56 protein-coding genes, 2 tRNA genes, 1 pseudogene and 1 riboswitch (2 of these 60 cut by a window edge) are annotated in these 54,437 nt (G+C 60.4%); of the genes and pseudogenes, 22 read left to right on the top strand and 37 right to left on the bottom strand.

The window, feature by feature from the left end:
- Positions 1–6: the end of a flavin reductase family protein gene (locus tag AC0Z5Z_RS23035; RefSeq protein ID WP_460059168.1), read on the top strand. 594 nt of this gene lie to the left of the window's left edge; only the last 6 of its 600 coding nucleotides appear in the window; its start codon lies beyond the left edge, outside the window; the stop codon is at positions 4–6.
- 53 nt (positions 7–59) lie between these two features.
- Here the strand turns inward: AC0Z5Z_RS23035 and ggt are convergent, their stop codons facing one another.
- From ggt to AC0Z5Z_RS23005, 6 genes are all read right to left on the bottom strand, one after another.
- On the bottom strand, positions 60–1,892 hold the full coding sequence (gene ggt, locus AC0Z5Z_RS23030; RefSeq protein ID WP_485611688.1) for a gamma-glutamyltransferase: 1,833 nt from the start codon (positions 1,890–1,892) through the stop codon (positions 60–62).
- Between the two features lie 216 nt (positions 1,893–2,108).
- Positions 2,109–2,357, bottom strand: a complete 249-nt coding sequence (locus AC0Z5Z_RS23025; RefSeq protein ID WP_252878888.1) for a bacteriocin immunity protein — start codon at positions 2,355–2,357, stop codon at positions 2,109–2,111.
- A 51-nt stretch (positions 2,358–2,408) separates the two neighbouring features.
- Positions 2,409–2,678: a bacteriocin immunity protein gene (locus AC0Z5Z_RS23020; protein WP_130888171.1), complete on the bottom strand. Its 270-nt coding sequence runs from the start codon at positions 2,676–2,678 to the stop codon at positions 2,409–2,411.
- A gap of 9 nt (positions 2,679–2,687) precedes the next feature.
- Positions 2,688–3,935, bottom strand: a complete 1,248-nt coding sequence (locus AC0Z5Z_RS23015) for an S-type pyocin domain-containing protein (protein WP_150638766.1) — start codon at positions 3,933–3,935, stop codon at positions 2,688–2,690.
- A 226-nt stretch (positions 3,936–4,161) separates the two neighbouring features.
- Positions 4,162–4,238, bottom strand: a tRNA-Met gene (locus AC0Z5Z_RS23010).
- Positions 4,239–4,353: 115 nt separating this feature from the next.
- A complete protein-coding gene (locus AC0Z5Z_RS23005) occupies positions 4,354–6,411 on the bottom strand; it encodes a methyl-accepting chemotaxis protein (RefSeq protein WP_095181651.1) in 2,058 nt (685 codons plus the stop codon).
- Positions 6,412–6,842: 431 nt separating this feature from the next.
- On the opposite strand from AC0Z5Z_RS23005, the gene AC0Z5Z_RS23000 reads away from it, so the two are divergent.
- Complete coding sequence (locus AC0Z5Z_RS23000; protein WP_039761258.1) at positions 6,843–8,060, top strand: MFS transporter; 1,218 nt, start codon at positions 6,843–6,845, stop codon at positions 8,058–8,060.
- A gap of 144 nt (positions 8,061–8,204) precedes the next feature.
- Here AC0Z5Z_RS23000 and ychF read toward each other — a convergent pair whose 3' ends face one another.
- The 8 genes from ychF to AC0Z5Z_RS22960 form a co-directional block, all read right to left on the bottom strand.
- Entirely contained in the window at positions 8,205–9,305 is a 1,101-nt protein-coding gene (gene ychF, locus AC0Z5Z_RS22995; RefSeq protein WP_016773202.1) for a redox-regulated ATPase YchF, read from the bottom strand.
- Between the two features lie 22 nt (positions 9,306–9,327).
- Positions 9,328–9,912, bottom strand: coding sequence for an aminoacyl-tRNA hydrolase (gene pth, locus AC0Z5Z_RS22990; protein ID WP_016773203.1), 585 nt, complete (start codon positions 9,910–9,912; stop codon positions 9,328–9,330).
- Positions 9,913–10,083: 171 nt separating this feature from the next.
- Positions 10,084–10,686 carry a 50S ribosomal protein L25/general stress protein Ctc gene (locus AC0Z5Z_RS22985; RefSeq protein ID WP_056790308.1) on the bottom strand — a complete coding sequence of 201 codons (603 nt, stop codon included), beginning with the start codon at positions 10,684–10,686 and terminating at the stop codon, positions 10,084–10,086.
- Between the two features lie 141 nt (positions 10,687–10,827).
- Positions 10,828–11,769, bottom strand: a complete 942-nt coding sequence (locus AC0Z5Z_RS22980; protein WP_003171603.1) for a ribose-phosphate pyrophosphokinase — start codon at positions 11,767–11,769, stop codon at positions 10,828–10,830.
- A gap of 45 nt (positions 11,770–11,814) precedes the next feature.
- Positions 11,815–11,889, bottom strand: a tRNA-Gln gene (locus AC0Z5Z_RS22975).
- A 37-nt stretch (positions 11,890–11,926) separates the two neighbouring features.
- Positions 11,927–12,778, bottom strand: a complete 852-nt coding sequence (gene ispE, locus AC0Z5Z_RS22970; RefSeq protein ID WP_252886798.1) for a 4-(cytidine 5'-diphospho)-2-C-methyl-D-erythritol kinase — start codon at positions 12,776–12,778, stop codon at positions 11,927–11,929.
- A gap of 3 nt (positions 12,779–12,781) precedes the next feature.
- Complete coding sequence (gene lolB / locus AC0Z5Z_RS22965; RefSeq protein WP_016773207.1) at positions 12,782–13,399, bottom strand: lipoprotein insertase outer membrane protein LolB; 618 nt, start codon at positions 13,397–13,399, stop codon at positions 12,782–12,784.
- A 3-nt stretch (positions 13,400–13,402) separates the two neighbouring features.
- Positions 13,403–15,127: a tetratricopeptide repeat protein gene (locus AC0Z5Z_RS22960; protein ID WP_485611687.1), complete on the bottom strand. Its 1,725-nt coding sequence runs from the start codon at positions 15,125–15,127 to the stop codon at positions 13,403–13,405.
- Between the two features lie 182 nt (positions 15,128–15,309).
- Here AC0Z5Z_RS22960 and hemA point away from each other — a divergent pair, with 182 nt between their 5' ends.
- From hemA to AC0Z5Z_RS22930, 6 genes are all read left to right on the top strand, one after another.
- Positions 15,310–16,596, top strand: a complete 1,287-nt coding sequence (hemA, locus tag AC0Z5Z_RS22955) for a glutamyl-tRNA reductase (protein WP_016773209.1) — start codon at positions 15,310–15,312, stop codon at positions 16,594–16,596.
- A complete protein-coding gene (prfA, locus tag AC0Z5Z_RS22950) occupies positions 16,593–17,675 on the top strand; it encodes a peptide chain release factor 1 (protein ID WP_016773210.1) in 1,083 nt (360 codons plus the stop codon). The genes hemA and prfA overlap by 4 nt, the downstream gene beginning before the upstream one ends.
- Positions 17,676–18,506: a peptide chain release factor N(5)-glutamine methyltransferase gene (gene prmC / locus AC0Z5Z_RS22945; protein WP_485611686.1), complete on the top strand. Its 831-nt coding sequence runs from the start codon at positions 17,676–17,678 to the stop codon at positions 18,504–18,506.
- Positions 18,500–19,255 carry a molybdopterin-synthase adenylyltransferase MoeB gene (locus AC0Z5Z_RS22940; protein WP_485611685.1) on the top strand — a complete coding sequence of 252 codons (756 nt, stop codon included), beginning with the start codon at positions 18,500–18,502 and terminating at the stop codon, positions 19,253–19,255. The genes prmC and AC0Z5Z_RS22940 overlap by 7 nt, the downstream gene beginning before the upstream one ends.
- The gene (gene murI / locus AC0Z5Z_RS22935; protein WP_150638776.1) at positions 19,248–20,039 is read left to right on the top strand and encodes a glutamate racemase; all 792 of its coding nucleotides are present in this window, start codon (positions 19,248–19,250) and stop codon (positions 20,037–20,039) included. Before AC0Z5Z_RS22940 ends, murI begins: the two co-directional genes overlap by 8 nt.
- 111 nt (positions 20,040–20,150) lie before the next feature.
- Positions 20,151–20,669: an acyloxyacyl hydrolase gene (locus tag AC0Z5Z_RS22930; RefSeq protein ID WP_485611684.1), complete on the top strand. Its 519-nt coding sequence runs from the start codon at positions 20,151–20,153 to the stop codon at positions 20,667–20,669.
- Positions 20,670–20,802: 133 nt separating this feature from the next.
- Here the strand turns inward: AC0Z5Z_RS22930 and AC0Z5Z_RS22925 are convergent, their stop codons facing one another.
- The 12 genes from AC0Z5Z_RS22925 to AC0Z5Z_RS22870 form a co-directional block, all read right to left on the bottom strand.
- Positions 20,803–21,108, bottom strand: a complete 306-nt coding sequence (locus AC0Z5Z_RS22925; protein ID WP_024014290.1) for a YkgJ family cysteine cluster protein — start codon at positions 21,106–21,108, stop codon at positions 20,803–20,805.
- Between the two features lie 52 nt (positions 21,109–21,160).
- The gene (locus AC0Z5Z_RS22920; protein WP_206421574.1) at positions 21,161–21,652 is read right to left on the bottom strand and encodes a DUF2878 domain-containing protein; all 492 of its coding nucleotides are present in this window, start codon (positions 21,650–21,652) and stop codon (positions 21,161–21,163) included.
- Entirely contained in the window at positions 21,645–22,910 is a 1,266-nt protein-coding gene (locus AC0Z5Z_RS22915) for a class I SAM-dependent methyltransferase (RefSeq protein WP_485611683.1), read from the bottom strand. Before AC0Z5Z_RS22915 ends, AC0Z5Z_RS22920 begins: the two co-directional genes overlap by 8 nt.
- Positions 22,897–23,712: a DUF1365 domain-containing protein gene (locus AC0Z5Z_RS22910; protein WP_485611682.1), complete on the bottom strand. Its 816-nt coding sequence runs from the start codon at positions 23,710–23,712 to the stop codon at positions 22,897–22,899. Before AC0Z5Z_RS22910 ends, AC0Z5Z_RS22915 begins: the two co-directional genes overlap by 14 nt.
- The gene (locus AC0Z5Z_RS22905; RefSeq protein ID WP_236168899.1) at positions 23,709–24,956 is read right to left on the bottom strand and encodes an NAD(P)/FAD-dependent oxidoreductase; all 1,248 of its coding nucleotides are present in this window, start codon (positions 24,954–24,956) and stop codon (positions 23,709–23,711) included. The genes AC0Z5Z_RS22910 and AC0Z5Z_RS22905 overlap by 4 nt, the downstream gene beginning before the upstream one ends.
- Positions 24,953–25,735: an SDR family NAD(P)-dependent oxidoreductase gene (locus tag AC0Z5Z_RS22900; RefSeq protein WP_041479996.1), complete on the bottom strand. Its 783-nt coding sequence runs from the start codon at positions 25,733–25,735 to the stop codon at positions 24,953–24,955. Before AC0Z5Z_RS22900 ends, AC0Z5Z_RS22905 begins: the two co-directional genes overlap by 4 nt.
- Entirely contained in the window at positions 25,732–26,154 is a 423-nt protein-coding gene (locus tag AC0Z5Z_RS22895; protein ID WP_073473500.1) for a nuclear transport factor 2 family protein, read from the bottom strand. Before AC0Z5Z_RS22895 ends, AC0Z5Z_RS22900 begins: the two co-directional genes overlap by 4 nt.
- Positions 26,147–27,592 carry a deoxyribodipyrimidine photo-lyase gene (gene phrB / locus AC0Z5Z_RS22890; RefSeq protein ID WP_423664795.1) on the bottom strand — a complete coding sequence of 482 codons (1,446 nt, stop codon included), beginning with the start codon at positions 27,590–27,592 and terminating at the stop codon, positions 26,147–26,149. The genes AC0Z5Z_RS22895 and phrB overlap by 8 nt, the downstream gene beginning before the upstream one ends.
- A 16-nt stretch (positions 27,593–27,608) precedes the next feature.
- On the bottom strand, positions 27,609–28,550 hold the full coding sequence (locus AC0Z5Z_RS22885; RefSeq protein WP_056790272.1) for a MerR family transcriptional regulator: 942 nt from the start codon (positions 28,548–28,550) through the stop codon (positions 27,609–27,611).
- Positions 28,550–29,512, bottom strand: coding sequence for a YbgA family protein (locus AC0Z5Z_RS22880; RefSeq protein WP_041479992.1), 963 nt, complete (start codon positions 29,510–29,512; stop codon positions 28,550–28,552). Before AC0Z5Z_RS22880 ends, AC0Z5Z_RS22885 begins: the two co-directional genes overlap by 1 nt.
- Before the next feature lie 214 nt (positions 29,513–29,726).
- Entirely contained in the window at positions 29,727–29,942 is a 216-nt protein-coding gene (locus tag AC0Z5Z_RS22875; protein ID WP_485611681.1) for a TIGR02450 family Trp-rich protein, read from the bottom strand.
- Complete coding sequence (locus AC0Z5Z_RS22870; protein ID WP_315435720.1) at positions 29,939–30,925, bottom strand: NAD(P)/FAD-dependent oxidoreductase; 987 nt, start codon at positions 30,923–30,925, stop codon at positions 29,939–29,941. Before AC0Z5Z_RS22870 ends, AC0Z5Z_RS22875 begins: the two co-directional genes overlap by 4 nt.
- A 197-nt stretch (positions 30,926–31,122) precedes the next feature.
- Between AC0Z5Z_RS22870 and AC0Z5Z_RS22865 the strand changes: the two genes are divergently transcribed.
- Both AC0Z5Z_RS22865 and hemH read left to right on the top strand, forming a co-directional pair.
- Entirely contained in the window at positions 31,123–32,025 is a 903-nt protein-coding gene (locus AC0Z5Z_RS22865) for a TIGR01777 family oxidoreductase (RefSeq protein WP_056790263.1), read from the top strand.
- A gap of 13 nt (positions 32,026–32,038) precedes the next feature.
- Entirely contained in the window at positions 32,039–33,064 is a 1,026-nt protein-coding gene (hemH, locus tag AC0Z5Z_RS22860) for a ferrochelatase (protein WP_485611680.1), read from the top strand.
- 104 nt (positions 33,065–33,168) lie between these two features.
- Here hemH and AC0Z5Z_RS22855 read toward each other — a convergent pair whose 3' ends face one another.
- Together AC0Z5Z_RS22855 and upp are read right to left on the bottom strand one after the other, a co-directional pair.
- Positions 33,169–34,443 carry a uracil-xanthine permease family protein gene (locus tag AC0Z5Z_RS22855; RefSeq protein WP_016773229.1) on the bottom strand — a complete coding sequence of 425 codons (1,275 nt, stop codon included), beginning with the start codon at positions 34,441–34,443 and terminating at the stop codon, positions 33,169–33,171.
- A 2-nt stretch (positions 34,444–34,445) separates the two neighbouring features.
- Positions 34,446–35,084, bottom strand: a complete 639-nt coding sequence (gene upp / locus AC0Z5Z_RS22850; RefSeq protein ID WP_024014279.1) for a uracil phosphoribosyltransferase — start codon at positions 35,082–35,084, stop codon at positions 34,446–34,448.
- Between the two features lie 164 nt (positions 35,085–35,248).
- On the opposite strand from upp, the gene AC0Z5Z_RS22845 reads away from it, so the two are divergent.
- The 3 genes from AC0Z5Z_RS22845 to AC0Z5Z_RS22835 all read left to right on the top strand — a co-directional run bounded on the left by AC0Z5Z_RS22845 (position 35,249) and on the right by AC0Z5Z_RS22835 (position 36,817).
- The gene (locus tag AC0Z5Z_RS22845; RefSeq protein WP_016773231.1) at positions 35,249–35,806 is read left to right on the top strand and encodes a hypoxanthine-guanine phosphoribosyltransferase; all 558 of its coding nucleotides are present in this window, start codon (positions 35,249–35,251) and stop codon (positions 35,804–35,806) included.
- Positions 35,807–35,986: 180 nt separating this feature from the next.
- Positions 35,987–36,466: a hypothetical protein gene (locus AC0Z5Z_RS22840; protein ID WP_056790257.1), complete on the top strand. Its 480-nt coding sequence runs from the start codon at positions 35,987–35,989 to the stop codon at positions 36,464–36,466.
- A 63-nt stretch (positions 36,467–36,529) separates the two neighbouring features.
- Positions 36,530–36,817 carry a PA4642 family protein gene (locus tag AC0Z5Z_RS22835; RefSeq protein ID WP_041479985.1) on the top strand — a complete coding sequence of 96 codons (288 nt, stop codon included), beginning with the start codon at positions 36,530–36,532 and terminating at the stop codon, positions 36,815–36,817.
- A gap of 139 nt (positions 36,818–36,956) precedes the next feature.
- Here the strand turns inward: AC0Z5Z_RS22835 and mqo are convergent, their stop codons facing one another.
- Together mqo and AC0Z5Z_RS22825 are read right to left on the bottom strand one after the other, a co-directional pair.
- The gene (gene mqo, locus AC0Z5Z_RS22830; protein ID WP_056790254.1) at positions 36,957–38,465 is read right to left on the bottom strand and encodes a malate dehydrogenase (quinone); all 1,509 of its coding nucleotides are present in this window, start codon (positions 38,463–38,465) and stop codon (positions 36,957–36,959) included.
- Positions 38,466–39,169: 704 nt separating this feature from the next.
- The gene (locus AC0Z5Z_RS22825) at positions 39,170–39,403 is read right to left on the bottom strand and encodes a hypothetical protein (protein ID WP_039761314.1); all 234 of its coding nucleotides are present in this window, start codon (positions 39,401–39,403) and stop codon (positions 39,170–39,172) included.
- Positions 39,404–39,608: 205 nt separating this feature from the next.
- Between AC0Z5Z_RS22825 and AC0Z5Z_RS22820 the strand changes: the two genes are divergently transcribed.
- The gene (locus tag AC0Z5Z_RS22820; protein WP_024014276.1) at positions 39,609–40,193 is read left to right on the top strand and encodes a YajG family lipoprotein; all 585 of its coding nucleotides are present in this window, start codon (positions 39,609–39,611) and stop codon (positions 40,191–40,193) included.
- A gap of 349 nt (positions 40,194–40,542) precedes the next feature.
- Here the strand turns inward: AC0Z5Z_RS22820 and AC0Z5Z_RS22815 are convergent, their stop codons facing one another.
- On the bottom strand, positions 40,543–40,749 hold the full coding sequence (locus tag AC0Z5Z_RS22815; RefSeq protein WP_016770662.1) for a hypothetical protein: 207 nt from the start codon (positions 40,747–40,749) through the stop codon (positions 40,543–40,545).
- A 193-nt stretch (positions 40,750–40,942) separates the two neighbouring features.
- On the opposite strand from AC0Z5Z_RS22815, the gene AC0Z5Z_RS22810 reads away from it, so the two are divergent.
- Entirely contained in the window at positions 40,943–41,221 is a 279-nt protein-coding gene (locus tag AC0Z5Z_RS22810; protein WP_016770663.1) for a hypothetical protein, read from the top strand.
- A gap of 132 nt (positions 41,222–41,353) precedes the next feature.
- On the opposite strand, the gene AC0Z5Z_RS22805 is transcribed toward AC0Z5Z_RS22810, so the two are convergent.
- Entirely contained in the window at positions 41,354–42,517 is a 1,164-nt protein-coding gene (locus AC0Z5Z_RS22805; protein ID WP_174823868.1) for a 1-acyl-sn-glycerol-3-phosphate acyltransferase, read from the bottom strand.
- A 141-nt stretch (positions 42,518–42,658) separates the two neighbouring features.
- Here AC0Z5Z_RS22805 and AC0Z5Z_RS22800 point away from each other — a divergent pair, with 141 nt between their 5' ends.
- From AC0Z5Z_RS22800 to AC0Z5Z_RS22790, 3 genes are read left to right on the top strand one after another with little or no spacing between them, the layout of a single operon-like run.
- Positions 42,659–42,841 (top strand): CPXCG motif-containing cysteine-rich protein, encoded by a 183-nt coding sequence (locus AC0Z5Z_RS22800; protein ID WP_041479983.1) that lies wholly within the window; start codon positions 42,659–42,661, stop codon positions 42,839–42,841.
- A gap of 9 nt (positions 42,842–42,850) precedes the next feature.
- On the top strand, positions 42,851–43,111 hold the full coding sequence (locus tag AC0Z5Z_RS22795; protein ID WP_041479982.1) for a putative signal transducing protein: 261 nt from the start codon (positions 42,851–42,853) through the stop codon (positions 43,109–43,111).
- 35 nt (positions 43,112–43,146) lie between these two features.
- The gene (locus AC0Z5Z_RS22790) at positions 43,147–43,770 is read left to right on the top strand and encodes an SOS response-associated peptidase (protein ID WP_039761324.1); all 624 of its coding nucleotides are present in this window, start codon (positions 43,147–43,149) and stop codon (positions 43,768–43,770) included.
- 206 nt (positions 43,771–43,976) lie between these two features.
- Here the strand turns inward: AC0Z5Z_RS22790 and AC0Z5Z_RS22785 are convergent, their stop codons facing one another.
- Together AC0Z5Z_RS22785 and AC0Z5Z_RS22780 are read right to left on the bottom strand one after the other, a co-directional pair.
- Positions 43,977–44,720, bottom strand: coding sequence for a methyl-accepting chemotaxis protein (locus tag AC0Z5Z_RS22785; protein ID WP_371915155.1), 744 nt, complete (start codon positions 44,718–44,720; stop codon positions 43,977–43,979).
- A gap of 111 nt (positions 44,721–44,831) precedes the next feature.
- Positions 44,832–45,029, bottom strand: a pseudogene (locus AC0Z5Z_RS22780) (HAMP domain-containing protein); the annotation flags it as partial.
- 1,340 nt (positions 45,030–46,369) lie between these two features.
- Between AC0Z5Z_RS22780 and AC0Z5Z_RS22775 the strand changes: the two are divergent.
- Positions 46,370–47,188 (top strand): M48 family metallopeptidase, encoded by an 819-nt coding sequence (locus AC0Z5Z_RS22775; protein WP_016773242.1) that lies wholly within the window; start codon positions 46,370–46,372, stop codon positions 47,186–47,188.
- A 157-nt stretch (positions 47,189–47,345) separates the two neighbouring features.
- Here AC0Z5Z_RS22775 and AC0Z5Z_RS22770 read toward each other — a convergent pair whose 3' ends face one another.
- From AC0Z5Z_RS22770 to AC0Z5Z_RS22760, 3 genes are all read right to left on the bottom strand, one after another.
- Complete coding sequence (locus AC0Z5Z_RS22770) at positions 47,346–47,930, bottom strand: TMEM165/GDT1 family protein (protein ID WP_041479980.1); 585 nt, start codon at positions 47,928–47,930, stop codon at positions 47,346–47,348.
- A gap of 88 nt (positions 47,931–48,018) precedes the next feature.
- Positions 48,019–48,143, bottom strand: a riboswitch (yybP-ykoY riboswitch).
- A gap of 39 nt (positions 48,144–48,182) precedes the next feature.
- Positions 48,183–49,181 (bottom strand): methyltransferase, encoded by a 999-nt coding sequence (locus tag AC0Z5Z_RS22765; protein WP_485611679.1) that lies wholly within the window; start codon positions 49,179–49,181, stop codon positions 48,183–48,185.
- A 32-nt stretch (positions 49,182–49,213) separates the two neighbouring features.
- Complete coding sequence (locus tag AC0Z5Z_RS22760) at positions 49,214–50,179, bottom strand: 2-hydroxyacid dehydrogenase (RefSeq protein WP_460138348.1); 966 nt, start codon at positions 50,177–50,179, stop codon at positions 49,214–49,216.
- 240 nt (positions 50,180–50,419) lie between these two features.
- Here AC0Z5Z_RS22760 and AC0Z5Z_RS22755 point away from each other — a divergent pair, with 240 nt between their 5' ends.
- From AC0Z5Z_RS22755 to AC0Z5Z_RS22745, 3 genes are all read left to right on the top strand, one after another.
- Complete coding sequence (locus AC0Z5Z_RS22755) at positions 50,420–51,049, top strand: LysE family translocator (RefSeq protein WP_056790244.1); 630 nt, start codon at positions 50,420–50,422, stop codon at positions 51,047–51,049.
- Between the two features lie 268 nt (positions 51,050–51,317).
- Positions 51,318–53,000, top strand: coding sequence for a fatty acid--CoA ligase (locus AC0Z5Z_RS22750; RefSeq protein ID WP_305381517.1), 1,683 nt, complete (start codon positions 51,318–51,320; stop codon positions 52,998–53,000).
- A 337-nt stretch (positions 53,001–53,337) separates the two neighbouring features.
- Positions 53,338–54,437, top strand: the 5' portion of a protein-coding gene (locus AC0Z5Z_RS22745) for a DUF1302 domain-containing protein (protein WP_056790239.1). 790 nt of this gene lie beyond the right edge of the window; only the first 1,100 of its 1,890 coding nucleotides appear in the window; its start codon is at positions 53,338–53,340; its stop codon lies off the right edge, out of view.

Genomic DNA, 54,437 nt, shown 5'->3' with positions numbered 1-54,437 from the left:
GTCTGATTTACTCCCGGGAGAAGGCCTGCTGCTCGGCAGGCCTTTTTCAATGCGGTGTTTCAGTCCCCCAACGCTTCTCCCTCACGCCGAGGATCGGCCCCCCCCGTCAAGGTCGCTTTGCCCTGCGCATCCTTCACCCGCACGATCGCTTGGGTGCCGCTGGTCATGTCGATTTCACTGACCGTGTGGCCTTTGTCTTTCAACGCCTGAATCAGCACCGGGCTGAACTGTCCCTGTTCCAGTTCGGTGGGACCGTTGCGGCTGCCGAAGTTGGGCAGGTTGATTGCACTTTGTGCATCGAGGTTCCAGTCGAGCAGGCCGATGGTGGTTTTCGCCACGTATTCGATGATTTGCGAGCCGCCGGGCGAGCCGACCGTGGCGACAAATTCACCAGTGTTGCGATCAAAGATCAGCGTCGGCGCCATCGACGAACGTGGGCGTTTTCCGGGTTCGACGCGGTTGGCGACTTTCTGCCCGTTCTCTTCGGGGATGAACGAGAAGTCGGTCATCTGGTTGTTCAGCAGAAAACCCTGAACCATCAGGTGCGAGCCGAACGCGGCTTCGATGGTGGTGGTCATCGATACTGCGCCGCCGAGATCATCCACCGCCACCACTTGCGAGGTCGAGATGCGCAACGGCGAGCGGTCCGGTGCGTAGGCAACCTGCACGCCCGGCGGTGTGCCCGGTTTGGCGCTGCCCATGCTGCGCTCGCCGATCAGGCTGGCGCGGCTGGCCAGGTAGGCCGGATCGAGCAGACCTTTGACCGGTACCGGGACGAAGTCGGTGTCGGCCACGTATTGCGCACGATCGGCATAGGCCAGACGTTCAGCCTCGGCGATCAGGTGCACTGCTTGCGGCACCGGTTCGATGCCGGCCGGCTTATCGGTTTTCGTTGGTTTGAGCGGGGTCAGCGACAGGCGTGGGTCGCGAGTCTCCAGCGCCTGCAACGTGCCGAGAATCTGCGCCACGGCGATCCCGCCCGACGACGGTGGCGGCATGCCGCAGACCTGCCAACGCTTGTAGTCGGTACACAGCGGCGCGCGCTCCTTGGCCTGATAACGCTGCAAATCGTTCAGCGACAGGCTGCCGGGGTTGGCGTGCTGTTGAACCCTGGCGACGATCTCTTCGGCGATCGGACCTTTGTACAGCGCATCGGCACCTTCGCTGGCGATACGTTTGAACACGGCAGCCAATTTCGGGTTTTGCAGGCGTGTGCCGACAGCTTTGACGCTGCCATCGTCATTGAGGAAGTACGCGGCCATGTCTGGCGACTGGCGTATCAGTGGATCGGCAGTCAGCAGCGAATGCAGGCGCGGGGAAATCGCAAAGCCTTGCTCGGCCAGTTTGATCGCTGGCTCAAACAGCTTCGCCCAAGGCAAGCGACCGTGTTGTCGATGCGCCAGCTCCAGCGCCCGCAATACCCCGGGCGTACCGACCGAGCGCCCGCCGATCTGCGCTTGCGTAAAGGCCATCGGTTTACCGTCAGCCTTCAGGAACAGCTTCTCGGTGGCCCCGGCCGGCGCCGTTTCGCGGCCGTCATAGGTGCGCACCTGCTTGCCATCCCACAACACAATCATCGCCCCGCCACCGATCCCGGAAGACTGCGGCTCAACCAGCGTCAACACCGCCTGCATCGCAATCGCCGCATCAATCGCCGAACCACCCTGACGCAACATCTCCCGCCCGGCTTCGGCCGCGAGTGGATTGGCAGCAGCGGCCATGTGTTTATTGGCATGACGGGTTTGCAGATCAGTGCGGTAACCGGAAGCGGCTTCCGGTGCCAGCGGCAACGAAGAAGAGGGCCGGGCGTTGCATGCGGTGAGGGTCAGAGCGCTGACAAGCAGTGTCAGGGCTGGCAGGTGAAAGCGCTTCAAGGGCTGGGCTGGAAACACGCGGGCTCTCCGTCCGTGGGGTAGAAGTCTTCGGGGACTTTATCGAGTGGGCCGGCGGGGTGCAAACTGCGTGGGGATTACAGCCCTCCCGCTCAGCGGCCGCGCCAATCGATCGGCCGAAAACGATGCCCTTGTGGGAGCGAGCCTGCTCGCGAAAGCGGTAGCTCGGGTGGTGCGATCTTCTTGAGAGTGATGCAGGGTTAGTGAGTCAGAAACTCATTGCTTGAAGCCCGGCAGACCATGGGTAGAGCGCCACTTTTTCACGATTTCGGTAATGCTCTCGGCTGTTTGTTGTTTCATATCCTCGGGCCAATAGATAAGGTCAGTGCCCGCTGGGTGCTCACACAGATGTACAAATTCAAACAACAGCGGATCGAGAATCTCGTCTGGGCTTGTATTGGCTGCAAGAACAGATTGCACAAATTTCAAGAATTCTGCTTCGGTGTAGTCGGATATGTTAGTCATGACATTCCCAAGTTGTAGTTCCACAGTTACAAATGAAAAGGGCGGCAGGATTCATGTCTTGAACCCAGGTAGTCGATTCGCTTCGCGCCATGCCATGACTGTACGAGCTATTCCGGCAGATGTTGTATCTGCTCCGGGCTCGGGGTAGTAGATCAGATCCATCCCGCTCGGATGTCCTACTATCTTGTTGAAGTGCAGAATCAATGCATCTGCACGGAGATCTGTCGGCGCTATATCCTCCTTTCTTATTTCATCTATGAGATCAATGAAATCCTGCTCGGTATAGTCGGAAAAGCTGCTTTTGATGAATGGGTCGCTCATGCTATGCCCTTATTTACGGTGTACGTCGACATGGTTTTTGGGTGTGTAGACCCTTAGGTTATCTACGTTGTAGATATCACCACCTTCGGATATCGGTTCCACATGATGAATCTCATGAGAGATCCTTTTCCCTGCTGCATCACCTAAGCGGGCGCGGGGCGCATTTCCGTTGCGCATACGTCGTAGATTATCTTCGCTGACCTGTTGTGCCACTGCGCTGTCTTTTGAGGCAACGGCCCAAAAAGCCCGCCTAAACGAATCAAAACTAGAATATTCGCTCCCTCTGAGTTTATCCGCGATGCTGGTCGGAATAGGGGCGCCACCCTGAGCTTGAGCATGGTCAAGCCAAATACCGCCCACATCCTCACCCACCCCCGTAACGATCCCAGGCGTCTGCCTCGCCGGCCTTGAATAAACCACATACAACGACTTCAGCCCGGTGTCCGCCGGGAACACCAGAATACAATCCTCGGCCGTTACATCCTCGCCCGGCAGACCCTCAATCTGGCTATCGGTGTTGTCCGGGATCGGGTGGACGAGGATCGGGTCGAGTGCCTCACCGTGGTCGGGATAAACCAGCGGAGGCATCGACCCCAACGGCCCGCGCTGCGGCGTCCAGAGAATGGTGATGCCGTTGAGCTTGGCCTCCATGGCGGTCTTGTCGGCGTTCCACTTGACGTTCACCGTGCGTACGGCGTCGTCGCCAGAGGCGCCGGAGTGGATGCCGTAGACCCGCAGAACACCTTCGGCATCACGACGAAACTGGAAACGCACGCGCGTGGTGGCGCGGCTCATGCGGCGTAGTTCTTCGTCGGTGTGAAGCGTGCCGTCGGCCATTTTGCTCGGCAGCATTCCCAGCACAAAGACGCTGGCCGGCCCGCCGGCGCCACGGATGGCCCAGTTCAGGCGCTGTTGCAAAATCCCGCCGCCGGCCAAACGCCCCAAAGCCAGGTCAGCACCTATCGCCGTCGCGACCGCGGTACTGGCGGAGGGCATGAGCATGGCGCCGGCGACCATGATCTTGCCGAAGTTGCTGGCTGGCTCCTCGGCAGTGCCAGCGTCCGTGCGACACCAGTTGTCCGGCGTGCAGGACTTGGCAAAGACCCTGTCTTCGCGTGGCTTGGGCGCAGGCCACTCATCCTTCTCGATGTACACCGGCTCCGGCGCTTTCGGTGGAAGCAAAGTAAACCAGGCCCTGCCACCGCTATACGGATTTAATAACCAGTCATCGTCGAGAAGGTATTTGTATTGAGGCATGCCAACTCCCTGTATGGCGCTGAATCGAGCCAGGGGAGCTTGTCGGTATAGGAGCGATTCGGGGAGAGAGCGACAGGTGGCTGATGCTACGAAAGATCCGTTTCGTACCAGAGATCTACTTTTTTCTTACGGAGGCATCTGAATTGCATGCAGGGAGCGGGAGGAAAAGGACTTTTCTCGAGGCATAAAAAAACGGCCTACCTTTCGGTAAGCCGTTTTTAGTACTTGGTGGCTACACAGGGACTTGAACCCCGGACCCCAGCATTATGAATGCTATGCTCTAACCAACTGAGCTATGTAGCCAAGTGGCGCGCATTATTCCCCTGAAATGGCAAAGCGTCAAGCGTAAATCGAAAATATTTCTTCCTGTTTTCAACTGCTTATCCTCCAGCCCCGAAAATCGGGGCCGGGGAGGGCGTCAGCGCAGTTGGAATCTGGCGGTATTGGCGCTCAGTGCCTCGCTACCCTGGCTCAAGGTGTCCGCCGCGAGGTTTACGGCGCGTGCGCCTTCGAGCAAACGCACCGCCGCTTGATCGACCTGCTGGATATTGCCGCTGACTTCGTCGGCAGTGCTGGCCTGTTCTTCAACCGCTGTGGCGATTTGCGCCAGGGTGTCGGTGACACTCTGTACGGCGCTGGCGATTTCTCCCAGGCGTTCGCCGAGTCCGGTGACTGCTTCGGCATCCGATTGCGCCTGACCACAGGCGGCTTCCATCAGGCTTACCGCTTCGTTGACCGTGGCGCGCAGGCTGTCGACGGTGCCGGCGATCTGCGCGGTGGACGATTGCGTGCGCTGCGAGAGGCTGCGCACCTCGTCGGCGACCACGGCAAAGCCGCGACCCTGTTCGCCGGCGCGGGCGGCCTCGATGGCGGCGTTGAGCGCGAGCAGGTTGGTCTGCTCGGCGACGCCGCGAATGGTATCCACGACCAGTTGAATCTGCTGGCCTTGCTCGCTGACCCGGCCAAGCGCGGCGGCGGTATCGTTAAGGCGCTGATTGAGCTGCTGAATGCTCGCCGTGGTGCGTTGGCTGTCGCGGCTGCTGTCGGCGGCGATGCGCCGGGTTTGCTGGGCGCTGCCGGAGGCCTGTTCGCAACTCTGCGCGACGCCTTGCGAGGTGGCGGCCAATTGCGTGGCGGCAGCGGCGATCTGGCTGATCTGCAATTGCTGCGCTTCGACTTCGCTCAGGGCGCCGCTGGAGTGTTGGTTGAGGCTGCGCACCGCGTTGCTCAACTGCGAGGTCTCGTGGTCGACGCCGAGCATGCTGCTGCGCAATTGCACCACAGCGACGTTGAGCGCGGTGCTGATCGCTGCCAGCTCATCGCGCCCCACCACCGGCACTTGCAGGCTCAGGTTACCGTCGCGCAAGGCTTCGGCGAGCAAGGTGATGCCGCTGGCGCTACGGCGGATCGAGGCTTGCAGGCAAACGAACAGGTATAACGCGGCCAACAGCAGGCAACCGAAGATTGCGGCGACAACAATGAACTGGCGGATCGCCGAGCTGTAATACGCATCGAGCCGCTGATCCAGCGCGACCAGGGATTGCTGGCGCAGGGAAGCGAGGTCGGTGAGCAGCGCGTCGAGGCTGCGTTCGAAGTCCTCTGGCTTGAGGTTGATGCTGCCGCCAAACACACCGTCGTCGAGGACTTTCAGGCCGCTGTCGAGGTGTTTCAGGCTGTCGTGATACTGGCCGGCCCAAGCTTGCAGCTCGGCTGGCAGACGCGCCTCCAGCAGGCCGGCGGTTTTCACCAGTTGCTCGCGGGCGTCACCAATGCGGCTGCGCAGGTCGCGCAACTGCAGGCGGCTCTGCAGGGTGAACTGACCGGAGACGACCGAAGCCTGGCCGACTGCGGCGAGACGGCCGACCCGCTCGATCAGGTCCGGCGCGTGCTGCGTGGAAATCTGCGTCAGCAGGTAGGTTTCCAGCCACGGTGCAAGGGTCAGGCGATTGTCCATGACGATCTGCTCGCGCAAGGCTTGCAGCGCGCCCAAGGCATTGGTGAAGCGGTCATAACCGTCCGGCCACCAGCCGACACTGCTCAAGCTTTTCGAATCAAGGCCATTGAGTGCGGTTTGCAGCGCCTGAAAGCGCTCGAGGATTGCGCCGTCGGCGCCTTGCTGGTTCAGGGCATTGCCCAGCTCCGTGGTGGCTTGCAGCACCGCCGGTTGCACGCCGTCGAAGGCGGCCATGGCGGCGAGAGTGGCCGGTGTCGGCTGACGATTGGTCTCGGTGGCGCGCCAGCGGGCGGCGCGGTCGCGTTGAGCGGCGAGCAGGTTGTCCAGCGCATCCAGCGCGAGCAGCTGACGCACGCCGGCACGTTCGCCCGAGATCAGATTGAGCTTCTCGCGATAGTCATGGCCTATCATCAACAGGCTGCCGGCCAGCGGCAGAATGAACAGCAGAAACAACAATTGGAATTTACCTGCGAAGCCAAACCGCCCCAGCAATTTGATCCCCGGCGAAAGGAAAGCCTGCATGCCTCATGACTCCTCTGGACACCACGCACCATTGGCGTGCATCGCGAGCTGTTGGCTCACGACCCGTGCCCTCTAAAAGGCCTCGAAAGTTCACCCTCGCCCGCTCTGTAGGCCGGCTCTGTAGCGAAACTTCCCATTGTCGAGCGCCTTTGTAAGGCGATCGTGTTCAAGGGCAGAAGCAAGGCAAGATTCAGACCATGGCGTTGAGCTATCACCTTCGCCACCAGCGATCCCCTGTAGGAGCTGCCGAAGGCTGCGATCTTTTGACTTTGATGCTTAGAAGCAAGATCAAAAGATCGCAGCCTTCGGCAGCTCCTACGCGAGATAGGAATGTTGGTTAGTTAGCTGGCTAAGGGGATAGCGCGAGCGCACCGAAAAATGGCACATTGACGCACCTGCCTTCGGGCACCCATCTGCTGTCCGGAATTTCCATGGCTATCAGCAACGTTCAGACCGCCGCTGCCTCGGCGACCGCTGCTCCGCAAAGCAGCCCCTTGGTGATGCGCATCATCGGCGCGGTGGCGCTGGCGCATCTGATCAATGACCTGATCCAGTCGGTGCTGCCGTCGATCTACCCGATGCTCAAGGCCAACTATGGCCTGACCTTCACCCAGGTCGGCCTGATCACCTTGACCTTCCAGTTGACCGCATCGCTGTTGCAGCCGTGGGTCGGTTACCACACTGATCGCCACCCCAAACCGTGGCTTTTGCCGGCGGGCACGGTGTGTACCTTGATCGGCATTCTGATGATGTCGGTGGTCGGCAGCTTCCCATTGATTCTGCTGGCGGCGGCGCTGATTGGTATCGGCTCGTCGACCTTTCACCCGGAAGCCTCGCGTGTTGCGCGGCTGGCCTCGGGCGGCCGGTTTGGTCTGGCGCAATCGACCTTTCAGGTCGGCGGCAATGCCGGCTCCGCGTTCGGCCCATTGCTGGCGGCGGCGATCATCATTCCCTTCGGCCAGGGCAATGTGGCGTGGTTCGGTCTGTTCGCGGTGTTTGCGCTGTTCGTGCTGTACCGCATCAGCCGCTGGTACGCCAATCACCTCAACTTGTTCAAGCTCAAGGCCGGCCAAGCCGCGACGCACGGCTTATCGAAGGGCAGGGTGACCAGTGCCTTGGTGGTCCTGGGGCTGCTGGTGTTCTCCAAATATTTCTACATGGCCAGTTTCACCAGCTACTTCACCTTCTACCTGATCGAGAAGTTCGACCTGTCGGTGGCGAGTTCACAATTGCACTTGTTCCTGTTTTTGGGCGCAGTGGCGGCGGGGACGTTCTTCGGCGGGCCTATCGGCGACAAGATCGGGCGCAAGGCAGTGATCTGGTTTTCCATCCTGGGGGTGGCGCCATTCACCCTGATCCTGCCGCATGTCGATCTGTTCTGGACCAGCATTCTCAGCGTGGTGATCGGCTTCATTCTGGCGTCGGCATTCTCGGCGATCGTGGTGTACGCGCAGGAACTGGTGCCGGGTAATGTCGGGATGATTGCCGGGATTTTCTTCGGCCTGATGTTCGGTTTCGGCGGGATTGGCGCGGCGCTGCTCGGGCATCTGGCGGATGTGCACGGGATTGAGTACGTGTATTTCCTTTGCTCATTCCTGCCGTTGTTTGGTGTGTTGGCGATCTTTCTCCCGCGTACTAAAAAAGCTTGAGATCAAAAGATCGCAGCCTTCGGCAGCTCCTGCATGGGATAGATGTACATCTGTAGGAGCTGCCGAAGGCTGCGATCTTTTAACAATCTTTCGGGCACAAAAAAGCCGCGTATCAAACGCGGCTTTTTCTTGTGCGGCTGTTGCTTAGACGTTGAAACGGAAATGCATCACGTCGCCGTCCTTGACGATGTAATCCTTGCCTTCCAGACGCCATTTGCCGGCTTCTTTGGCGCCGGCTTCGCCCTTGTACTGGATGAAGTCGTTGTAGGCGATGACTTCGGCACGGATGAAGCCTTTTTCGAAGTCGGTGTGGATCACGCCGGCGGCCTGTGGTGCGGTGGCACCGACCTTGACGGTCCAGGCGCGGACTTCTTCGACACCGGCGGTGAAGTAGGTCTGCAGGTGCAGCATTTCGTAACCGGCGCGGATCACGCGGTTCAGGCCAGGCTCTTCCAGGCCCAGCGCTTCGAGGAACATGTCCTTCTCTTCGCCGTCGTCGAGCTCGGCGATTTCCGCTTCGATCTTGTTGCACACCGGAACCACCATGGCGCCTTCTTCTTCGGCAATGGCCTTGACCACGTCCAGGTGCGGGTTGTTCTCGAAACCGTCTTCGGCAACGTTGGCGATGTACATGACCGGCTTGGTGGTCAGCAGGTGGAAGCCCTTGATCACGGCTTTCTCGTCCGCGCTCATGTTCTTCATCAGGCTGCGTGCCGGTTTGGCTTCGGTGAAGTGCGCGATCAGTTGCTCGAGCAGAGCCTTCTGAACCACGGCGTCCTTGTCACCGCCCTTGGCGTTGCGCGCGACTTTCTGCAGTTGTTTCTCGCAGCTGTCGAGGTCGGCGAAGATCAGTTCAAGGTCGATGATTTCGATGTCGCGTTTCGGGTCGACGCTGTTGGACACGTGGATCACGTTGTCGTCTTCGAAGCAGCGCACCACGTGAGCGATAGCGTCGGTTTCGCGGATGTTGGCCAGGAACTTGTTGCCCAGGCCTTCACCTTTCGAGGCACCGGCGACGAGGCCGGCGATGTCGACGAATTCCATGGTGGTCGGCAGGATGCGCTTGGGATTGACGATGGCCGCCAGCGCTTCCAGGCGTGGATCAGGCATCGGCACGATGCCGCTGTTCGGCTCGATGGTGCAGAAGGGGAAGTTCTCGGCCGCGATACCGGATTTGGTCAGGGCGTTGAACAGGGTGGACTTGCCGACGTTAGGCAGGCCGACGATGCCGCAATTGAATCCCATGGTGTTTCCCCTCGGGTAAAAGTCAGGCCTTCTGGCTGTGCAGGTTTTTCATCGCGCGGTTCCATTCCCCGGCGAGGATATCCGGCAGCACGCCGAGGGCAAAGTCGATGCTGGCATCGAGTTTTTCCTGTTCGGCGCGTGGCGCACGACCCAGGACGAAATTTGAAACCATACTGGCAACGCCCGGGTGGCCGATGCCAAGCCGCAGGCGGTAGAACGTATTCTGATTGCCCAGTTGCGCAATGATGTCGCGCAACCCGTTGTGACCGCCATGGCCGCCGCCCTGCTTGAGCTTGGCAACGCCCGGAGGCAAGTCGAGTTCGTCATGCGCCACGAGGATTTCTTCAGGCTTGATGCGGAAGAAACCGGCGAGTGCCGCCACGGCCTGGCCGCTGCGGTTCATGTAGGTGGTGGGAATCAGCAGACGAACATCCTGACCCTGATGCGAGTAGCGCCCGGTCAGGCCGAAATATTTGCGATCGGCCACGAGATTCACATTCTGTGCGTGGGCGATGCGCTCAACAAAAAGGGCCCCTGCGTTATGCCGGGTCTGTTCGTATTCAGCGCCTGGATTTCCCAGGCCAACGATCAGTTTGATGGCAGTCACGATAGGGGCCCTTCCTTGGAGTGGTGGATAACATCGCCGCGATCGGGGAAAGCGGCGAAAGTGGACGAAAAATGCTCATTTACCATGGATGTAAACTCCGCGTTCTCGCCCGCTTTCTCGCTACGTTCCAGTCCGCGATGTTACTTGCTCACTCCGGCATGACAGAGTGAATTACTCTGCTTCGCCTTCTTCGGCAGGTTCTGCAGCAACACGTGGAGCGTGGACGTTGGCAACAGCCTTGTCATCGCCGTGTGCCAGAGCAACGAACTCAACACCTTTAGGAGCTTTGAGGTCCGACAGGTGAATGATGGTGCCGATTTCTGCTTTCGAAAGATCGACTTCGATGAACTCAGGCAGATCTTTTGGCAGGCAGGTCACTTCGATTTCAGCAACAACGTGCGAAACTTCGCCGCCTTTCTTCACTGGAGCTTCTTCGCCAACAAAGTGTACAGGCACGATGGCGGTCAGTTTCTGGCCGGCAACAACGCGTACGAAGTCAGCGTGCATCACGTGGCCTTTGGCCGGGTGACGCTGCAGAGCCTTGATGATGACGTTCTGCTTGGTGCCACCAACGTTCAGCTCGATGATGTGGCTGTAAGCCGCTTCGTTTTCGAGCAGTTTGGCAACTTCTTTGGCCAGCATGCTGATGGATTCAGGGGCTTTGTCGCCACCGTAAACAACAGCTGGAACCAGAGCGGCGAGACGACGCAGGCGGCGGCTCGCACCTTTCCCCAGGTCGGAACGCACTTCAGCATTCAGAGTAAAATCGTTCATTTTGTATCTCCAAAATAGCCATGACCGAGTGGCGTTTGCGACCAGCGCCGAACACGGTATGGGCAAAAAAGCCCCGCCCCGACAGGAATGCCGGGGCGGGGCGCTTTTCGTCAACGAGACATTTCGCGAAGGGCAGGGCCCTTAACGGAACATCGCGCTGATCGATTCTTCATTGCTGATGCGGCGAACCGCTTCGGCAACAACCGGTGCGATATCCAGTTGACGGATACGTGCACAGGCTTGTGCTGCAGCGGACAGCGGGATGGTGTTAGTGACCACCAGCTCGTCCAGCACGGAATTTTCGATATTCTCGATGGCCCGGCCCGACAGCACAGGGTGTGTGCAGTAGGCAAAGACCTTGGCTGCGCCATGCTCTTTCAGGGCCTTGGCCGCGTGGCACAGGGTGCCGGCGGTATCGACCATGTCATCGACCAGAATACAGGTACGCCCTTCGACATCACCGATGATATGCATCACTTCAGAGTGATTGGCTTTCTCACGGCGTTTGTCGATGATCCCGAGATCGACGCCCAGCGACTTGGCAACAGCCCGTGCACGCACGACGCCACCAATATCCGGGGACACGATCATCAGGTTTTCGAAGCGCTGATCTTCGATGTCATCCACCAGAACCGGGGAGCCGTAGATGTTATCTACCGGAATATCGAAGAAGCCCTGAATCTGGTCAGCATGCAGATCAACCGTGAGAACACGGTCGATGCCGACTACGGTAAGCATGTCAGCAACGACTTTCGCGCTGATAGCCACACGTGCGGAACGCGGACGGCGATCCTGACGGGCATAACCAAAATAAGGAATAACAGCAGTGATACGAGTAGCTGAGGAGCGGCGGAAGGCATCAGCCATCACTACCAGTTCCATCAGGTTATCGTTGGTCGGAGCGCAGGTCGGCTGAATAATGAAGACGTCTTTACCGCGAACGTTTTCATTGATCTCGGCTGTGATTTCGCCGTCGGAAAACTTGCCGACAGAGATGTCACCGAGAGGGATATGCAGCTGACGTACGACACGCCGAGCCAGATCGGGGTTGGCATTCCCCGTAAAGACCATCATCTTGGACACGCGCAGTACCTAGAGGCTGAGGGTAACCTGGATGAGTAGAGAAAATGGCAGGGGCGGCTGGATTCGAACCAACGCATGGCAGGATCAAAACCTGCTGCCTTACCGCTTGGCGACGCCCCTGTATCTGTTGCTTTCAAGTGCCGGGCACTTGATTCCTTTAGAGCAGACTTTGCAGCTTGCGATGCAACATCGAAACGTTGCTTCCTTTCGCTACAAACCCTGTAAGGGTCTCTGTCAGAAGGGCCGAGACTTTATCAGCTTCAGCTTTGCTTGGGAAGCCCCCAAACACACAACTTCCAGTTCCGGTGAGCTTTGCTTCGGTAAATTTACCTAACAAATCCAATGCGTTACGTACCTCTGGATAACGCCTTGCTACCACCGGCAAGCAGTCATTTCGACTGTTTCCCTCGGGAACGGGGCGCACTTTAATGGGCGGTGTGTTACGTGTCAACAAAGGATCGGAAAAAATTTCTGCCGTACTAACAGCGACTTGCGGCACGAGCACCAGATACCACGGTTCTTCGGGGTCGACCGGGGTCAGTTTCTCGCCGACGCCCTCGGCAAATGCCGCATGGCCACGGACGAACACCGGTACGTCGGCACCGAGTGACAGGCCCAGTTCCGCCAGGCGATCTTCATCCCAGCCCAGTTGCCACAAATGGTTGAGCCCGAGCAGGGTCGTCGCCGCATTCGAGCTGCCGCCGCCAATGCCGCCGCCCATGGGCAGGACTTTGTCGATCCAGATGTCGATGCCGAGCGCGCAGGCGGATTGTTGCTGCAACATTTTCGCTGCGCGCACGATCAGGTTGCTGTCGTGAGGCACGCCGGCGAACTCGGTGTGCAGTTGAATCACGCCGTCATCGCGCAAGGCGAAAGTGATTTCATCGCCATAATCGAGGAACTGAAACAGCGTCTGCAATTCGTGATAACCGTCTTCACGGCGACCGAGAATGTGCAGCATCAAGTTGAGTTTGGCCGGCGAGGGCAGGGTCAGGCGTGCAGCGGTCATGCTTTATTGCCCCAACTTGCGCGGTTGCCAGGTTTTGATCACCAGCGTCACGTCAAGGTCGGTGCCGTGCAGCTTGATGCGCTCGGGCAGCCAATAACCATTCTGTTCGGTGTAGGCGGTGTATTCGACTTTCCAGCCGTCCTGCTCAAGGCTGGCCAGACGGCTGTCGGCGTCCAGATTCAAGCGACTCTTGCTTTCCGGGGCTGGCAGGCCGCGAACCCACCAGGCCAGATTCGACACCGGCAGTTTCCAGCCCAGCTGTTCTTCGAGCAGGGCTTCAGGAGATTGCGATTCGTAGCGGCCCTGGTTGGCGACTTCCAGTGATACTTTGCCCGGACGCCCGGTCAGGCGTGCCGCACCACGACCCAGCGGGCCGGACAGGCGAATGTCGTAGTAGTCCTGACGCTGCAGCCAGAACAGCGTGCCGCTGCCGGAATCTTTCGGCGCGCGGATGCCGATCTTGCCGTCGATCTGCCAGCCATCGAGGCCGGTCAGTTGCTGTTTATTCGCCGCCCACTGGGCCGGGCTGCCGTGGCCCTCGACCGATTCGCGAGTGCCGAAACCCGAACAGCCGGCGAGCAGGGCGATGAAGCTGAAAACAATAACGTGGCGCAAAAGCATGGTTTAAAGATTCTCGGATCCGGTCAGGCGCTTGATGGTGCTGCGCAGAATGGTGCTGTCGGGCTGATCCTTGAGGAACTTGCCCCACACTTGTTTGGCTTCGCGCTGATTGCCCTTGGCCCAGAGGACTTCGCCCAGGTGCGCGGCGACTTCGTGGTCAGGGAAACGCTCGAGCGCCTGGCGCAGGTATTTCTCCGCGTCGTCCAGATTGCCCAGGCGATAGTTCACCCAGCCGAGGCTGTCGAGAACTGCCGGGTCTTCCGGGTTGATCTGGTGCGCCTGCTCGATCAGCGTTTTCGCTTCAGCGTAGCGGGTGGTGCGATCGGACAAGGTGTAGCCCAGAGCATTGAGCGCCATGGCGTTGTCCGGGTCGCGCTTGATGATCAGGCGCAGGTCTTTCTCCATCTGCGCCAGATCATTGCGTTTCTCCGCGAGCATGGCGCGGGTGTAAAGCAGATTGAGATCGTCCGGGTATTTCTGCAGCGCTTGTTGCAGAACCTTCCAGGCCTTGTCGTCCTGTTTATTGGCCGACAGGCTTTCCGACTCGATCAGATACAGCTGGATCGCGTAATCGGGCTGCTCGTCACGCTCGGCCGCCAGTTTGCTCTGCGCTTCGGCGGCTTTGCCGTTGCTCATCAGGATATCGGCCTGACGCAGCTGTGCCGGCAGATAGTCATTGCCCGGACCGACCTGGGCGTATTCGATGAGCGCGCCTTGTGGGTCATTGCGCTCTTCGGCAATCCGGCCGAGATTCAGATGCGCTGAATCGACGTGGCTTTCGCGAGCGATCAGGTCTTCCAGATAGCCCTTGGCTTCATCCCACGCCTTGGCTTCCAGGCACACCAGCGCCAGCGAATAACGCAGTTCATCGTCTTCCGGGTATTGCTGAACGAGCGTGGAGAATTCGGCCTTGGCGTCGTCCATGCGGTCCTGTTCGACCAGCATGCGCGCGTAAGTCAGGCGCAGGCGTTTGTCTTCCGGGTATTTCCTGATGCTTTTCTGCAACAGCGGCAGCGCTTCGTCGCCACGGTTGAGCAATTGAAGCAGGCGCGCACGCAGCAGGATTGGTGCGATCTCGCCATCTTCCGGTGGGTTGTCTTCGAGCAGAGTCAGCGCGCCTTGATTGTCGCCGTCCTGCTGCAACAGCAGAGCCTTGCCGAAAATCAGCTGATTGTTGTTCGGGTGGCGCTGGAGCAAACGGTCGAAGCTTTTCATCAGGCCGTTGCGGGTTTCCTGATCGGTGTCGGCGGCCGACAGCGCGAGGAAATCGAAATGGGTGTCGCCCTTGCCCTGCAGGACTTTCTCCATGTAGACCATGGAGTCGTCGTAACGCCCGGCGCGGGCCAGTTGCACGGCGGCGGCGCGTTGCGCTTCGAGATCATCCGGAGCGTTGCGCGCCCAGATCAGCGCGGTGTCGAGGGCCGGTTGATCGGCGCCCAGATATTCGGCGATGCGGAACGCACGCTCGGAAACGCCCGGATCCTGGGTGTTGATGGCCTGGGTCACGTAATTGTCCAGGGCAATGTCGAAACGATTGCGCTGGCCAGCGAGTTCGGCGCTCAGCAGACTGAACACGGTTTCCTCGCTGAACGAGCCGTAAACCTTGGGCTTTTCAGGTGCGGGCGTGGTGTCTTCGACCGGCGGGGTGCTGTCCGGCGCAACGGGCGCCATGGCCTGGCAGCCGCTGAGGAAGACAAAAGCGAGGAGCAACGCGGAAGATCTATTCATATAGGAAGAGGACGACTAACCTGCGGTCGGATCATCATGACACAAGCCTTCGGCCAAACATAACCGAGACTCAATTGTGGCCATTATAGGGGCTGACGATTGGGACAATAGTCAGCGGTAGTTGTTCTGAATCTTTCGAAGTAGGACAATTGCCGGCTTCACGTCACCACCAGCGACCTTGAATGGCCTTCCTTGCACTCGGTATTAACCACAAGACTGCTTCAGTAGACGTCCGCGAGCGCGTGGCCTTTACCCCTGAGCAACTGGTGGAGGCCTTGCAGCAGCTCTGCCGACTGACCGACAGCCGCGAAGCCGCGATCCTCTCCACCTGCAATCGCAGTGAGCTTTATATAGAACAGGATCAGCTGTCGGCCGATGTCGTGCTGCGCTGGCTGGCCGATTATCACCATCTGAGCCTCGACGAACTGCGCGCCAGTGCCTATGTGCATGAAGACGATGCGGCTGTTCGTCACATGATGCGCGTCGCTTCCGGGCTCGACTCGCTGGTGCTGGGCGAACCGCAGATTCTCGGCCAGATGAAATCGGCCTACGCCGTGGCCCGCGAGGCCGGCACCATCGGTCCGCTGCTGGGGCGGTTGTTTCAGGCGACGTTCAATGCCGCCAAGCAGGTGCGTACCGATACTGCGATTGGCGAGAACCCGGTGTCGGTGGCGTTTGCCGCAGTGAGCCTGGCGAAACAGATTTTCAGCGATCTGCAACGCAGCCAGGCGCTGCTGATCGGTGCCGGCGAGACGATTACGCTGGTCGCGCGCCATTTGCATGAGCTGGGGGTCAAGCGCATCGTCGTCGCCAACCGCACGCTCGAGCGCGCCAGTCAGTTGGCCGAGCAGTTCGGCGCTCACGCGGTGCTGCTCTCGGACATTCCGGCGGAACTGGTGCGCAGCGACATCGTCATCAGTTCGACCGCCAGCCAGTTGCCGATCCTCGGCAAGGGTGCGGTGGAAAGTGCGCTGAAGCTGCGCAAGCACAAGCCGATCTTCATGGTCGACATCGCGGTACCACGAGATATCGAGCCAGAAGTCGGCGAGTTGGACGACGTTTACCTGTACAGCGTCGACGATCTCCACGAAGTGGTCGCCGAGAACCTCAAGAGCCGTCAGGGCGCTGCGCAAGCGGCGGAGGAGATGGTCTCGGTCGGCGCCGACGATTTCATGGTGCGCCTGCGCGAACTGGCGGCAGTCGATGTGCTCAAGGCCTATCGTCAACAGAGCGAACGCTTGCGAGACGAAGAATTGCAGAAGGCCCTGCGTCTGCTGGCCAACGGCGGCAACGCCGAAGACGTGCTCGGGCAACTGGCCCGTGGCCTGACCAACAAACTCTTGCATGCGCCCAGCGTGCAGTTGAAAAAGCTGTCTGCCGAAGGCCGCCTCGATGCGCTGGCCATGGCCCAGGAACTCTTTGCCCTTGAGGGCTCACCGGATAGTTTTTCGGATAAAAAACCGCAATGAAAGCGTCACTGCTCAACAAGCTGGACATTCTCCAGGACCGTTTCGAGGAACTGACCGCGCTGCTCGGCGACGGTGAAGTCATTGCCGATCAGGCCAAATTCCGCGCCTATTCCAAGGAGTACGCCGAACTCGAGCCGGTAGTGGCCGCCTATAAAAAGCTGCTTGGCGTACAAAGCGATCTTGAAGGCGCGCAGGCGCTGCTCAAGGACAACGACCCGGACATGCGCGAAATGGCCGTGGAAGAAGTTCGCGAAGCCAAGGAGTTGCTGGTCACGCTGGAGTCCGATCTGCAGCGCATGCTGCTGCCTAAAGATCCGAATGACGGCCGCAACGTCTTCCTCGAAATCCGCGCCGGCACCGGTGGCGACGAGGCGGCGATCTTCTCCGGCGACCTGTTCCGCATGTACTCGCGTTATGCCGAGCGGCGTGGCTGGCGCGTCGAGATCCTCTCGGAAAACGAAGGCGAACACGGTGGCTATAAAGAAGTCATCGCGCGCATTGAAGGCGACAACGTTTACGGCAAGCTGAAATTCGAGTCCGGCGCGCACCGCGTTCAGCGCGTACCGGCTACCGAATCCCAGGGCCGGATCCACACCTCGGCGTGCACCGTGGCGGTGTTGCCCGAGCCGGACGAGCGCGAAGCCATCGAGATCAACCCGGCGGATCTGCGCGTCGACACTTACCGTTCCTCCGGGGCCGGTGGTCAGCACGTCAACACCACCGATTCCGCGATCCGCATTACCCACATTCCGACTGGCACCGTCGTCGAGTGTCAGGAAGAACGCTCCCAGCACAAGAACCGTGCCCGGGCGATGGCGTGGCTGTCGGCCAAGCTCAACGATCAGCAAAACGCTGCGGCGGCCAACGCGATTGCCAGTGAGCGCAAGTTGCTCGTCGGCTCCGGCGATCGATCCGAGCGCATCCGCACCTACAACTATGCCCAGGGCCGGGTCACCGACCATCGCGTCAACCTGACCCTGTATTCACTGGATGAAATTCTCGCCGGTGGCGTTGAAGCCGTGATCGAGCCATTGCTGGCTGAATATCAGGCTGACCAACTCGCAGCGATAGGTGAATAAATGACCATCATCGCCAGCCTGTTGCGCGCCGCCGAGCTGCCGGACTCGCCCACAGCGCGTCTGGACGCAGAACTGCTGCTCGCCGCCGCACTGGGCAAGTCGCGCAGCTTCCTGCACACCTGGCCCGAGCGCATCGTGCCAAGCGAGGCTGCGCTGACCTTTGCCGAGTATTTGCAACGGCGGCGTAGCGGTGAGCCGGTGGCCTACATTCTCGGCCAGCAGGGCTTTTGGAAGCTGGATCTGGAAGTCGCGCCGCACACGCTGATCCCGCGTCCCGATACAGAACTTTTGGTAGAGGCAGCCCTTGAGCTGCTGCCGGCAACCCCGGCCAAGGTCCTCGACTTGGGCACCGGCAGTGGCGCGATTGCTTTGGCCTTGGCCAGCGAACGGCCGGCGTGGAAAGTCACTGCCGTGGATCGTGTGCTTGAAGCCGTGGCCCTGGCCGAACGCAATCGCCAGCGTCTGCACCTGAACAACGCTACGGTGCTGAACAGCCATTGGTTCAGCGCCCTCAAGGGCCAGCGTTTCCAATTGATCATCAGCAACCCGCCGTACATTGCCGCCGCCGATCCGCATCTGGTCGAAGGCGATGTACGCTTCGAACCGGCCAGTGCGCTGGTCGCCGGTGAAGATGGCCTTGATGATCTGCGCCTGATTGTTGCGCAGGCGCCGGATCATCTTGAAACCGGCGGCTGGCTGATGCTCGAACACGGCTATGATCAGGCCGAAGCGGTGCGTGATCTGCTGCTTACTCGTGGCTTTGAAGAAGTCCACAGCCGCACCGATCTGGGCGGCCATCAACGCATCAGTCTGGGGCGCCTGCCGTGCTGAATGATCAGGAATTGCTGCGCTACAGCCGGCAGATTCTGCTGCAACACATCGACATCGACGGGCAGCTGAAGCTCAAAGGCAGCCGCGTGCTGATCGTCGGCCTCGGCGGTCTCGGCGCGCCGGTGGCGTTGTATCTGGCGGCAGCGGGCGTCGGCGAATTGCATCTGGCGGATTTCGACACGGTCGATCTGACCAACCTGCAACGGCAGATCATTCACGACACCGACAGTGTCGGCATATCCAAGGTCGACTCGGCGCTCAAGCGCCTTGGCGCGATCAATCCGGAAATTCAACTGGTCGCCCATCGCCAGGCGCTGGACGAGGATTCTCTCGGTGCAGCGGTGGCGGCGGTGGATCTGGTGCTCGATTGCTCGGACAACTTCTCTACCCGCGAGTCGGTTAACGCCGCCTGTGTTGCCGCGTGCAAGCCACTGGTCAGTGGCGCGGCGATTCGTCTGGAAGGGCAATTGTCGGTGTTCGATCCACGGCGTGCCGAAAGCCCTTGCTACCACTGCCTGTACGGACACGGCAGCGAAGCCGAACTGACCTGCAGCGAGGCCGGCGTGGTCGGGCCACTGGTCGGTCTGGTTGGCAGTTTGCAGGCGCTGGAAGCGTTGAAGGTGCTGGTCGGCTTTGGTGAACCATTGGTGGGGCGACTGTTGTTGATCGACGCCTTGGGCTCGCGATTCCGTGAGCTGCGGGTCAAGCGCGACCCGGGCTGCAGCGTCTGTGGCGCGCGCCATGCGTGAAGCGCCGATCGGCGTGTTCGATTCCGGGGTCGGCGGCTTGTCGGTCCTCGGCGAAATCCAGCGCTTGCTGCCCAACGAATCGCTGCTTTATGTCGCCGATTGCGGGAACATTCCTTACGGCGAGAAAACCCCGGAATTCATCCGCGAGCGTTGCAGCGTGATGGCCGGGTTTTTTCGCGAGCAGGGGGCCAAGGCTTTGGTGCTGGCGTGCAATACCGCGACCGTGGCGGGGGTTGCCGATCTGCGTCGCGATTTCCCCGACTGGCCGATTGTCGGCATGGAACCGGCGGTCAAACCGGCCGCAGCGGCCACACGAAGCGGCGTGGTTGGCGTCCTGGCCACGACCGGCACGTTGCAGAGCGCGAAGTTTGCCGCGTTGCTTGATCGTTTCGCGGCCGACATAAAAGTCATCACCCAGCCCTGTCCGGGACTGGTCGAACTGATCGAAACGGGTGATCTGCACAGCGCCGAATTACGCACTTTATTGCAAGGTTACGTCGCTCCATTGCTGGCGCAAAACTGCGACACGATCATTCTTGGCTGCACCCATTATCCCTTCCTCAAGCCGCTACTCAGGTCGATGATCGCCGACGATGTCAGCCTGATCGATACCGGAGCTGCCGTGGCCCGGCAGTTGCAACGCTTGCTCGCCGAGCGTGATCTGCTGGCGCAACGTCCGAGCCAGCCGGTGAAGTTCTGGACCAGCGGCGATCCGCAATCTCTCAGAAAAATCCTACCGTTGCTGGGCCAAACTGCGTCGAATGTGCAAAACTTCGACTTGTAAAAAAAATGTGAAATAACTAAAAAAACGCTGAACTTCTGACCAAGCGCGGATTTCTATAGCGACAGCAGCAACTAAAAACCAAACGATCGTTCCGGAAAAGGAAGTTTCAAAGTGAAGCGACTATTCTGCTTGGCCGCGATTGCGGCCGCACTGATGGGGCAAAGCATTACTGCACAAGCCGCTGGCGTTGAATTCGCCGTCGGCGGTACCAGCGATTCGACAATGACGTATCGCTTAGGCATGAATTTCGACTGGGACAAGAGCTGGCTGCAGAGCGACGTGGGTCGCCTGACCGGCTACTGGAGCGGTGCCTACACGTACTGGGAAGGTGACAAGACTTCCAGCAACAACAGCCTGTCGTTCTCGCCTGTATTCGTTTACGAGTTTGCCGGTCAGTCGGTCAAGCCATACGTGGAAGCGGGTATCGGCGTGGCGTTCTTCTCCAACACCGAATACGAAAGCAACAACCTGGGCGGCTCCTTCCAGTTTGAAGACCGCGTCGGTGTCGGCCTGCGTTTCAACGGCGGCCACGAAGTCGGAATCCGCGCCACGCACTACTCCAACGCCGGCCTGTCCAGCGACAACGATGGTGTAGAAAGCTACGCGCTGCATTACACAATGCCGCTGTAATCCGCCTACGCGGAACCAACGTGGGAGCGAGCCTGCTTGCGAAAGCTGAGTGTCAGTCAATTCAAATGGTGGCTGACACACCGCCTTCGCGAGCAGGCTCGCTCCCACAGTTGTTTCTGCGCCGTCAAACAAATCAGCGGTAGGCTGTCGCAATACCCCGGCGCTCTTCGATGCACTCCGGCGCGCCCATTTCAAACTCGCGGCAAATCAGCGGGCGTCGTTCATAGATCGTGCACATCATGCTGTCGCGATCCAGCGCCGCGCACCAGCCGTCGTCCAGACGCAGCATCACTTCACCGCCCCATTCATCGGTATCGATAAAGCGATCAGGCACGCCGGTGTCGGTGATCAGCATCACTTCGAGCTGGCAGCAGCACGCCGCACAGGTCGAGCAGGTGACCGCCGGTTCGGCAATTTGGGTGTGGGGGATGGTTTTCATCGTGGCAGTGTAAGGCAGTGATCGCTGTGGGTGTGAAAGCGCTGACGGACGCTCACGGCGCCAGACGCCGCGCCATCAAGTGCAACAACGGAAACAGCACGGCCCAGAGCAGCCCGATCAAGATCAGCGTGGGGATATCGCCATAGGGAAATTGCACGCCGGCCAGCCGTCCGCCAGCGTAGTACGACAATGCGCCGCCCACCGCGCCAAGTGCGCTGGCCAGCCACCATGGCCGCGCGCTCCAGGCCAGGCAGTGGCGCAACGTGGTGGCGAGCAGCGCCCACAGCAGCATCAGCCACAGCGGAATCAGCGGTGAAGCGTCTGCAAAGCGGAACACGTCGAGGTAACGCAAGACGCTGTCCACCGCCGTGCCGACAATCACCACGCACAGAATCAAACGACCTTCTGCCGCCCAACTGCTGATCCAGCGCAGATGAATCACCAGAGCCGCCACCGCCAGCAACAGCCATAAACTGTTGCCGCCGAGCACGCAGGCCAGCCAGCCGAGCTGAAACAGCACGGCATTGGCGATTCGCTCACGCATCGAAGCGCCCGAGCAGGGGAGCGGTCATCGCCGCCGGTTTGGCCAGCAGCAATTGCGCGGTGCCGATGGTGCGTTCGAGGAATCCGCCCTCGCAGTAGCACAGATAGAACTCCCACAAACGCAGGAAATAATCGTCATAGCCCAATTCGTTCAGACGACCATGGGCGAGGCGAAAGTTCTCGTGCCACAGGCGCAGTGTCTTGGCGTAATGCAGGCCGAAATCTTCCATGTGCAGCAGGTTCATGTCGGTTTCGCGGCCGACCACATCGAGCATCTTGTGTACCGAGGGCAGGGCGCCGCCGGGGAAGATGTAGCGCTGGATGAAGTCGACGCTGCGCTTGGCCTGTTCGTAGCGTTGCTCGCGAATGGTGATCGCCTGGAGCAGCATCAGGCCGTTGCTTTTGAGCAACTGCGCGCATTGCTTGAAGTAGGTGGGCAGGAACCGATGGCCGACCGCCTCGATCATCTCGATCGATACCAGTTTGTCGTACTCGCCGCTCAGGTCGCGGTAGTCCTTGAGCAGCAGGGTGACGCGGTCCTGCAAGCCCAATTGTTCGATGCGTTTGGCAGTGAACGCGAACTGCTCTTTCGACAGCGTCGTGGTGGTCACGCGGCAACCGTAATGCTGCGCTGCGTAAAGGGCCATGCTGCCCCAACCGGTGCCGATTTCCAGCAGGTGGTCGCTGGGTTTGAGCGCGAGTTTCTGGCAGATGCGCTCGAGTTTGTTCAGTTGCGCCTGTTCCAGGGTGTCGCTTGGCGAAAGGAACTGGGCGGCGGAATACATCATGGTCGGGTCGAGAAACTGTTCGAACAGTTCATTGCCGAGGTCGTAGTGCGCGGCGATGTTTCTCTGCGAACCCTTGCGCGTGTTGCGATTGAGCCAGTGCAGGCCTTGTACGAAGGGCCGGCCCAGACGCGCCAGGCCACCTTCCATGGCGTCGAGTACATCGAGATTGCTGACGAACACGCGCACCACAGCAGTCAGGTCCGGCGAACTCCAATAGCCGTGGATGAATGCTTCGCCGGCGCCGATCGAGCCGCTACTGGCGACCATGCCCCACAGAGCCGGGTCGAGTACATGGACTTCGCCGAGCAGAGCACTGCCCGGGGTGCCGAAAAGCATTTGTTCGCCATCCTCGACGACCATCAATTGTCCGTGTTTGAGCTGGGCCAATTGGCGCAACACGCCACGGCGCAGCAGCGAGCCGGTCAAACCGTTGGTGCTGAAGCGACCGAGCGGCAGGCTAGAGGATTTCATGGTGCGGCTCCTTCGGAGGCACAGTGGCGGTTTTCAAGCTGCCGTCGGCAGCCTGGTGAGGGAAGATCGGCGCGCGCTTGAGCAGCAGTCGCAGTGCTTGCCAATAAATCGCCAGAGCGGTTTTTGCGGTCATCCACGGAAAGCGCCGCAGATAGCGATGCAGGCTGCGACGATCGAGCGGTTCGCGGCGCAGATTCAGTGTGGCGTCGAACAGTTTCTCGCTGCCCTGCCAATCGGCCATGTGCACACCCAGGCTTTGCGCGGCCGGGCTGAAGCTCATGCGGTATTCGAGGTCACGGGGCAGAAACGGCGAGACGTGAAACGCCTTGGCCACAGCGAAATGCTGATGGAAGTCCACCAGGCTGGTCGGCACCTGCGCCGGCAACACGTAATGAAAACGCTCGCGCCACGGCGTGTTGGTCACTTCACAAACGATCGCCGTGAGTTGTCCGTCGGCTTCATGGCAGTAGAAGAAGCTCACCGGATTGAACGACAGCCCCCAACTGCGCGGCTGGGTCAGCAGGCATACCGCGCCTTGTGGTTCATGACCGATGGCTGCACCGACCTGCTGGCGCACGGCGTCGATCAGGCGCATGCCCTTACCGGTGAAGGCTTTCAGGTAATCGGTTTCGCGAAACGAGAACGGCGCAAAGCGGCTGCGCCCCGCCAGTGGCGACAAGGCCAGCACGGCGTCTTGTTCGCTCAGGTCGAGATAGAGCAGGCCAATGCGGTAGCGGAATTCGTGGCGGCGCGGCGCAAAACGTCGGTGGCCAATCACGCCGCTATACAGTGCGCTGTTCACAGGGTTTCACCGAACGCAGCGGCCACGCGCAAACCGCTGACCACGCCGTCTTCATGAAAGCCGTTGGCCCAGTAGGCGCCGCAATAATGGGTGTGCTGCTCACCATCGAGTTCGCCCCAACGGTTTTGCGCGGCTGCGGCGGCCAAGGTGTATTGCGGGTGGGCGTAGGTATAGCGGGCCAGCACTTTGTCCGGGCTGATGCCGGCGGTCTGGTTGAGGCTGACGCAGAACGTGGTGTCGCTTTCGATGCCCTGCAGGATGTTCATGTTGTAGGTGACCGCCGCGCGGGTATGGCCGGCGCCGCCGAGGCGATAGTTCCAGCTGGCCCAGGCCAGTTTGCGCGTCGGCAGCAGGCGCGTGTCGGTGTGCAGCACGACGTCGTTGTCGGCGTAGAGCAGGGCACCGAGAATCGAACGCTCGGCGTCGCTCGGGTTGGCCAACAGCCTCAGAGCCTGATCGCTGTGACAGGCGAACACCACCTTGTCGAAATGTTCGAGGCCGGCCGGGCTGTGGATAACCACACCATGCTGATTGCGCTCGACGCGGCTGACCGGGCAGTTCAGGCGAATCCTGTCGCTGAACGAAGCGGTCAGCGGCGCGATATACGCACTGGAACCGCCTTCAATGACCTGCCACTGCGGCCGATCACTGACCGACAACAGGCCATGATTCTTGAAAAAACGCAGGAAAAACTGCAGCGGGAAATTGAGCATTTCCGCCATCGGCATCGACCAGATGGCCGCGCCCATCGGCACGATGTAGTGCAGGATGAAGCGCTCGCCGTAGCCGCCGGCCTTGAGGTAATCATCGAGCGTGGTATCGGCGGCGATGCGCAGTTCCACCAGGTCGCGCTGGGCTTCTTTGTTGAAGCGCAGAATGTCGCGCAGCATCCCCCAGAACCCGGGCGACAACAGATTGCTGCGCTGGGCGAACAGGCTGTTGAGGTTGTTGCCGTTGTACTCCACGCCAGTGTCCGGGTCGGTTACCGAAAAGCTCATTTCGGTCGGCTTGAACGCCACGCCGAGCTGGTTGAGCAAGCGAATGAAGTTCGGGTAGGTCCAGTCGTTGAACACGATGAAACCGGTGTCGATGGCGAACGATTGCCCAGCCACGCTGACCGGTACGGTGTGGGTGTGGCCGCCGACCCAGTCACTCGCTTCGAACACGGTGATGTCGTGGCGGCGGTTCAGCAGGTAGGCGCAGGTGAGCCCGGCGATACCGCTGCCAATTACGGCGATTTTCATATCGGGTCCCGCTGCGGAGGGTTCTTGCGCACCATGCGTTTGCCGATCGCCAGTTGCGCGCGGGCGGGCAGCTTGGACAGCGGCCACAGCGCGGCCATGAACAGCCCCGGGAAGGCAATTTCCAGCGGACGGTCCTTGAGTTTGGCGAAGATGTGCCGCGCCGCTTTATCTGCGGGCCAGCTCAGCGGCATCGGGAAATCGTTCCTCTCGGTCAGCGGCGTTTCGACAAAACCCGGGCTGATGATGGTGACTTCAATACCTTCATCCGCCAGATCGATGCGCAGCGATTCGAACAGGTAACGCAGCCCGGCCTTCGATGCGCCATAGGCTTCGGCCCGTGGCAGCGGCAGGTAAGTCACCGAGCTGGCCATGCCGACCAGATGCGGCGCGGTGCCTTTGCGCAACAGCGGCAGGGCGGCTTCGATGCAATAGCTGCTGGCGAGCAGATTGGTGCGCACCACGTGCTCGATGATCGACGAATCGAACTGGCGCGCGTCGACATATTCACAGGTGCCGGCGTTGAGAATCACGCTGTCCAGCGAACCCCAGGCCTCGGTGATCTGCTCACCGATTTCGCGCACGGTCTGACTGTTGGTCAGATCGCCGGGCACCACCAGCACCTGGCCCGGATAACGCTGGGACAAGACCTTGAGCGGCGCGGCCGAGCGCGAGCTGACCGCCAGGTGCGCGCCGCTTTTCAGAATGTCCTCACACAAGGCTGCACCGATGCCACTGCTGGCCCCGGTCAACCAATACCGCCGTGGAGGTGTACGACTCATCCCATTCTCCTTTTCAGCCAGGCAATCGCCCGGCCCAATATTGGCAAGTGTTCATACAGCAGCGCCCCGGCATCGAAATAATCCCGATGGCGATAAACCTTGTCGCGCCAGAGCAGGTGCGAGCAGCCACCGACCCTGATTTCCCGACCGTTGGCCAGGCGCGGATGGCGATAACTCATGACCCAGCGCAGGTAACCCTCACCTTCGCGGATCTGGTCAAAGCCGTGAAAATCGAAACGCAGATCGCTGACGTTGGCGTACAGCTCACTGAAGTAATCCCGCAGTTGTGCCAGGCCCTGAACTTCGTGCAGCGGATCGGTGAAATGAATGTCGTCGCTGTACAGCTCGCCGAGGCGATGCAGGTTGTCCTTGTTCAACCCGGAAAACTCGCGGGCGAAGCTGCGCAGGAATTCACTCATCGCTGCCGCCCACAGGCTGGCGCGACGGCAGGTTCTTGAACGCTGTCAGCGCACGCTCGCGTGAAGTGCTGAGGTTAACGATCGGCGCCGGATAATCGGCCACGCCGAACAGTCCTCCGGCTGCCGCCGGATTGTGCACTTCCTTCTTGTTGAGCCCGGCCAGTTCCGGCAACCAGTGCTTGATGAACACGCCTTCGGCATCGAATTTTTCCGACTGGCTCAGCGGGTTGAAAATACGGAAGTAGGGCGCTGAGTCGGTGCCGGTCGATGAGCTCCATTGCCAGCCACCGTTGTTGGCCGCCAGGTCGCCGTCGATCAGGTGGCGCATGAAAAAGCGTTCGCCCTCGCGCCAGTCGATCAGCAGGTTTTTGGTCAGGAACATCGCTACGACCATGCGCAGGCGATTGTGCATCCAGCCGGTTTCCAGCAGTTGACGCATCGCCGCGTCGATGATCGGCAGCCCAGTGCGTGCCTCTTGCCAGGCCTTGAGTTCTTCCGGCGCATCGCGCCAGGCCAGCGCTTCGGTTTCCGGGCGAAAGGCGCGATGCCGGGAGACACGTGGGTAGCCGACCAGAATATGTTTATAGAACTCGCGCCACAGCAGCTCGTTGATCCAGGTCACTGCGCCGACCTTGCCGCTTTCGAACTCGCCCTGATTGCTTTGCAGTGCAGCGTGCAGGCACTGGCGTGGCGAGATCACGCCGGCGGCAAGATACGCCGACAATTGGCTGGTGCCAGGTTTGGCCGGGAAGTCGCGTTCACTGCGGTAGTAGTCGATCTGCGCGTCGGTGAAGGTATCGAGGCGGCGTCGCGCCTCTTGCTCGCCGGCCGGCCACAGGGCGCGCAGGGATTCGCTCGGTGTGGCGAAACCTTTTACCGCCTCCGGAATTGCATCGCTGGCGATATCCAGCGCGGCCTGCTTGCCGGGTGCCTTGACCAGTGCCGGCATCGAGCGATGCAGGCGTTCGTAGCAGACTTTGCGAAACTGACTGAACACCTGGAAGTAGGTGCCGGTCTTGGTCAGCACTGTGCCGGGTTTGAACAGCAACTGATCCAGGTAACTGTGGAATTCGATGCCTTCGGCTCGCAACGTTTCGGCCACGGCTTCATCACGGCGGCTTTCGTGAACGCCGTATTCCTCGTTGACGTGCACCGCCTCGATCTTCAATTGCCGGCACAGCTTGAGCAATTCTGCCGGTGCCTGATCCCAATGCGGTGCGCTGCGAATCAACAACGGGATGTTCAGCGCGCCGAGGCTTTGGCTCATTTCGCGCAGGTTGCGCAGCCAGAAATCTACTTTGCACGGCGCATCGTCGTGCTCCAGCCACTGCTGCGGACTCAACAGATACACCGCCACGGTCGGGCCGCGCGCTGCGGCGGCCGCGAGGGCTGTGTTGTCATGTAGGCGCAAGTCGCTGCGCAGCCAGATCAGTTGCATGTGATTAAACCCATCATCAAATCAATCCGCGCTCGAGCAGCGCCTGGTGTGCGGCAAGCGGATCTTCAGCCAGGAACAGATCGGCAGTCTGGGCGGTGCGTGCGGACAACTCGGTGTGGTGGATGTGCACCGTGGGGCCAGCAATCAAGGTCGGGCAATTGACGTTTGCCAACAGCTTGGGCAACTGCGCCAGTTGCATGGCTTTGCTCGAATACAGCAGCACGCCACGGGCTTGCAGATGCTCGACGGTCAGCGCCAGTTCACCGGCCGGCAGTGGCCAGTCGAACACTTGCACCGGGCAATCGGCACTGCTGATCAGCCATGCGCACAGCCACAGATGCGGCTCCAGCGGCAGGTCGGAATGATTGATCAACAGCAGCGGCGCCGAATGCAGCTGACGGTTGTTATGGTAGATGCGTGCGCCGAATTTGCTGCGCAACCAGGAAAAGAAAAACGTCCGTTCCATCTGTGCGCCGAACTGGCCCTGCCAGCGCTGTTCGAGCTCGGCCAGCAGCGGCATCAGCAATTGCTCGCACAACGTCCGTGGCGGATACAAGGCGATGGCCTGATTGACGCTGTCATCCAGCGCGCGCTCGTTGAGCGAGGTGACCGCCGACAGCAACGTCTGATGCAGACGCTGCCAATCGTTTTCCACAGTTTCCGTGAAGGCCTGCGGCGCATCGAGCAGTGGCTTGACCTGGCTAACCGCAACGCCACGGTTGAGCCAGGTGAGGATGGCCATGATCCGCTGCACATGTTCAGCGCTATACAGTCGATGGCCCTTGGGCGTGCGCTGAGGCACCACCAACCCATAGCGACGTTCCCACGCGCGCAGGGTGATGGCGTTGACGCCTGTCTGCCGCGCGACTTCGCGAATCGGCAACCAGCCCTCGTCGAGGGCTTTCTTGAAGTCGGCGCCGAGGTCTTCCTGGGCGCTGCTGTCGGTTTTATCGTTCATTAGATCGCGTTTCGCAGACTGAGGTTTTCCGGATGCGGCTGCAGGTAAACCTGCTGCGCGATGTACGGGTCCGGATGGAGTCGAAAATGGTGTTTGAGCAGCGTCAACGGCACCACGAGCGGCACGATGCCCTGGCGGTACTGGCCGATGATCTGCTGCATTTCCTGTTTGTCTTCGGCGCTCAGCGATTGTTTCAAATAACCGCTGAGGTGCAGCAGCACGTTGCAATGGGTGCCGCGAGTGGCGCATTTCTTCAGCGCGGCCATCAGCTCGCTGAAATAGCGCGGGCCGAGTTCGGCGGGATCGCTGTCGGCCATGTTGCCGAGCATCTTGCCGAGGTTTTTGTATTGCAGCGGGTTGTGCGCCATCAGCAGGTACTTGTAGCGCGAATGGAACTCGGTAAGGGCGCGGCGGCTCAGGCCCTCGGCGAGCACTTGCTGCCAGGCGCTGTAGGCCAGGACGCGGGTGATGAAGTTCTCCCGGAGCACCGGATCGTTGAGGCGTCCGGCTTCTTCCACCGGCAGATCCGGATGCTGTGCACAGAATGCCTGCGCATAGATGCCGCGTCCGCCACCATTCACTGGTGCGCCGTTGTCGTGATAGACCTTGACCCGTTCCAGCCCGCAGGAGGGCGACTGCTGCATGAAGATGTAGCCAGACAGGTCCTGCAACTCGGCGGCCATTTTCTCGCCGTACTCGGCCAGCGGCCTGGTTACGTTGATGGTCCGGTCAACGGTGCCGACTGCCTCGGGTTGTTCAGGGTCGCCGACCAGCCGAATCGGCTCACGGGGAATGCCCATGCCGATGGCGACTTCCGGGCACAACGGGACGAAATCGAAATATTCGGTGAGGGTACGGCTGCACAGCCGCGATTCCTTGTGCCCACCGTTGTAGCGCACTTCTTCGCCCAACAGGCAGGCGCTGATGGCGATCTTCGGCTTGGACAGGGAAGCAGTAGACATGAGCACCTCGAATCTATACCTGTACAGAGAGTTATCTCTGTACAATTTTTCCTCAGCATAGATCGATGGATGTACAAGTCAAATGATTTGTATAAGATTTTTCTACAGCGCTGAATATGTGGGAGCGAGCCTGCTCGCGAAAGCGGTGGGTCAGTGAATGAAATTGCATTTGATACAGCGCTTTCGCGAGCAGGCTCGCTCCCACAAGGGAAATCTATTTCCAGCCCAGTAACCATTGCTCGCTGTCTTTCAGCACCTGCCAATCCAGTCGCTCGCTACGCTGGGTCAGCACCGCCTGCAACTCAACTTCCAGCACCGTACCTTCCTCGTCGCGGATCAGTTCGGTGACCAGAAAATGTTTTTCGCGATTTTGCGGGTGGGCTGCTGTCCACTTCGACAGCAGCAATTTGCGCGGATTGATGCGATTCATTGCAGGTGTTCGTGCAAGCGACGTGCAGCCTCCTGACCACTGAGCCAAGCGCCTTCAACGCGGCCCGACAGGCACCAGTCGCCACAGGCGTACAAGCCCAGATCGACATCGGCCAGTGTGGTCCATTCGTGGCCGGTAGCGGGGCGGGCGTAGAGCCAGCGGTGGGCGAGGCTGAAGGTCGGCGCAGGCATGGCGCTGTGCAGCAGTTCGGCGAAGGCACCGTGCAGATGTTCGATTACTGCTTCCTTGGAGAGGTCGATGTGTTGCCGGCTCCAGGCGCTGGTTGCATGCAGCACCCACGTGTCGAGAGTGCTGTCGCGCCCGGGTTTGCTGCGGTTGCGCGCCAGCCAGTCGAGCGGGCTGTCCTGCACGAAGCAGCCTTCGATTGGCGTATCCAGCGGGGTTTCGAAGGTGAGGGCGACGGCCCAGGTCGGCTCCATTTTCACCCCGGCAGCAACCCCGGCGAGTTTCGGTGCGGCGGCCAGCAGCGCGGTGGCTTGCGGTGCCGGCGTGGCGATCACCACATGGCTGAAGGGGCCGTGGGTGCAGCCGTCGGCGTCCTGCAGATGCCAGTGTTCTTCGCCGCGATAGACCTCGGTGATGCGGCAGGCAAACTGCACGTCCAGGCCATCGAGCAGGCCACGGGTGATGGCGCTCATGCGCGGCGTGCCGACCCAGCGGGTCTGCTCGTCCGGCGACATGTTCAGTTGGCCGCCCTGGAAGGTGTACAGCTGCGGCGTCCACTCAGCGGCCCAGCCCCGGCTCTGCCAGCGCTGCACTTCGGTGACGAAGCGCCGGTCGCGCGCGGTGAAGTATTGAGCGCCCAAGTCCAGCGAGCCGGCGTCGCTACGCTTGCTCGACATGCGCCCGCCGCTGCCGCGGCTTTTATCGAACAGTTGGACGGTATGCCCGGTCTCTGTCAGAGCCTGAGCGGCGGAGAGCCCGGCGATGCCGGTGCCGATGATTGCGATAGGTACAGTCATAGGGGCCTCGTTTACCTTTCTGTACAGACTACGCCGTCGATGAAACCTGTACAATTCTGTTTTTTGGTATAACTTCTAGCGTTCTCGTTCTGACAGCTTGGCCTATTGTTAAACCATAGAGCCTGCCCGATCGAAAAGATCCCTGCCTATAAAAATAGACTAGTGATCCGGGTTAAACGCCACGCGAGGAAGATGTCATGCACATATTGCTGACCGGCGGTACTGGTTTGATCGGACGTCAGCTCTGCCGGCACTGGCTGGAGCAGGGCCATCGGCTGACGGTGTGGAGTCGCCGCGCGGAAAAAGTCGCGCAGATCTGCGGCGCGCAGGTGCGCGGAATTTCGCGTCTGGAGGACCTCGGCGAAGAGCCGCTGGATGCGATCGTCAATCTCGCCGGCGCGCCGATTGCCGACCGCCCCTGGACCCATCGTCGCAAGGCGTTGCTGTGGAGCAGCCGCATCACCCTGACGGAAACGCTGCTGGCGTGGCTGGAAACTCGCGCGCAGAAACCGTCGCTGCTGATTTCCGGCTCGGCGATCGGCTGGTACGGCGACGGTGGCGAACGCGAGTTGACTGAAGAATCACCGCCGGGCATCGACGACTTCGCCAGTCAGTTGTGCATCGCCTGGGAAGAAACCGCCCTGCGCGCCGAAAACCTCGGCATCCGCGTGGTACTGGTGCGAACCGGTCTGGTGCTGTCGGCTGAGGGCGGCTTTTTGTCGCGGCTGTTGCTGCCGTTCAAGCTCGGGCTGGGCGGGCCTTTGGGCAATGGTCGGCAGTGGATGCCGTGGATTCACATCGACGATCAAATCGCCCTGATTGATTTTCTTCTGCACCGGAATCAGGCGAGCGGTCCTTATAATGCCTGCGCGCCGAAACCTGTGCGCAACCGCGAATTTGCCAAGACCCTGGGCAGTGTGTTGCACCGCCCGGCGTTCATGCCGATGCCGACCCTGGCGCTGAAAGTCATGCTCGGCGAGCTGTCACTGTTATTGCTCGGCGGCCAGCGTGCGACGCCGGCACGCCTGGTGGAAGCGGGGTTCAGCTTCCGCTTTACGGATTTACGCGCGGCTCTGGATGATCTCTCCAGCCGCCTCTGAAATAGGACGTTGCATGACCGATCACGCTTTGCTTCTGGTCAACCTGGGCTCTCCGGCCTCCACCTCGGTGGCCGATGTGCGCAGCTACCTCAATCAATTTCTGATGGACCCCTACGTGATCGACCTGCCATGGCCGCTGCGGCGGCTGCTGGTGTCGCTGATCCTGATCAAGCGTCCCGAGCAATCGGCCCATGCCTATGCCTCGATCTGGTGGGAAGAGGGCTCGCCGCTGGTGGTGCTCAGCCGCCGTTTGCAAGAGCAGATGACCCGCACGTGGAAACACGGCCCGGTAGATCTGGCGATGCGTTATGGCGAGCCGTCGATCGAAACCTGTCTGCTGCGTCTGGTCAAAGCGGGACATAAGAAGATCACTTTGGCACCGCTGTACCCACAGTTCGCCGACAGCACCACGACCACCGTGATCGAAGAAGCCCGGCGCGTGCTGCGCGAGAAGAAACTCGACGTGCAGTTGTCGATCCTGCAACCGTTCTACGATCAGCCGGAATACATCGAGGCACTGGCCGCCAGCGCTCGACCACATCTGCAGCAGGACTACGATCATCTGCTGCTGAGCTTTCACGGCTTGCCTGAGCGGCATCTGAGCAAACTCGACCCGACGGGCAATCACTGCCTCAAGGGCGCCGATTGCTGCCAGACCGCCTCGCCGGAGGTATTTGCGACCTGTTATCGCGCGCAGTGTTTCCGCACCGCCGCCGCTTTCGCCAAAAGCATGGGGCTGGCTGACGGCAAATGGTCGGTGTCGTTTCAGTCGCGCCTGGGCCGGGCGAAATGGATCGAGCCGTACACGGAAGCGCGGCTGGATGAACTGGCCAAAAGCGGGACGAAAAAGATTCTGGTGATGTGCCCGGCGTTCGTCGCCGATTGCATCGAGACGCTGGAAGAGATTGGTGATCGCGGTAGGGAACAGTTCCGCGAAGCGGGGGGCGAGGAGTTGGTGCTGGTGCCGTGCCTGAACGACGACCCGCAATGGGCCAAGGCGTTGGCGACCCTCTGCGAACGAGCGCCGCTGGCCCTTTAAAAGCTTCGCGAGCAGGCTCGCTCCCACAGGGTAAATGCATTCCAACCTGTGGGAGCGAGCCTGCTCGCGAATGCTATCTGTCAGGCGATGAAGATCTGAAAGCCTTAGATCAGCGGCTCATCCGCCTTCTTCTGCTTCCAGCCATCATTGCCCGGCAGGATCAGGTTCAGCGCAATCGCCACCACCGCGCACAGCGCGATGCCTTTGAGGCCGAAGTCATCAGGACCGGTGCCGGTGCCAACCAGCACGCCGCCGATACCGAACACCAGCGTCACCGAAACAATCACCAGGTTGCGCGCTTCGCCCAGGTCGATCTTGTGGCGGATCAGGGTGTTCATGCCCACTGCCGCGATCGAACCGAACAGCAAGCACAGAATCCCGCCCATTACCGGCACCGGAATGCTTTGCAGCAGCGCGCCGAACTTGCCGATGAACGCCAGGGTGATGGCGAAGATCGCCGCCCAGGTCATGATTTTCGGGTTGTAGTTCTTGGTCAGCATCACCGCGCCGGTCACTTCGGCGTAAGTGGTGTTGGGCGGGCCGCCGAACAGGCCGGCGGCCGTGGTGGCGATGCCGTCACCGAGCAGGGTGCGATGCAGGCCCGGCTTCTTCAGGTAATCGCGGCCGGTCACGCTACCGACGGCAATCACGCCGCCGATGTGTTCGATCGCCGGGGCCAGCGCTACCGGAACAATGAACAGAATCGCCTGCCAATTGAACTCGGGCGCGGTGAAGTGCGGCAGAGCGAACCATGGCGCTGCAGCAATTTTCGCCGTATCGACCACGCCGAAATAGAACGACATGGCAAAACCCACCAGCACGCCGGAAATGATCGGCACCAGACGGAAGATGCCCTTGCCGAACACCGCCACGATCAACGTGGTCAGCAGCGCCGGCATGGAAATCATCATCGCCGTCTGATAGTGGATCAGTTCGGTGCCGTCGCCGGCCTTGCCCATCGCCATGTTCGCGGCAATCGGCGCCATGGCCAGGCCGATGGAAATGATCACCGGACCGATCACCACCGGTGGCAGCAGACGGTCAATGAAGCCGGTGCCTTTGATCTTCACGGCGAGGCCGAGGAAGGTGTAGACGAAACCGGCCGCCATCACCCCGCCCATGGTCGCGGCGAGGCCGAACTGGCCCTTGGCGAGAATGATCGGCGTGATGAAGGCGAAGCTCGACGCCAGGAACACCGGCACCTGTCGCCCGGTGACGATCTGGAACAGGATCGTCCCCAGACCCGCGGTGAACAGTGCCACGTTCGGGTCCAGGCCGGTGATCAGCGGCATCAGCACCAAGGCGCCGAAGGCCACGAACAGCATCTGCGCGCCGGACAGCACCGTGCGCCAGAGCGGATCGTTGAACTCTTGCTGCATGGTCACGCGTCCTTCTGCTTGGTGCCGAAGATCTTGTCACCGGCGTCGCCAAGCCCAGGAATGATGTAGCCGTGCTCGTTCAAGCGTTCATCGATGGACGCGGTGTAGATGGTCACGTCCGGGTGCGCCTGTTCGACCGCAGCAATGCCTTCCGGCGCGGCCACCAGGACCATGGCGCGGATGTCGCGGCAACCGGCCTTTTTCAGCAGGTCGATGGTGGCAACCATGGAGCTGCCGGTGGCGAGCATCGGGTCGATGATCATCGCCAGGCGCTCGTCGATTTCCGGTACCAGTTTTTCCAGATAGGTGTGCGCTTGCAGGGTCTCTTCGTTGCGGGCAACGCCCACAGCTGAGACCTTGGCGCCCGGGATCAGGCTGAGCACGCCTTCGAGCATGCCGATACCGGCACGCAGGATCGGCACGACGGTGATCTTCTTGCCGGCGATTTTCTCCACCGACACGGTGCCGCACCAACCGGCAATGTCGTAGGATTCGAGCGGCAGATCTTTTGTAGCTTCATAGGTCAACAGGGCGCCGACTTCCTGAGCGAGCTCGCGGAAATTCTTGGTGCTGATGTCTGCGCGGCGCATCAGGCCGAGTTTATGACGGATCAGCGGATGGCGGATCTCGAGGATGGGCATGGGAAAGGCTCCGGCGGCGGGCAAAAAAACCGGCCTAGATTAATCTATCCGAGGGTGATGTCCTATAGGACATTCTGTACGTTAGTCCATAAGAGCTTGATTCGACCTCGCGGGATGCGTACCTTTGCCCGCTTTTCCAATTCCGCCAACCCCTGGAGAGCGCCATGTCCGCTGATCTCGAGCATATCCGTCAAATCATGCGAGAGGCTGACTGCCTGTACACCGAGTCTGAAGTCGAGGCGGCCATCGCCCGCGTCGGTGCACAAATCAACGAACAACTGGCTGACAGCAATCCGGTGGTTTTCTGCGTGATGAACGGCGGCCTGATCTTCTCCGGCAAACTGCTGACGCATCTGCAATTCCCGCTGGAAGCGTCCTACCTGCACGCGACCCGTTATCGCAACGAAACCAGCGGCGGCGACCTGTTCTGGAAAGCCAAGCCGGAAGTCTCGTTCATCGACCGCGACGTGCTGATCATCGACGACATCCTCGATGAAGGTCATACCCTGGGCGCGATCATCGACTTCTGCAAACACGCCGGCGCACGCAAAGTGCACACCGCCGTGCTGATCGACAAGGACCACGACCGCAAGGCACGTCCTGACCTGAAAGCCGATTTCGTCGGCCTGCCGTGCATCGACCGCTACATCTTCGGTTATGGCATGGACTACAAAGGCTACTGGCGCAACGCCAACGGGATTTACGCCGTTAAAGGCATGTAAGAACCTGCATTGCCCCCTGTGGGAGCGAGCCTGCTCGCGAAGGCGTCGTGTCAGTCAGCATCATTGAAAACTGACACACCGCTTTCGCGAGCAGGCTCGCTCCCACAGTTGTTTTTGTGTGTGCTGATCCTTGCGCGACAGCCATGCTAGAGTGCTCGGCCCCGCCCCCCGGAGCCTGTCATGCGCCTCTTGATCCGCAGTCTCGCCGCCCTGTTGCTGTCCCTCAGCCTGCCGCTGTCCGCCGCGCCGATGCACAGCCAGTTCCTGCCGCCGGACGATCTGACCCTGCGCGACGCTGAACCCGAGCAGCAGCAACTGCTGCAAGTCAGCGAGTATTCGGTGGTGGTCGGTGCGCAGCGCCAGTCCAATCAGCAGCCGATTCCGGTCACCTCATCCTTGTTGATCCGCCTCAAGGGCAAGTCTCTGAACAAAGGCGCGAACATCAACCAGGTGCTGGTGAGTTTCGACGGCGAAAGCAAAAGCCTGAAAAAACCGGCCTACGACGACAAAAGCAAAACCCTGACGCTGTTCTATCCGCTCGCTCAGTACCGCGTGGTGATGGATCTGCTGCGCAACGACACGGTGTATGTGCAGTTCCTCAGTTATGCCAATGGCCATATCTGGGCCGATCTTCATACCGGGGCGATTCGTCCGCGTTGAGCCGGGCGGCCGGGCAAGGGTAAACTGCCCGCCCCGTGTCATGTCTGCGAGCTGGAGTCGGCAATGCGTAAAGATAAGAAACAAGTGATTGGTGACGAGATCGGCGATGAGCAGATCAAGCTGTTCCTCGATTTTGAGCCGGTCGACGCCACTTCGCCGTCGCTGCACAAACTGATCAAGGCCTATCGCGGTTTGCGCATCGATGATTTCGAGCGCTTTCTGGGCTTCTTCGTTGCGGCGGGTTATGACGTTGATGGCAAGGATGAGCAGGGCAAGACCTTTGTTGACCTGATCGCCGATCAGCGCAACGCCCCGGACTACATCGAGCTGATCGAAAAGTCCCGCTCTTGAGATCAAAAGATCGCAGCCTGCGGCAGCTCCTACAGGGTGTAAATCAATCCCGTGTAGGAGCTGCCGAAGGCTGCGATCTTTTTCTTTTCAAGGCCATAAAAAAACGCCCCGATCGGGGCGTTTTTTTCATGCAGCAAGATCAAGCGAAGCTTGGCGTCTCGCTGCTTTCTTCAACCAGTTCCAGGGCGATGTTGTTCTGCGTGTTGATCTTGCGATACAGCGCAGCATCGGTTTCCAGAACCTTTTCACGGGCCGGGAAGATTTCCGCCAGTTTGGTGGCCCACTCGCCGGACGCCTTGGCCGGGAAGCATTTTTCGATCAGCTCGAGCATGATCGAAACGGTCACCGACGCACCTGGCGAAGCGCCGAGCAGGGCAGCGAGGGAGCCGTCCTTCGCCGCGACCAGTTCGGTACCGAACTGCAGGATGCCGCCCTTTTTCGGGTCCTTCTTGATGATCTGCACCCGTTGGCCGGCCACTTCCAGGCGCCAGTCTTCGGCTTTCGCCTGCGGGTAGAAACGTCGCAGGGATTCCAGACGCTGTTCCATCGATTGCATCACTTCGCTGACCAGGTACTTGGTCAGGTCCATGTTGTTTTTCGCCACCGCCAGCATCGGCCCGATGTTGCCGGCGCGCACCGACATCGGCAGGTCCATGAAGGAGCCATGCTTGAGGAACTTGGTGGTGAAACCGGCGTATGGCCCGAACAGCAGGGATTTCTTGCCGTCGACGACGCGAGTGTCGAGGTGCGGCACCGACATCGGTGGCGAACCCACGGCCGCCTGGCTGTAGACCTTGGCCTGGTGGTGCTTGACCACTTCCGGGTTATCGCAACGCAGCCACTGGCCACTGATCGGGAAGCCGCCGAAGCCTTTGCTTTCTTCGATGCCCGACGCCTGCAGCAACGGCAGGGCCGCGCCACCGGCACCGAGGAAGACAAACTTTGCGTCGACTTCGCGGGTGTTGCCGTTGTTGACGTCCTTGATGCTGACGGTCCAGCCGGCGCCGTTACGCTTGAGGCCGGTCACGCGCTTGCAGTATTTGACCTGAGTGTCCGGGGCGCTGCTCAGGTGCTTGAGCAACTGATTGGTCAGGGCGCCGAAGTTGACGTCGGTGCCGTTCATCACACGGGTGGCGGCGAGGACTTCGTCGGGCGAGCGGCCCGGCATCATCAGCGGCATCCACTCGGCCATCTTGCCTTTGTCTTCGGTGTACTCCATGTCGGCAAACGCGTGGTGCTTGCTCAGAACATTGAAGCGTTCCTTGAGGAACGACACACCGCTCTCGCCCTGAACGAAACTAAGGTGCGGTACCGGACTGATGAAGGATTTGCACGAGCCGAACGTGCCCTTTTTGGTCAGGTACGACCAGAACTGCTTCGACACCTCGAACTGGGTGTTGATGTGCACGGCTTTCTTGATGTCGACGCTGCCATCGGCAGCCTGCGGGGTGTAGTTCAGCTCGCACAGGCCGGCGTGACCGGTACCGGCGTTGTTCCACGGATTGGAACTCTCGGCGGCGCCGGAATCCATCAGCTCGACGACTTCCAGCTTGATCGCGGGGTCGAGCTCTTTGAGCAGTACGGCCAGGGTGGCACTCATGATGCCGGCCCCTACCAGAACTACGTCGACTGCTTCGTTATGCGCCATTTAACGCGTCTCCCAAATCTGCAGCACCAAATTGTCGGCATGGCTGCCAGGCGTTCCAGGGCAGGTCAGTGGGCCCGGGCTATCCGTGGTCAGGTGGGCCATGTCCGAATCTTCGCAATTTTTCGCAACTTCGACGGATGCGTGCGGCCTGGTTTCAAGCGTTCCATGAACGCATTTTCGCGCAGGGCTGGCAATTCGACTTATGGTCGAGTCATCCGTTTTCGTGCAACCAAATCCGTAGCGGACAGGCTTCAGGCTCCGATGTTCGAGGTATACCCGGTCCTGTGTCGTTGGGCTGTTTCAGACGCTAATGGTGCATGTTCAGACGCAAAACTATTCATTTGCTCGCCACACTCTTGTGAAGTTGTGAAAACCCGTTTTTTTCACGCTCTTTTGAAGACGTGAACCTCAAAAAAGGGCTGCCTTGGCCTGGCACCTGCCCGCTAGGGCAAAACAACGCGGTGGCCGAGCGAATGACAGCTCTGCAGATTCGCGAAAAGCGGGTTTTTGCCGGAAGAACAGGCAAGCGCGCCAACTTCACTCGATCTGTGTGGGCGGCTCTCTGTGGGCGATTTTGATGTCGATGCATGCGCATTGACGCTGTTGCGGGGCCCGATCAGGAGACGTCCTTATAATCGGGGGGAGATTGTAGCGAAGAAATGCGCGCAGTTGCTCGTGTTTAATGACTTTTATTAGGCATCCGGTCAGATGCTCAACTGCACCTGACCCCGTGCGCGCATTTGTCGCGGTACGACCCGGGCGCTGGCGGGCAGCGGCTGGTTCAGCCAGGTCAGGCGGATTTCTTCAATTTCCACCCAGCCGTCGCCCATCGGTTGCAGGCTGCACTGCTTGAAGGCCTGGCAATGACCGTTGCGGTCGAGCAGGGCAAAGCTGCGATGCAGCGGGCGCGGGGCGAACAGCGAGATCAGATAACGCATGGCAGAGTTCCTTGAAGGAGGACTGCTGTGAAGCTTGCCGGTGGGCCGTGACGTCGCGGTGTATGGACGGTGAAGAATGTGTGACAGGAACCGCTTTCGGCGGGGTTTGTCAGACATTTCAGTATTCACTGTGCGACGCTGGTTACGCGCAGTGGCCCACCGCTATACTGCCGGCCTGTTTGTGCCTGATTCTGGAGAGAAGAGCATGTTGCAACGCCTGTTGTTCGGTTTGATCACTGTCGCCGGTTTGACCCTCGCCGGCTGCGCCCACAGCCCGCAACAACTGAATCCGGAGCCGAAGCTGACCACGCAACTGCCAGCGGTCGGTCGCGGCCAGCCTGTCATCGTGCGTGTGGTCGACGGTCGTCCGTCGCCAACCCTCGGTACCCGTGGCGGTCTGTACCCGGAAACCAGCGCTATCACCGTGCAGCGCGAGCAGATCCTGCCGAAGCTGCAGGCCCAGGCCGAAGCCGCCGTGCGCCTGCTCGGCTTCACCCCGACCACCAACGCACCCAACGCGCCACAGCTGACCGTGACCCTGGCCGAGCTGAAATACCAGTCGCCGAAAGAAGGCATGTACGTGACCGAAGCGACCATCGGCGCGACCTTCCGCTCCGACGTGCAGAACGCCAACCGCCGCTACAGCGGCCGTTACGGTGCGTCGCTGGACCAGCGCTTCGGCATGGCGCCGAATCAGGAAACCAACACCAAACTGGTCAGCGATGTATTGAGTGACGCACTGACGCGTCTGTTCAAGGACCCGACCGTGGGTCAGGTGCTCGCTGAGTAAGCTTGCGGCGAATATGAAAAAGCCCGGGGCCAGTGATGGTTCCGGGCTTTTTTGTGGATCTGAGATTTGTGTCGTATGGGAAATCGATTCCCCTCACCCCAGCCCTCTCCCGAGGGAGAGGGAGCCGATCGCGTGTGCTTCAAAACCTGAATTCGGCGCGGTATCTCATGTCGGCGTATCTACCGCAAACACCTCGGTCAGTCCCCTCTCCCCAAGGAGAGGGAGCCGATCGCGTGTGCTTGAAAACCTGAATTCGGCGCGGTATCTCATGTCGGCGTATCTACCGCAAACACCTCGGTCAGTCCCCTCTCCCTCTGGGAGAGGGCTAGGGTGAGGGTGCTTTTGACGTTCAGGCAGCCTGAGAATAGAAATCGAGCACGCTCACTCCGGTCAGCAAATCGGTCTCGGGCAAGTCCGCATGCTGATGCCCGCCCAGCGCGCAATACACTAGCCAGTGCCGGTCCTGCACGTTGAAGGCGAGGCTGCCGACCAGGCTTTGCTGGTCGTCGTAAGGGGTGATGAGGTACAGACGATCCTGGTTTTCCGCGTGCAGCATGTCGCATTCCATTCGGGTTTCGAGGCGCGCAGGGTGAAGCATCCACGTGACGATGCCATGACACAGGGCAGCCATCGGTCGATTGTCAGGTTATTTGTCGCAAAGGCTGGGGCAGGGCGGCAGGGTTTGGGTAGAATTCGCGCCGCGGTCGTCGGTCTGGCGTCTGCCACACCGGTTAAGTTCGAGGTCTGTGATGTCGCTGCACTTGATGACGCTGTTTACCGCCCATCCCGCCAAGTTGATCAACCTGCTGGCCTTGCTGCTGGCCTTTCCGGGCAGCTGGCTGCTGCACGCGACCCGCCGCCGTGAGCAACGCGCCCAGGCCAGTCTCGCCGCCCAGCGCCAGGCGCAGCCCAATGCCGAGCCGATGCTCGATTGGGCGACATTGCGCATGAACCGGTTTTTCTATCGCTTCGGATTTGCTTGCCTGGGCCTGGCCCTGATCGTCTCGTGGATCAGCACGCGCTTCTGAAAGCAAAAGCAAACCCTGTGGCGAGGGGATTTATCCCCGCTGGACTGCGTAGCAGGTCCCGTTTTTCTCAGGTAAAAACTTGGGAGCGCTGCGCACTCCAACGGGGATAAATCCCCTCGCCACAGCCGTTGCCTACAGCGGCAACCCAGCCTTGACCCGATACTGATTGCGCACCGGTGTCGCATATTGCAGCACCAGATACGGGCGATGCTCGGCGGGGCAGGCGTCCAGTCGGCTCTGCCATTCATCCTGCGCCTTGGCCAGTTCGTCAGCCGGGAACACCTCGGCCGCTTTCGGCACGTTCAGTTGCGGATCGGCATCCGCCCACTGCGCGTACGCCAGATAATGCACCGGGAACAACCGGTAGCCGCCGAGAATCTGCTTGTCCATTTCGATCGCCAATTGCTTGGTGTCTTCAAACACCTCGGTGATCGGCGCGGCAAAATTCACGTGGACCCGGCCCTTGTAGCCGGTGATGCCCTTGGCGATGCTCACGTCATCCTCGCCCGGCGCTTTGGCGTAGGTGCCGGTGGTGGCGCGGATGTACAGCTCGCGGGCCTTGGCCTGATCGCACGGGTCGTACTCATAGCTGATCGACACCGGCGTCACGTTGAGCGAGCGGATCACTTCGCCGAACGGCTCGTCCTTGCGGCTCATGTGAAACATCTTGAGGATCGCCGACTCGGTACGGTCGTCGCCGTCCTTCGCCCGACCTTCAGCCTGAGCAATCCAGATCGACGCGCAATCGTTGCGGATCGAGTGATTGATATACGCCGACAGCAATTGATACGCAGCCATTTTCTCACGACGGCCGGTGATCGAACGGTGGACGATGAAGCTCTTGTTCAAGCGCATCAGGTCACTGACAAACGGCTTTTGCAGCAGGTTGTCGCCAATCGCGATGCGCGGTGTCGGCAGGCCGGCGTGGTACACGGCGTAGTTGACGAAGGCCGGGTCCATGACGATATCGCGGTGGTTGGCGATGAACAGGTAGGCGCTGCCGGACTTGAACTGCTCGACACCGGTATACGTCACGCCGTCGGTGGCGCGCTCGATGGTGTGGTCGACGTAGAACTCGACTTTGTCCTGTAAGGTAGCCACGGAATTCACGTCGGCAAACTCACGACGCAGCCGATGGGCTATAAGAGGTTTGAGCATCCAGCCGAAGGCACCGGCAAAACGCGGGAAGCGGAAGTGGGTGAGGATATCTAGAAACGCCTTGTCGCCGAGCAGCCTTGCCAGTACCGCAGGTACTTCGCTGTCGTCGTAAGGTCGGATGGCATCGAATTCGCCCATCATGCTCTCTTGTTGGAAACGGCTAGGGTAAGTAAAGGGTTTGATCGAAAACCCGCAGGGCACGGTCTGAAAAGTAGCCAGACAAAAATAGCCCTGCAAATAGACCGGCGATTATACGCACAAGTCACTTGGGAGACCGCGATGCTGGAAGATGCACGGTATGAATGTCCGTATTGCGGTGAGGAAGTCGAGACCACGCTGGATTTGTCCGGCGGCGATCAAACGTATATCGAGGATTGCCAGGTGTGCTGTCGTCCGATCACCTTTGTCCTGCAAGTCCATGAGGACGAGTGGCATCTGGAAGTCTTCAGCGAAAACGAGTGAGGGCCGCGTATGCAGCGCATCTACGAACCGGCGAACCTGATGGAAGGGGAGATGCTCAAGGGCATGCTCGCCAACGAAGGAATCGAGGCGCACCTGATCGGCTGTGATCTGGTGGGCGGTACGGGTGAACTGCCGATCTTCGGCCTGCTCGGGCTGTCGGTGGATAACGATCAGGCCGAATACGCCCGCGAGCTGATCAACTTGTACAATGCCGCGCTGCCGCTGCACGGCGACGAACCGGAGAGCTTCCCCGGGACGCTGGTCTGTTAGGCTGGCGCTGGTTTTATTCAGAGTTATGTTGCCCCATGTGTGGACGTTATGCCCTGTTTCGCTGGAACCGCGACTTTGCGGCCCTGCCAGGTTTTCCCGCCGATCAACAGGCGCAGTGGAACATTTCCCCCAATGATTCGGTGTTGATGCTGCGTGCCGACGAAGACGGCCAGCGCACGTTGGCCCGTGCGCGCTGGGGCCTGACACCGCCGTGGCTGACCGATCTGTCGAAGACCCCGGCCCATGCTCGCGCCGAAACCGTGGCCGAGCAGCCGATGTTTCGTGAGGCGCTGCGTCTGCGGCGTTGCCTGCTGCCGGCCAACGGTTTCTACGAATGGCGCGGCACCCAGCGCAAGCGACCGTACTGGTTGACGCCGGGGGAGGGCTCATCGTTGTTTTTCGCCGCGATCTGGGAAGCGTATCCGGTGCAGGAACAGGTCTGGCTGAGCACGGCAGTGATCACTCAATCGGCGGCGAGTCAGCGGCGACCGTTGATTCTCGATGAAGCGGGGCAGGCTGCCTGGCTTGATCCCGAAACGCCGCTGCATGTGCTGCAGGGGTTGCTCGCCAGTGAGCCGGCGGCGCTGCGTGAGCGGGTGTTGGCGAATCTGGTGAATGATCCGAAGTTGAATGGGCCGGAGTGTTTGACCCCGGCTTGATTTGCGTGGATCAAAATCCCCTCACCCCAGCCCTCTCCCGGAGGGAGAGGGCGCCGAATGGGGGATGCTTGAGAGGTACACCGACCTGAACGATCTGTTGTGAATCCATAATCGACTGTTTTTTTCAGGTCGATGTATAGCGCAAGACATCGCGGTCGGTCCCCTCTCCCTCCGGGAGAGGGCTAGGGTGAGGGGCTCTTGATCTTTCAGACCTTGAACTGATTGATCAACCGCCGCTGCTGTTCCGCCAGTTTGGTCAACCCGGCGCTCGCCGAACTCGATTCATCCGCACCGCCCGCCACTTCATTCGCCACCTGACCGATGTTGATCACGTTGCGGTTGATGTCGTCGGCCACTGCGCTTTGCTCTTCTGCCGCACTGGCGATCTGCGTGTTCATGTCGTTGATCACCGACACGGCCTGGGTGATCGTCTCCAGCGCTTCGGCCGCTTTCGCCGCGTGCTGCACGCTTTCGTCGGTGCGGTTCTGGCTGTCTTCCATGACGCGCACCACATCGCGCGTGCCCTGTTGCAACTGCTGGATCATGCTCTGGATTTCTTCGGTGGCCTTCTGGGTTTTCTGCGCCAGATTGCGCACCTCATCCGCGACCACGGCAAAACCGCGACCCTGCTCGCCGGCCCGGGCGGCCTCGATTGCCGCGTTCAGTGCCAGCAGATTGGTCTGTTCAGCGATGCCGCGAATGGCGGTGAGGATGGCGTTGATGTTTTCGCTGTCCTTGGCCAGGGTCTGCACCACCTCGACAGCCTTGCCGATTTCCACCGCCAGTACGCCAATCGAATTCGAGGTGTCACGGACGATCTGCATGCCCTGGCTGGCGGCCTGATCGGCGTGGCTTGCCGCTTGTGCGGCCTGGGTGGCGTTGCGCGCCACATCCTGGGCGGTGGCGGTCATTTCCTGCACCGCTGTGGCCACCTGATCGATTTCGGCCATTTGTTTCTGCACGCCGATGTTGGTGCGGATGGCGATGTCGGCGGTGTGTTCCGAGGAATCGCTGACGCTCTGCACCGAGGTCACCACTTGGGTGATCATCGCCTGCAACTTGCCGAGGAAGGTGTTGAAGCCTTTGGCAATCGAGCCCAGTTCATCGCTGCGGTCGCTGCTCAAGCGCCGGGTCAGATCGCCTTCGCCCTGCGCGATGTCATCGAGCATGGCGACCATTTGTTTGAGTGGCCGCGCAATGCCGTGGCCCACCAGCCAGATCACCAGCAGGCCGATGCCGGCGATGATCAGGCCGACCATCGCCATGCCGAAGGTGTCGGACTTGCGCTGGGCATCAAGATCAGCCTGCAGGGTTTGCAGATCGGCCATGACGGCGTTGAGCGGCAATTGCAGCATCAGTGTCCAGCGTGCGTCGGTCTGGCCGATGCCGAACGGCAGGTACAGTTCGATGCGGCCCTTGGCCTGATTCACCGAATAGGTGACCTCGTCGCGCTTGAGGTTGGCGAGATTGCTGGCCTGTTCGGCGTCGAGGATGTCGCTGACTTTTTCACCGAATTTGCTCGAGTCCTTGGTGTAGGCAACGATCCGCCCGTTGCCGCCGACCAGGGCCATTTCACCGGCGCCGCTGTAAAGCTTATGGTTGGCGGCGAGGAGCATGTCCTGAATGAAGTTCACCGAGAGGTCGGCGCCGACGATGCCCTGGAACGCGCCGTTGACCATGATCGGTTCAATGAACGAGGCGAGCATGACGATCTTGTCGCCGACCTTGTACGGTGCCGGGTCGATCACGCAGGCTTTCTTCGTCTCTTTCGAGCACAGGTAGTACTCGCTGGCGCGCACCCCGGTGGACAAGGTTTTCTGATCGTCGACATCGGCCAGTTTGTCCACGCCCAGACTGCCGTCGGTATTGCGGAACCACCACGGCAAAAAGCGCCCGGTGGCCGGATCGATACCGACCACGGCGCTGCCGATGTAGGCCGCGTCATTGTGGTCCAGTGCGTTTTTTTCCCAGCCGATGTAGGTGCCGAGAATCTTCGGGTTCTTTTCTACGTTTTCCTTGATCAGGCTGATCAGTTGCTCGCGGCTGACGCTCAGGCGCGGCTGGCCGTCGGCGCCGGTTGTACCGAGCAGGGCGTTGACGCGCACCAGGCCGCCGGCAATCAGCAGCGGCGCTTCGAGTTCGCGCTGGATCTGGCTGACCTGGGTCTGCGCCAGCGAGGTCAGGCGCTGTTCGATGACTTGCTCGAACTGCGCCTGGGTGCGCTGTTGCACCATTTCTTGAGTGCGGGCGCCGGAAAACAGCGCGTACAGCACCAGCGCCGCGACCACGCTGAGAACGATGGCGCCGGCCAGAGCGGCGACGGAAAACTGGATCGACTTGAACTTCATGGGAGCTCCGCACGCAAGAGGACAATCTGCGAGGGATTTATCGGCGGGGTGGGCGCGGCCATGAGAGACGCTGGTCGGAATCGCCGCGCGATGTCGCTGATGGATCGGTGCACGGCGGATTCAATGCGCGTTGAGGAATTTCCAGCCAGTCTTGCGGCCTTAGGTGGATGTACGCGCAATGCGTCCGTTGTATCTGGCGCCAATACAATTAGCCGCCTAGGATACGCCTCAGGTTTTCAGGGAGCTTTTGAATGAACAAGACATTAGTGGTAAGTGCTTTGAGCGCAGCGCTGTTGCTGGCCGGTTGTCAGTCGGTCAACACCACCAGCGGCGGCGCCGTGGGCGTGGAGCGCAAGCAGTACATGTTCAGCATGCTGTCCTCGCAAGAGGTCGATCAGATGTACGCGCAGTCGTATCAGAAGACTGTCGGCGAGGCGTCGAGCAAAGGTGTGCTGGACAAGACCAGCCCGGAAGCCAAACGCGTGCAGACCATCGCCAACCGCTTGATCGCCCAGGCGCCGACCTTCCGCCCGGACGCGGCGCAGTGGCAATGGGAAGTCAATCTGATCAAGAGCGATGAGCTCAACGCCAACTGCGGTCCCGGCGGCAAGATCATTTTCTACACCGGGCTGATCGACAGCCTGAAACTCACCGACGATGAGATCGCTGCGGTCATGGGCCATGAAATCGCCCACGCCCTGCGCGAGCACGGTCGTGAAGCGATGTCCAAGGCATACGGGATGGAGATGGCCAAGCAAGGCGCCGGTGCCTTGTTTGGTCTGGGTCAGGACAGCCTTGCGCTGGCCGACACCGTGGCCAACTACGGCATGACCTTGCCCAACAGCCGCGCCAACGAAAACGAGGCTGACCTGATCGGCCTGGAACTGGCCGCCCGCGCCGGCTACAACCCGAACGCGGCGATCACCCTGTGGGACAAGATGAGCAAGGCTTCCGAAGGCGCGCCACCGGAATTCATGAGCACTCACCCGGCATCCAGCAGCCGCATTGCTGCGTTGCAGGCAGCGATTCCGAAGGTGATGCCGTTGTACGAAAAAGCCCCGAAGTCCTGAGCCAATGATCGTTCCCACGCTCTGCGTGGGAATGCAGCCCGGGACGCTCTGCGTCCCATTGGAACGCGGAGCGTCCCTTGAGGCATTCCCACGCAGAGCGTGGGAACGATCCTTCAAATCCCCTCACCACAGGTTTTGGGTAGTTCAGTAGACGGGGTTAAACCCAGCCGCTGCTCTGCATCGCTTTATAAACCGCAACAATCGCCAGAATCATGAACGCCGAAGCCGCGAGGCGGCGGATCAGGGTCAGCGGCAGTTTCTCTGCGGCAAAATTACCCGCCAATACCACCGGCACGTTGGCAATCAGCATGCCCACTGTGGTGCCGATAATCACCAGCCAAAGTTCCGGATATTGCGCGGCGAGCATCACCGTGGCGATCTGGGTCTTGTCGCCGATTTCCGCCAGGAAGAATGCGATCAGTGTGGTCAGGAACGGCCCGAACTTGCGCGCCGTGCTGGCCTCGTCGTCATCCATCTTGTCCGGGACCAGCGTCCACAGCGCCGTGGCGGCGAAGCTGGCGGCGAGGATCCAGTGCAGAACGGCGTCGGAGAAGAAACTGCCGACCCAGGCACCTACCGCACCGGCTGCTGCGTGGTTGGCCAAAGTCGCGGCGACAATCCCGGCGATGATCGGCCAGGGTTTGCGAAAGCGAGCGGCGAGAATCAGCGCGAGCAGTTGCGTCTTGTCGCCGATTTCGGCCAAGGCAACGATTGCGGTGGGAACGAGTAACGAGTCCAGCATCAGGGATTTCCTAAGGGGCGGGTCGACACGGCTATGACACGTACAGCCTTCCCGCCCCGGGTAAGGTGTGCGTGTCATAGGTCTTGTCAAACCCTGCGATCCGTCTGGTGCGGACGCTTGGGTCGCATACGCCATGATCTGAGGATCAAGTATGTTGACGTATGCCGGACGAGCATGGCGCTCGTGGGAGACTACTCCCCTAGGACGGAGCGGATTCTGCCTAGGCAAATCCGATTGGGCAAGAACAAATTTTCAACCGCGCTTGGCCCGGTAAATCCGGAAACCGTTGCCTTCAGCCTTGATCGCACACACGCCCAGGTGCTCCTCGATCAACGGCTGATACTTGAGAAAGCTGTTCGCCACAAGGCGCAGTTCGCCACCGTTTTTCAGATGTTTGGCCGCTTTTCGCAGCAGGTTCTCCGTAGCGAAATAATCGGTGTGCACGCCGACATGGAACGGCGGATTGCTCAGAATCGCGCTCAAACCCATCGGCGCGGCATCGATGCCGTCGCCGGTCAGCACTTCCGCCTCCAGACCGTTGGCGGCCAGGGTCAGACGGCTGCTGGCGGCGGCGAACGCGTCGACATCCAGCAACGTCACCTGATTGTGCGGATAGCGACGTTTCACCGCAGCCCCGAGCACGCCGGCGCCGCAACCGAAGTCGAGCAGATGGCCGCTCGGCAGTTTGTCCAGATGCTCCAGCAGCAGGGCGCTGCCGCGATCCAGTCGACCGTGGCTGAACACGCCCGGCAAACTGATGACTTTCAACGGCCCTTCGGCCAGGGGCAGTTCGTAGGTCTGCGCAAGACTTTCCAGGGATTTCGCTTCAGGCGCATTGGCCACGGTGACTTGCCAGAGCTGGCAGTGACGGGCGCTGTCGAGTTTGCGCGGTTTGCCAAACGGATTGAGCTGCTTGGACGCTCCTTCGATGCCGCTGCGTTTTTCCCCGACCAGAAACACCTCACACCCGGCCAGACGCGACGCCACGGCGTTGAGGATGTAATCGGTCAGGTCCTTGGATTTGGGCAGAAACACCACAGCGCTGTCGAACTCACGCTCGGGCACGTTCACGCCGAACTGACTGCGGCCCTCGAAACGCGCGTCCAGTGCGGCTTGATCGCCAGCGTGCCAGCACCAGCCGAATGCGTTGGGCAGGCGTCCGAGCAAATCATCGGCGGGCAGGCCGGCCAACAGCAGCGAACCCTGGAATAACTCGGCCTGACGAAGCAGTACTTCACTGCGCGGATCCATAACTGCTCCTTGAAAAAAAGTGCCGCAGTTTATCAACTGACGACCCGCAGCGCCTCACCGCTGAAGAACGCCTGGGCGTTTTCGCTCAGTTGCCCGACGATACGCTGGCGCGCCTCGCGACTGCCCCAAGCGTTATGCGGGGTGACGATCAGGCGCGGGATATCGGCGGCGAGCAGCGGATTGCCCTGGGTCGGTGGCTCGACACTCAACACGTCGGTGGCCGCACCGCCGAGATGACCGCTGCGCAAAGCGTCGGCCAGCGCCTGCTCATCGATCAGGCCGCCCCGGGCGGTATTGACCACAAATGCGCCAGGCTTCATCGAGGCCAGTTCGCGGGCGCCGATGAAATGCCGGGTATGCTCGTTGAGCGGGCAGTGCAGGGTCAGGGCGTCGATCTGCGGCAGCAGTTCTTCCAGCGGCAGGCGATCCGGTCGAGCAGGGCGCCCCGGAATCTGTCCGAGCAACACACGCATGCCGAACGCTTCGGCCAATCGCGCCACGGCGCCACCGAGCTCGCCATGCCCGAGCAGGCCGAGGGTTTTGCCTTGCAGTTCGACGATCGGGTAGTCGAGCAGGCAGAACTGTTTCGCCTGTTGCCAGCGGCCTGCGCTCACAGCTTTCTGATAGTCGGCCAGGCGCGTGGCGAGGTTGAGCAGCAGCATGATCGTGTGTTGCGCCACCGACGGCGTGCCGTAAGCCTGGCAATTGCACACGGTGATGCCGTGGGCGCGGGCGGCAGTGAGGTCGACATTGTTGGTGCCGGTGGCGCTGATCAGGATCAGTTTCAGTTGCGGGTTGGCAGCCATCGCGGCCGCGTCGATCACGACTTTGTTGGTGATCGCCACACTGGCGCCGTGCAGGCGTTCGCTGACCTGTTCCGGCAACGTCTGGGCGAACAGCTGCAAGTCGCTGAAGCATTCGCGCAACGGACCGAGGTCCAGATCGCCGAGATCCAGCGAAGGGTGATCAAGGAATACCGCGCGGCGCGTGTTCGTCATCAACTGTACCTTTTGTGCTGTGAGCGGAGGGCGTACTCTGCCGAGCCTACCAGATGAAACAATTGGTTACTCGACACCGAGATGCCTTGAACTCTTGTGGGAGCGAGCCTGCTCGCGAAAGCTCTGGCCCAGTCAACATCTCTGTTGGCTTACCCAGCGCTTTCGCGAGCAGGCTCGCTCCCACAGGGAAAGCATTCGGCAATGAGTCCAGTGTGAACATTCGAATCCTGAGGAGCCCCCATGTACTGGACCGAGTTCTTGACCGTTGCCCTGATCCATCTGCTCGCCGTGGCCAGCCCCGGACCGGACTTTGCAGTCGTCGTGCGCGAGAGCGTGACCCACGGGCGCCGCGCCGGCACCTGGACCGCGCTGGGCGTGGGCTCGGCGATTTTCCTGCATGTCGGCTATTCGTTGCTCGGCATCGGTCTGATCGTGTCGCAATCGATCGTGCTGTTCAACGCGCTGAAGTGGGCCGCCGCCGCGTATCTGCTTTACATCGGCTTCAAGGCCTTGCGCGCGCAACCGGCGAAAACCGTCACCGATGATTTGCACCGGGAAACCGGCGTACGCACCGCGCGGGGCGCGTTTACCTCGGGCTTCGTCACCAACGGCCTGAACCCGAAAGCCACGTTGTTTTTCCTCTCGCTGTTCACCGTGGTGATCAATCCGCACACGCCGCTGGCCGTGCAGGCCGGTTACGGCGTTTACCTGGCGGTGGCGACGGCGATCTGGTTCTGTCTGGTGGCGATGCTGTTCAGCCAACACCGCGTGCGCGCCGGCTTCGCGCGCATGGGCCACTGGTTCGACCGCACCATGGGCGCGGTGCTGATTGCTCTCGGCGTGAAAATCGCGTTCACCGAGATGCACTGACCGGGCCGCGTTGTTCTCTTGCAGGAGCTGACGAGTGCAACGAGGCTGCGATCTTTTGATCTTGTCTTTTCATAAGCAAATCAAAAGATCGCAGCCTTCGGCAGCTCCTACATGGGCCATATCCAATTTCCAGATACCTGGGGTGCTGGCGCAAAGCTAGCATTTGTACGGCTCTGCAAATCATTCCTTTGGCTGATTTGACTGTCATGCTGGCGCACTAGAGTACGAATCTCTCCGCCAACACCGTGCAGTCAGAAAAGGGATTCTTATGTTGCAGACTCGGGTCATTCCGCCGGCCGATGGGGCCTACCAGTATCCATTGCTGATCAAACGGCTGCTGATGTCCGGCGCCCGTTACGAGAAAACCCGCGAAATCATCTACCGCGACCAGTTGCGCTACAGCTATCCGACCCTGATCGAGCGGGTTGCGCGGCTGGCCAACGTGCTGACGGCTGCCGGCGTCAAGGCCGGTGACACCGTGGCGGTGATGGACTGGGACAGCCACCGTTACCTGGAATGCATGTTCGCCATTCCGATGATCGGCGCGGTGATCCACACCATCAACGTGCGCCTGTCGCCGGAGCAGATCCTCTACACCATGAACCACGCCGAGGACCGCTTCGTGCTGGTCAACAGCGAGTTCGTCGGGCTGTATCAGGCCATCGCGCCGCAGCTGACCACGGTGGAGAAAACCCTGCTGCTGACCGATCTCCCGGAGAAAACCGCAGCGCTGCCCAACCTCGTCGGCGAATACGAGCAACTGCTGGCCGCTGCGAGTGCGCAATACGATTTCCAGGACTTCGACGAAAACTCGGTCGCCACCACGTTCTACACCACCGGCACCACGGGCAATCCGAAAGGCGTGTATTTCACCCATCGGCAACTGGTGCTGCACACCATCGGCGTGGCGACGATCATGGGTTCGATCGACAGCGTACGGCTGCTCGGCACCAACGATGTGTACATGCCGATCACGCCGATGTTCCACGTCCACGCCTGGGGTTTGCCGTACGTGGCGACCATGCTCGGGCTCAAGCAGGTTTATCCGGGGCGCTACGATCCGGAGTATCTGGTGGAGTTGTGGCGCAAGGAGAAGGTCACCTTTTCCCATTGCGTGCCGACCATCCTGCAGATGCTGCTCAACGCCAAAGCCGCGCAGAGTGCCGACTTCGGCGGCTGGAAAATCGTCATCGGCGGCAGCGCGCTCAATCGCAGTCTTTATGAAAACGCCAAGGCCCGTGGCATTCAGCTGACAGCCGCTTACGGCATGTCGGAAACCGGGCCGCTGGTGTCCTGCGCGCACCTCAACGACGAACTGATGGCCGGCAGCGAAGACGAGCGCACCACTTACCGGATCAAGGCCGGTGTACCGGGGCCGTTGGTCGAAGCGGCGATTGTCGACGGCGACGGCAACTTCCTTCCGGCCGACGGTGAAACCCAGGGCGAACTGGTGCTGCGCGCGCCGTGGCTGACCGAAGGCTATTTCAATGAACCGCAGAAGGGCGCCGAGCTCTGGGCCGGTGGCTGGTTGCACACCGGCGACGTCGCCACGCTCGACAGCATGGGCGTGATCGATATTCGTGATCGCATCAAGGACGTGATCAAGACCGGCGGCGAGTGGATCTCCTCCCTCGACCTCGAAGACCTCATCAGCCGGCATGCGGCGGTACGCGAAGTAGCAGTGGTGGGCATCGCCGATCCGCAGTGGGGCGAGCGCCCGTTTGCCTTGCTGGTGGTCCGCGAAGGGCAGGTGATCGGTGCACGGGAACTGAAGGAACACCTCAAGCCGTTCGTCGAGCTGGGACACTTGAGCAAGTGGGCGATCCCCAGTCAGATCGCCCTTGTTACCGAAATTCCCAAGACCAGTGTCGGCAAGCTCGACAAGAAGCGCATTCGCCTCGACATCACCGAGTGGCAGGCCAACAACAGCACCTTCCTTTCGACACTTTGAGTGTCTGCTGGCGCGCCGAAACCGGCGCGCCAGACCCACCAAGCAAGCGCTTGGCTTGTGAAATCGAAAAAATCAGCCATCCTTGCCCTGCCGACGTGTGTCGGACTGGCGAAAGGACTGTTCCAGAGTGGTTGGCGGCTGCAAATCACACTTTAGAGGGATCAAGCACTACCACCCGCTGGATATAGTCCGCTCAAGGACTTTTTAGAAACGGAGCACACGCACTGATCGGGGCGAGCAACTCTGGAGTGATTTCGGGCAACCCTGGCGCCCGGTCCTCCACAGCGTTTTTAAAAGTACTCACTGCCATAACAATAATGCACATGGAGTAGCGTCGATGACCTCAGTAAACCAGTTCTGGCGCCGGGCGAAACTGCCTCTGGCGGTCAGTCTTGCCTCCTCGCTCGCCGGGCCTGCATTCGGCGTCAGTTTCAACGTCGGTGAAATCGAAGGCCAGTTCGACTCGTCCCTGTCGATCGGCGCCAGTTGGTCTACTCAGAGCCCGAACAAGAACCTTATCGGCGTCAACAACGGCGGCCGTGGCCTGTCGCAGACTTCCGATGACGGGCACGCCAACTTCAAGAGCGGCGAAACCTTTTCGAAGATCTTCAAGGGCATCCATGACCTTGAATTGAAATACGGCGACACCGGCGTGTTCGTCCGTGGCAAATACTGGTACGACTTCGAACTGAAGGACGAGAGCCGCGAATTCAAGGACATCAGCGACAGCAACCGCAAAGAGGGCGCCAAGTCCTCCGGCGGGCAGATCCTCGACGCCTTCGTCTACCACAACTACGCGATTGCCGATCAGCCGGGCTCCGTGCGTCTGGGCAAGCAGGTAGTGAGCTGGGGTGAAAGTACCTTCATCGGCGGTGGCATCAACTCGATCAACCCGATCGACGTCTCCGCGTTCCGTCGTCCGGGCGCCGAGATCAAGGAAGGCCTGATTCCGGTCAACATGTTCTACGTGTCGCAGAGCCTCACCGATAACCTCTCGGCCGAAGCGTTCTACCAACTGGAATGGGACCAGACCGTCGTCGACAACTGCGGCACCTTCTTCTCCCAGCCGGACATCGTTGCTGACGGTTGCGACAGCAATCTGCGCGTACTGAACAAGCGTTCGCAGATTCCGGCGATCGCTTTGGGGCCGTTGGCCGCCAACGGTGTGAACGTCGACCAAGAAGGCGTGCTGGTGCGCCGTGGGCCGGACCGTGACGCGCGCGACAGCGGTCAGTGGGGCGCGTCCCTCAAATACATGTTCGAGCCACTCGACACCGAGTTCGGCGCCTACTTCATGAACTACCACAGCCGTGCGCCGATCTTCAGTGCAACCGGCGCACCGCAGTCGGTCTACAACACCGCCGCCGCGCTGCCGGGGCCGTTCGCCGCACTCGCACCGCTGCTGGTTGCGGGCAACTCTAATTACTTCATCGAATA

The organism is Pseudomonas sp. 1L-E-NC-VB-C3 (assembly GCF_057291535.1).
The sequence above is the reverse complement of the archived record's forward strand: the minus strand, read 5'-3'. Positions and strand labels throughout refer to the sequence as shown.

What these genes read in the sequence shown, in the direction of transcription:
- AC0Z5Z_RS23025 (WP_252878888.1), bottom strand. Translation starts at nt 2,357, where the DNA reads ATGACTAACATATCCGACTACACCGAAGCAGAATTCTTGAAATTTGTG.
- AC0Z5Z_RS23020 (WP_130888171.1), bottom strand. Translation starts at nt 2,678, where the DNA reads ATGAGCGACCCATTCATCAAAAGCAGCTTTTCCGACTATACCGAGCAG.
- AC0Z5Z_RS23015 (WP_150638766.1), bottom strand. Translation starts at nt 3,935, where the DNA reads ATGCCTCAATACAAATACCTTCTCGACGATGACTGGTTATTAAATCCG.
- AC0Z5Z_RS23005 (WP_095181651.1), bottom strand. Translation starts at nt 6,411, where the DNA reads ATGCAGGCTTTCCTTTCGCCGGGGATCAAATTGCTGGGGCGGTTTGGC.
- AC0Z5Z_RS23000 (WP_039761258.1), top strand. Translation starts at nt 6,843, where the DNA reads ATGGCTATCAGCAACGTTCAGACCGCCGCTGCCTCGGCGACCGCTGCT.
- ychF (WP_016773202.1), bottom strand. Translation starts at nt 9,305, where the DNA reads ATGGGATTCAATTGCGGCATCGTCGGCCTGCCTAACGTCGGCAAGTCC.
- AC0Z5Z_RS22985 (WP_056790308.1), bottom strand. Translation starts at nt 10,686, where the DNA reads ATGAACGATTTTACTCTGAATGCTGAAGTGCGTTCCGACCTGGGGAAA.
- ispE (WP_252886798.1), bottom strand. Translation starts at nt 12,778, where the DNA reads ATGACCGCTGCACGCCTGACCCTGCCCTCGCCGGCCAAACTCAACTTG.
- lolB (WP_016773207.1), bottom strand. Translation starts at nt 13,399, where the DNA reads ATGCTTTTGCGCCACGTTATTGTTTTCAGCTTCATCGCCCTGCTCGCC.
- AC0Z5Z_RS22960 (WP_485611687.1), bottom strand. Translation starts at nt 15,127, where the DNA reads ATGAATAGATCTTCCGCGTTGCTCCTCGCTTTTGTCTTCCTCAGCGGC.
- hemA (WP_016773209.1), top strand. Translation starts at nt 15,310, where the DNA reads ATGGCCTTCCTTGCACTCGGTATTAACCACAAGACTGCTTCAGTAGAC.
- prfA (WP_016773210.1), top strand. Translation starts at nt 16,593, where the DNA reads ATGAAAGCGTCACTGCTCAACAAGCTGGACATTCTCCAGGACCGTTTC.
- prmC (WP_485611686.1), top strand. Translation starts at nt 17,676, where the DNA reads ATGACCATCATCGCCAGCCTGTTGCGCGCCGCCGAGCTGCCGGACTCG.
- murI (WP_150638776.1), top strand. Translation starts at nt 19,248, where the DNA reads ATGCGTGAAGCGCCGATCGGCGTGTTCGATTCCGGGGTCGGCGGCTTG.
- AC0Z5Z_RS22925 (WP_024014290.1), bottom strand. Translation starts at nt 21,108, where the DNA reads ATGAAAACCATCCCCCACACCCAAATTGCCGAACCGGCGGTCACCTGC.
- AC0Z5Z_RS22920 (WP_206421574.1), bottom strand. Translation starts at nt 21,652, where the DNA reads ATGCGTGAGCGAATCGCCAATGCCGTGCTGTTTCAGCTCGGCTGGCTG.
- AC0Z5Z_RS22915 (WP_485611683.1), bottom strand. Translation starts at nt 22,910, where the DNA reads ATGAAATCCTCTAGCCTGCCGCTCGGTCGCTTCAGCACCAACGGTTTG.
- AC0Z5Z_RS22905 (WP_236168899.1), bottom strand. Translation starts at nt 24,956, where the DNA reads ATGAAAATCGCCGTAATTGGCAGCGGTATCGCCGGGCTCACCTGCGCC.
- AC0Z5Z_RS22900 (WP_041479996.1), bottom strand. Translation starts at nt 25,735, where the DNA reads ATGAGTCGTACACCTCCACGGCGGTATTGGTTGACCGGGGCCAGCAGT.
- AC0Z5Z_RS22895 (WP_073473500.1), bottom strand. Translation starts at nt 26,154, where the DNA reads ATGAGTGAATTCCTGCGCAGCTTCGCCCGCGAGTTTTCCGGGTTGAAC.
- phrB (WP_423664795.1), bottom strand. Translation starts at nt 27,592, where the DNA reads ATGCAACTGATCTGGCTGCGCAGCGACTTGCGCCTACATGACAACACA.
- AC0Z5Z_RS22885 (WP_056790272.1), bottom strand. Translation starts at nt 28,550, where the DNA reads ATGAACGATAAAACCGACAGCAGCGCCCAGGAAGACCTCGGCGCCGAC.
- AC0Z5Z_RS22880 (WP_041479992.1), bottom strand. Translation starts at nt 29,512, where the DNA reads ATGTCTACTGCTTCCCTGTCCAAGCCGAAGATCGCCATCAGCGCCTGC.
- AC0Z5Z_RS22875 (WP_485611681.1), bottom strand. Translation starts at nt 29,942, where the DNA reads ATGAATCGCATCAATCCGCGCAAATTGCTGCTGTCGAAGTGGACAGCA.
- AC0Z5Z_RS22870 (WP_315435720.1), bottom strand. Translation starts at nt 30,925, where the DNA reads ATGACTGTACCTATCGCAATCATCGGCACCGGCATCGCCGGGCTCTCC.
- AC0Z5Z_RS22865 (WP_056790263.1), top strand. Translation starts at nt 31,123, where the DNA reads ATGCACATATTGCTGACCGGCGGTACTGGTTTGATCGGACGTCAGCTC.
- hemH (WP_485611680.1), top strand. Translation starts at nt 32,039, where the DNA reads ATGACCGATCACGCTTTGCTTCTGGTCAACCTGGGCTCTCCGGCCTCC.
- AC0Z5Z_RS22855 (WP_016773229.1), bottom strand. Translation starts at nt 34,443, where the DNA reads ATGCAGCAAGAGTTCAACGATCCGCTCTGGCGCACGGTGCTGTCCGGC.
- upp (WP_024014279.1), bottom strand. Translation starts at nt 35,084, where the DNA reads ATGCCCATCCTCGAGATCCGCCATCCGCTGATCCGTCATAAACTCGGC.
- AC0Z5Z_RS22845 (WP_016773231.1), top strand. Translation starts at nt 35,249, where the DNA reads ATGTCCGCTGATCTCGAGCATATCCGTCAAATCATGCGAGAGGCTGAC.
- AC0Z5Z_RS22840 (WP_056790257.1), top strand. Translation starts at nt 35,987, where the DNA reads ATGCGCCTCTTGATCCGCAGTCTCGCCGCCCTGTTGCTGTCCCTCAGC.
- AC0Z5Z_RS22835 (WP_041479985.1), top strand. Translation starts at nt 36,530, where the DNA reads ATGCGTAAAGATAAGAAACAAGTGATTGGTGACGAGATCGGCGATGAG.
- mqo (WP_056790254.1), bottom strand. Translation starts at nt 38,465, where the DNA reads ATGGCGCATAACGAAGCAGTCGACGTAGTTCTGGTAGGGGCCGGCATC.
- AC0Z5Z_RS22825 (WP_039761314.1), bottom strand. Translation starts at nt 39,403, where the DNA reads ATGCGTTATCTGATCTCGCTGTTCGCCCCGCGCCCGCTGCATCGCAGC.
- AC0Z5Z_RS22820 (WP_024014276.1), top strand. Translation starts at nt 39,609, where the DNA reads ATGTTGCAACGCCTGTTGTTCGGTTTGATCACTGTCGCCGGTTTGACC.
- AC0Z5Z_RS22815 (WP_016770662.1), bottom strand. Translation starts at nt 40,749, where the DNA reads ATGCTGCACGCGGAAAACCAGGATCGTCTGTACCTCATCACCCCTTAC.
- AC0Z5Z_RS22810 (WP_016770663.1), top strand. Translation starts at nt 40,943, where the DNA reads ATGTCGCTGCACTTGATGACGCTGTTTACCGCCCATCCCGCCAAGTTG.
- AC0Z5Z_RS22805 (WP_174823868.1), bottom strand. Translation starts at nt 42,517, where the DNA reads ATGGGCGAATTCGATGCCATCCGACCTTACGACGACAGCGAAGTACCT.
- AC0Z5Z_RS22800 (WP_041479983.1), top strand. Translation starts at nt 42,659, where the DNA reads ATGCTGGAAGATGCACGGTATGAATGTCCGTATTGCGGTGAGGAAGTC.
- AC0Z5Z_RS22795 (WP_041479982.1), top strand. Translation starts at nt 42,851, where the DNA reads ATGCAGCGCATCTACGAACCGGCGAACCTGATGGAAGGGGAGATGCTC.
- AC0Z5Z_RS22790 (WP_039761324.1), top strand. Translation starts at nt 43,147, where the DNA reads ATGTGTGGACGTTATGCCCTGTTTCGCTGGAACCGCGACTTTGCGGCC.
- AC0Z5Z_RS22785 (WP_371915155.1), bottom strand. Translation starts at nt 44,720, where the DNA reads ATGGCCGAAATCGATCAGGTGGCCACAGCGGTGCAGGAAATGACCGCC.
- AC0Z5Z_RS22775 (WP_016773242.1), top strand. Translation starts at nt 46,370, where the DNA reads ATGAACAAGACATTAGTGGTAAGTGCTTTGAGCGCAGCGCTGTTGCTG.
- AC0Z5Z_RS22770 (WP_041479980.1), bottom strand. Translation starts at nt 47,930, where the DNA reads ATGCTGGACTCGTTACTCGTTCCCACCGCAATCGTTGCCTTGGCCGAA.
- AC0Z5Z_RS22765 (WP_485611679.1), bottom strand. Translation starts at nt 49,181, where the DNA reads ATGGATCCGCGCAGTGAAGTACTGCTTCGTCAGGCCGAGTTATTCCAG.
- AC0Z5Z_RS22760 (WP_460138348.1), bottom strand. Translation starts at nt 50,179, where the DNA reads ATGACGAACACGCGCCGCGCGGTATTCCTTGATCACCCTTCGCTGGAT.
- AC0Z5Z_RS22755 (WP_056790244.1), top strand. Translation starts at nt 50,420, where the DNA reads ATGTACTGGACCGAGTTCTTGACCGTTGCCCTGATCCATCTGCTCGCC.
- AC0Z5Z_RS22750 (WP_305381517.1), top strand. Translation starts at nt 51,318, where the DNA reads ATGTTGCAGACTCGGGTCATTCCGCCGGCCGATGGGGCCTACCAGTAT.